This window comes from Rhodoplanes tepidamans, assembly GCF_030813915.1.
Taxonomy (GTDB): domain Bacteria; phylum Pseudomonadota; class Alphaproteobacteria; order Rhizobiales; family Xanthobacteraceae; genus Rhodoplanes; species Rhodoplanes tepidamans.
In genome coordinates this window covers 169,818-226,949 of record NZ_JAUSUJ010000007.1, presented here as the reverse complement: position 1 = coordinate 226,949, position 57,132 = coordinate 169,818, and the positions used below count along the sequence as shown (strand labels likewise).

Annotated in this window: 49 protein-coding genes and 3 tRNA genes (2 of these 52 running past the window's edge); 30 read left to right on the top strand and 22 right to left on the bottom strand. The window is 71.1% G+C overall.

Features of this window, described 5'->3' with window-relative positions; genetic code table 11:
• The 6 genes from J2S22_RS11060 to J2S22_RS11035 form a co-directional block, all read right to left on the bottom strand.
• On the bottom strand, positions 1-147 hold the 5' portion of the coding sequence (locus J2S22_RS11060; protein WP_272780050.1) for a DUF6867 family protein. The gene continues 183 nt to the left of window position 1, outside the view; only the first 147 of its 330 coding nucleotides appear in the window; it begins with the start codon at positions 145-147; its stop codon lies off the left edge, out of view.
• A 152-nt stretch (positions 148-299) separates the two neighbouring features.
• Complete coding sequence (locus tag J2S22_RS11055; RefSeq protein ID WP_272780049.1) at positions 300-1,046, bottom strand: ABC transporter ATP-binding protein; 747 nt, start codon at positions 1,044-1,046, stop codon at positions 300-302.
• 186 nt (positions 1,047-1,232) lie between these two features.
• A complete protein-coding gene (locus J2S22_RS11050; RefSeq protein ID WP_272780048.1) occupies positions 1,233-2,138 on the bottom strand; it encodes an ABC transporter ATP-binding protein in 906 nt (301 codons plus the stop codon).
• A complete protein-coding gene (gene livM, locus J2S22_RS11045; RefSeq protein WP_272780047.1) occupies positions 2,138-3,523 on the bottom strand; it encodes a high-affinity branched-chain amino acid ABC transporter permease LivM in 1,386 nt (461 codons plus the stop codon). Before livM ends, J2S22_RS11050 begins: the two co-directional genes overlap by 1 nt.
• Positions 3,524-3,728: 205 nt before the next feature.
• Positions 3,729-4,646, bottom strand: a complete 918-nt coding sequence (locus tag J2S22_RS11040; protein WP_272780620.1) for a branched-chain amino acid ABC transporter permease — start codon at positions 4,644-4,646, stop codon at positions 3,729-3,731.
• Between the two features lie 556 nt (positions 4,647-5,202).
• Complete coding sequence (locus tag J2S22_RS11035) at positions 5,203-5,544, bottom strand: hypothetical protein (protein ID WP_272780621.1); 342 nt, start codon at positions 5,542-5,544, stop codon at positions 5,203-5,205.
• Positions 5,545-5,766: 222 nt separating this feature from the next.
• Here J2S22_RS11035 and J2S22_RS11030 point away from each other — a divergent pair, with 222 nt between their 5' ends.
• On the top strand, positions 5,767-6,684 hold the full coding sequence (locus J2S22_RS11030; protein ID WP_272780622.1) for a helix-turn-helix domain-containing protein: 918 nt from the start codon (positions 5,767-5,769) through the stop codon (positions 6,682-6,684).
• A gap of 18 nt (positions 6,685-6,702) precedes the next feature.
• On the opposite strand, the gene J2S22_RS11025 is transcribed toward J2S22_RS11030, so the two are convergent.
• From J2S22_RS11025 to J2S22_RS11010, 4 genes are all read right to left on the bottom strand, one after another.
• Positions 6,703-7,092: a hypothetical protein gene (locus J2S22_RS11025; RefSeq protein ID WP_272780623.1), complete on the bottom strand. Its 390-nt coding sequence runs from the start codon at positions 7,090-7,092 to the stop codon at positions 6,703-6,705.
• 98 nt (positions 7,093-7,190) lie between these two features.
• Positions 7,191-7,667 carry a BLUF domain-containing protein gene (locus J2S22_RS11020; protein ID WP_272780624.1) on the bottom strand — a complete coding sequence of 159 codons (477 nt, stop codon included), beginning with the start codon at positions 7,665-7,667 and terminating at the stop codon, positions 7,191-7,193.
• Between the two features lie 246 nt (positions 7,668-7,913).
• Positions 7,914-8,693, bottom strand: coding sequence for a 3-oxoadipate enol-lactonase (pcaD, locus tag J2S22_RS11015; protein ID WP_272780625.1), 780 nt, complete (start codon positions 8,691-8,693; stop codon positions 7,914-7,916).
• Positions 8,694-8,728: 35 nt separating this feature from the next.
• Entirely contained in the window at positions 8,729-9,196 is a 468-nt protein-coding gene (locus tag J2S22_RS11010; protein ID WP_272780626.1) for an SRPBCC family protein, read from the bottom strand.
• 206 nt (positions 9,197-9,402) lie between these two features.
• On the opposite strand from J2S22_RS11010, the gene J2S22_RS11005 reads away from it, so the two are divergent.
• Both J2S22_RS11005 and J2S22_RS11000 read left to right on the top strand, forming a co-directional pair.
• Positions 9,403-9,660 carry a hypothetical protein gene (locus tag J2S22_RS11005; RefSeq protein WP_272780627.1) on the top strand — a complete coding sequence of 86 codons (258 nt, stop codon included), beginning with the start codon at positions 9,403-9,405 and terminating at the stop codon, positions 9,658-9,660.
• A 119-nt stretch (positions 9,661-9,779) separates the two neighbouring features.
• A complete protein-coding gene (locus J2S22_RS11000; protein WP_272780628.1) occupies positions 9,780-11,045 on the top strand; it encodes an alpha/beta hydrolase family protein in 1,266 nt (421 codons plus the stop codon).
• Positions 11,046-11,274: 229 nt separating this feature from the next.
• Here J2S22_RS11000 and J2S22_RS10995 read toward each other — a convergent pair whose 3' ends face one another.
• A complete protein-coding gene (locus J2S22_RS10995) occupies positions 11,275-14,274 on the bottom strand; it encodes an outer membrane protein (RefSeq protein ID WP_272780629.1) in 3,000 nt (999 codons plus the stop codon).
• A gap of 537 nt (positions 14,275-14,811) precedes the next feature.
• Between J2S22_RS10995 and J2S22_RS10990 the strand changes: the two genes are divergently transcribed.
• Positions 14,812-14,887, top strand: a tRNA-Val gene (locus J2S22_RS10990).
• 196 nt (positions 14,888-15,083) lie between these two features.
• Here the strand turns inward: J2S22_RS10990 and J2S22_RS10985 are convergent.
• The 3 genes from J2S22_RS10985 to J2S22_RS10975 all read right to left on the bottom strand — a co-directional run bounded on the left by J2S22_RS10985 (position 15,084) and on the right by J2S22_RS10975 (position 16,647).
• Positions 15,084-15,680 carry a hypothetical protein gene (locus tag J2S22_RS10985; protein WP_272780630.1) on the bottom strand — a complete coding sequence of 199 codons (597 nt, stop codon included), beginning with the start codon at positions 15,678-15,680 and terminating at the stop codon, positions 15,084-15,086.
• Positions 15,681-15,971: 291 nt separating this feature from the next.
• Complete coding sequence (locus J2S22_RS10980) at positions 15,972-16,445, bottom strand: DUF2442 domain-containing protein (protein WP_272780631.1); 474 nt, start codon at positions 16,443-16,445, stop codon at positions 15,972-15,974.
• Positions 16,417-16,647 (bottom strand): DUF4160 domain-containing protein, encoded by a 231-nt coding sequence (locus tag J2S22_RS10975; RefSeq protein WP_272780632.1) that lies wholly within the window; start codon positions 16,645-16,647, stop codon positions 16,417-16,419. Before J2S22_RS10975 ends, J2S22_RS10980 begins: the two co-directional genes overlap by 29 nt.
• 341 nt (positions 16,648-16,988) lie before the next feature.
• Here J2S22_RS10975 and J2S22_RS10970 point away from each other — a divergent pair, with 341 nt between their 5' ends.
• The 14 genes from J2S22_RS10970 (at position 16,989) to J2S22_RS10905 (ending at position 34,390) form a co-directional block, all read left to right on the top strand.
• The gene (locus tag J2S22_RS10970) at positions 16,989-17,306 is read left to right on the top strand and encodes a hypothetical protein (protein WP_272780633.1); all 318 of its coding nucleotides are present in this window, start codon (positions 16,989-16,991) and stop codon (positions 17,304-17,306) included.
• Between the two features lie 107 nt (positions 17,307-17,413).
• Complete coding sequence (locus J2S22_RS10965) at positions 17,414-18,115, top strand: FkbM family methyltransferase (protein WP_272780634.1); 702 nt, start codon at positions 17,414-17,416, stop codon at positions 18,113-18,115.
• A gap of 101 nt (positions 18,116-18,216) precedes the next feature.
• Positions 18,217-19,239: an NADP-dependent oxidoreductase gene (locus J2S22_RS10960; RefSeq protein ID WP_272780635.1), complete on the top strand. Its 1,023-nt coding sequence runs from the start codon at positions 18,217-18,219 to the stop codon at positions 19,237-19,239.
• Between the two features lie 135 nt (positions 19,240-19,374).
• Entirely contained in the window at positions 19,375-20,229 is an 855-nt protein-coding gene (locus J2S22_RS10955; RefSeq protein ID WP_272840442.1) for an IclR family transcriptional regulator, read from the top strand.
• Positions 20,223-21,410, top strand: coding sequence for a M24 family metallopeptidase (locus J2S22_RS10950; protein ID WP_272779843.1), 1,188 nt, complete (start codon positions 20,223-20,225; stop codon positions 21,408-21,410). The genes J2S22_RS10955 and J2S22_RS10950 overlap by 7 nt, the downstream gene beginning before the upstream one ends.
• Positions 21,410-22,666 carry a pyridoxal-phosphate dependent enzyme gene (locus J2S22_RS10945; protein WP_272779844.1) on the top strand — a complete coding sequence of 419 codons (1,257 nt, stop codon included), beginning with the start codon at positions 21,410-21,412 and terminating at the stop codon, positions 22,664-22,666. The genes J2S22_RS10950 and J2S22_RS10945 overlap by 1 nt, the downstream gene beginning before the upstream one ends.
• A 38-nt stretch (positions 22,667-22,704) precedes the next feature.
• Positions 22,705-23,670, top strand: a complete 966-nt coding sequence (locus J2S22_RS10940; RefSeq protein WP_272779845.1) for a tripartite tricarboxylate transporter substrate binding protein — start codon at positions 22,705-22,707, stop codon at positions 23,668-23,670.
• On the top strand, positions 23,667-24,143 hold the full coding sequence (locus J2S22_RS10935; RefSeq protein ID WP_272779846.1) for a tripartite tricarboxylate transporter TctB family protein: 477 nt from the start codon (positions 23,667-23,669) through the stop codon (positions 24,141-24,143). The genes J2S22_RS10940 and J2S22_RS10935 overlap by 4 nt, the downstream gene beginning before the upstream one ends.
• Positions 24,143-25,651, top strand: a complete 1,509-nt coding sequence (locus J2S22_RS10930) for a tripartite tricarboxylate transporter permease (protein WP_370878200.1) — start codon at positions 24,143-24,145, stop codon at positions 25,649-25,651. The genes J2S22_RS10935 and J2S22_RS10930 overlap by 1 nt, the downstream gene beginning before the upstream one ends.
• 7 nt (positions 25,652-25,658) lie before the next feature.
• Positions 25,659-26,630 carry an LLM class flavin-dependent oxidoreductase gene (locus tag J2S22_RS10925; RefSeq protein ID WP_272779848.1) on the top strand — a complete coding sequence of 324 codons (972 nt, stop codon included), beginning with the start codon at positions 25,659-25,661 and terminating at the stop codon, positions 26,628-26,630.
• 8 nt (positions 26,631-26,638) lie between these two features.
• Entirely contained in the window at positions 26,639-27,631 is a 993-nt protein-coding gene (locus tag J2S22_RS10920) for an LLM class flavin-dependent oxidoreductase (protein WP_272779849.1), read from the top strand.
• A gap of 223 nt (positions 27,632-27,854) precedes the next feature.
• On the top strand, positions 27,855-29,624 hold the full coding sequence (locus J2S22_RS10915) for an NAD+ synthase (RefSeq protein ID WP_272779850.1): 1,770 nt from the start codon (positions 27,855-27,857) through the stop codon (positions 29,622-29,624).
• A gap of 375 nt (positions 29,625-29,999) precedes the next feature.
• Complete coding sequence (locus J2S22_RS10910; RefSeq protein WP_370878199.1) at positions 30,000-31,214, top strand: efflux RND transporter periplasmic adaptor subunit; 1,215 nt, start codon at positions 30,000-30,002, stop codon at positions 31,212-31,214.
• A 26-nt stretch (positions 31,215-31,240) separates the two neighbouring features.
• Positions 31,241-34,390: an efflux RND transporter permease subunit gene (locus tag J2S22_RS10905; protein WP_272779852.1), complete on the top strand. Its 3,150-nt coding sequence runs from the start codon at positions 31,241-31,243 to the stop codon at positions 34,388-34,390.
• 144 nt (positions 34,391-34,534) lie between these two features.
• Here the strand turns inward: J2S22_RS10905 and J2S22_RS10900 are convergent, their stop codons facing one another.
• Positions 34,535-35,725, bottom strand: a complete 1,191-nt coding sequence (locus J2S22_RS10900; protein ID WP_272779853.1) for a DUF2865 domain-containing protein — start codon at positions 35,723-35,725, stop codon at positions 34,535-34,537.
• Between the two features lie 192 nt (positions 35,726-35,917).
• On the opposite strand from J2S22_RS10900, the gene purL reads away from it, so the two are divergent.
• The 5 genes from purL (at position 35,918) to J2S22_RS10870 (ending at position 40,543) form a co-directional block, all read left to right on the top strand.
• Positions 35,918-38,131 (top strand): phosphoribosylformylglycinamidine synthase subunit PurL, encoded by a 2,214-nt coding sequence (gene purL, locus J2S22_RS10895; protein WP_272779871.1) that lies wholly within the window; start codon positions 35,918-35,920, stop codon positions 38,129-38,131.
• A 43-nt stretch (positions 38,132-38,174) separates the two neighbouring features.
• Positions 38,175-38,414, top strand: a complete 240-nt coding sequence (locus J2S22_RS10890; protein WP_272779854.1) for a BolA family protein — start codon at positions 38,175-38,177, stop codon at positions 38,412-38,414.
• A gap of 198 nt (positions 38,415-38,612) precedes the next feature.
• Complete coding sequence (locus J2S22_RS10885; protein ID WP_272779855.1) at positions 38,613-39,107, top strand: RidA family protein; 495 nt, start codon at positions 38,613-38,615, stop codon at positions 39,105-39,107.
• A 129-nt stretch (positions 39,108-39,236) separates the two neighbouring features.
• A complete protein-coding gene (gene grxD / locus J2S22_RS10880; RefSeq protein ID WP_272779856.1) occupies positions 39,237-39,575 on the top strand; it encodes a Grx4 family monothiol glutaredoxin in 339 nt (112 codons plus the stop codon).
• Positions 39,576-39,979: 404 nt separating this feature from the next.
• Entirely contained in the window at positions 39,980-40,543 is a 564-nt protein-coding gene (locus J2S22_RS10870) for a hypothetical protein (protein WP_272779857.1), read from the top strand.
• 92 nt (positions 40,544-40,635) lie between these two features.
• Here J2S22_RS10870 and J2S22_RS10865 read toward each other — a convergent pair whose 3' ends face one another.
• Together J2S22_RS10865 and J2S22_RS10860 are read right to left on the bottom strand one after the other, a co-directional pair.
• Positions 40,636-42,327 (bottom strand): methyl-accepting chemotaxis protein, encoded by a 1,692-nt coding sequence (locus tag J2S22_RS10865; protein WP_272779858.1) that lies wholly within the window; start codon positions 42,325-42,327, stop codon positions 40,636-40,638.
• Between the two features lie 251 nt (positions 42,328-42,578).
• Positions 42,579-42,902 (bottom strand): DUF2218 domain-containing protein, encoded by a 324-nt coding sequence (locus J2S22_RS10860; RefSeq protein WP_272779859.1) that lies wholly within the window; start codon positions 42,900-42,902, stop codon positions 42,579-42,581.
• A 222-nt stretch (positions 42,903-43,124) separates the two neighbouring features.
• Here J2S22_RS10860 and J2S22_RS10855 point away from each other — a divergent pair, with 222 nt between their 5' ends.
• Complete coding sequence (locus J2S22_RS10855) at positions 43,125-46,259, top strand: UvrD-helicase domain-containing protein (RefSeq protein WP_272779860.1); 3,135 nt, start codon at positions 43,125-43,127, stop codon at positions 46,257-46,259.
• Positions 46,260-46,347: 88 nt separating this feature from the next.
• Here J2S22_RS10855 and J2S22_RS10850 read toward each other — a convergent pair.
• From J2S22_RS10850 to J2S22_RS10830, 5 genes are all read right to left on the bottom strand, one after another.
• Positions 46,348-46,422: transfer RNA gene (locus J2S22_RS10850), tRNA-Asn, on the bottom strand.
• 147 nt (positions 46,423-46,569) lie between these two features.
• Complete coding sequence (locus tag J2S22_RS10845) at positions 46,570-46,776, bottom strand: hypothetical protein (protein WP_272779861.1); 207 nt, start codon at positions 46,774-46,776, stop codon at positions 46,570-46,572.
• Between the two features lie 206 nt (positions 46,777-46,982).
• Positions 46,983-47,276 (bottom strand): helix-turn-helix domain-containing protein, encoded by a 294-nt coding sequence (locus J2S22_RS10840; protein WP_307155826.1) that lies wholly within the window; start codon positions 47,274-47,276, stop codon positions 46,983-46,985.
• Entirely contained in the window at positions 47,276-47,773 is a 498-nt protein-coding gene (locus tag J2S22_RS10835; RefSeq protein WP_272779863.1) for a type II toxin-antitoxin system RelE/ParE family toxin, read from the bottom strand. The genes J2S22_RS10840 and J2S22_RS10835 overlap by 1 nt, the downstream gene beginning before the upstream one ends.
• Before the next feature lie 72 nt (positions 47,774-47,845).
• Positions 47,846-47,919, bottom strand: a tRNA-Cys gene (locus J2S22_RS10830).
• Positions 47,920-48,257: 338 nt separating this feature from the next.
• On the opposite strand from J2S22_RS10830, the gene J2S22_RS10825 reads away from it, so the two are divergent.
• From J2S22_RS10825 to J2S22_RS10800, 6 genes are all read left to right on the top strand, one after another.
• Complete coding sequence (locus J2S22_RS10825) at positions 48,258-48,758, top strand: (2Fe-2S)-binding protein (protein WP_272779864.1); 501 nt, start codon at positions 48,258-48,260, stop codon at positions 48,756-48,758.
• Positions 48,759-48,872: 114 nt separating this feature from the next.
• Positions 48,873-51,284, top strand: coding sequence for a xanthine dehydrogenase family protein molybdopterin-binding subunit (locus J2S22_RS10820; RefSeq protein ID WP_272779865.1), 2,412 nt, complete (start codon positions 48,873-48,875; stop codon positions 51,282-51,284).
• Positions 51,285-51,392: 108 nt separating this feature from the next.
• Positions 51,393-52,193, top strand: a complete 801-nt coding sequence (locus tag J2S22_RS10815; RefSeq protein ID WP_272779866.1) for an FAD binding domain-containing protein — start codon at positions 51,393-51,395, stop codon at positions 52,191-52,193.
• A 469-nt stretch (positions 52,194-52,662) separates the two neighbouring features.
• Positions 52,663-54,876 (top strand): TonB-dependent hemoglobin/transferrin/lactoferrin family receptor, encoded by a 2,214-nt coding sequence (locus J2S22_RS10810; RefSeq protein ID WP_272779867.1) that lies wholly within the window; start codon positions 52,663-52,665, stop codon positions 54,874-54,876.
• 213 nt (positions 54,877-55,089) lie between these two features.
• Positions 55,090-56,004 (top strand): AAA family ATPase, encoded by a 915-nt coding sequence (locus J2S22_RS10805; RefSeq protein WP_272779868.1) that lies wholly within the window; start codon positions 55,090-55,092, stop codon positions 56,002-56,004.
• A gap of 244 nt (positions 56,005-56,248) precedes the next feature.
• Positions 56,249-57,132, top strand: the 5' portion of a protein-coding gene (locus J2S22_RS10800) for a vWA domain-containing protein (RefSeq protein WP_272779869.1). The gene runs 289 nt beyond the window's last position; the window shows 884 of its 1,173 coding nt (coding positions 1-884); it begins with the start codon at positions 56,249-56,251; its stop codon lies off the right edge, out of view.

Genomic DNA, 57,132 nt, shown 5'->3' with positions numbered 1-57,132 from the left:
CACCAGCATGGCCAGCGCCGCCGTCCACCACGGCCGCCAGATCCGCGCGATGGCGCGGCCCGACAGCCAAGCGCCGGCGCCGCCCAGCACGACGGTGACCAGCAGGAACACGCCGAAGGAGTTTTCCTCGTAGAGCAGGCCTTGCATGTCGGCGCCCCGGTTTCATTGCCGGTCATTCCGGGACGCGCGGAACGCGCGGACCCGGAATCCAGCCGCGCGTGCGGCGTTCGTGTCTGGATTCCGGGTTCGCTGGCCTTCGGCCAGCGCCCCGGAATGACGGTACGACATCGCGACCACGTCTAGTGCCCCGTGGTCGCCGCCTCGCGGCGGCCGCCTTCGAGATAGGCGGCCTTGACCTCGGGCCGCTCGAGGAGCTCGCGCCCGCTGCCCGTCATGGTGATGGTGCCGTTGACCATCACATAGGCGCGGTGGGCGAGCTTGAGCGCATGGAAGGCGTTCTGCTCGACCAGGAACACGGTGAGGCCGCGCGAGCGGTTCAGCTCGCGCACGATGTCGAAGATCGCCTGGGCGATCAGGGGCGCGAGCCCTAGCGACGGCTCGTCGAGCAGCAGGAGCCGCGGCCGGCTCATCAGGGCGCGGGCGATGGCGAGCATCTGCTGCTCGCCGCCGGAGAGCGTGCCGCCGCGCTGGCCGATGCGCTCGGCGAGCCGCGGGAAGAAGGCGAGCACGCGGTCGAGCTCGGCCGGGTCGGCGTCGCGGCCGGCCGCCACCATGCCCATCTGCAGGTTCTCCAGCACGGTCATGCGGCCGAAGATGCGCCGCCCCTCGGGCGACTGGGCGATGCGCAGGCGGGCGATCTCGTGGGTCGGCAGCGCCGTGATGTCGCGGCCGTCGAACACGATGCGGCCCTCGCGGGCGCGCGGGTTGCCGCAGATGGTCATCATCAGGGTCGACTTGCCGGCCCCGTTGGCGCCGATCAGGGTGACGATCTCGCCCTCGTGCACGGCGAGATCGACGCCCTTCAGCGCCATGATGCTCCCGTAATAGGTCTTCACGCCGCGCACGGCGAGCAGCGGCTCAGCCATGGCGGGACTCCGTCCAGACGACGGTCATTCCGGGGCGCACCACCCGGATCGGCGCTGCGCGCCGTCCGAGTGCAGGCTCCGGTGCGAACCCGGAATCCAGCAACAAACTCCGAGCCCGTGGCTGGATTCCGGGTTCGGCGCGTCGCGCCGCCCCGGAACGACCAGCAGAGCAGTTCGCCTCTGTCCTCACAGCCCGACCTCCGCCTCGACGGCCTCGACCTCGTCGTCGGCGACGCCCAGATAGGCGGCGATCACCTTCTGGTCGTTGCGGACCTCCTCGGGGGTGCCGTCGGCGATCTTGACGCCGTAGTCGAGCACGACGACGTGGTCGGAGATCTCCATCACCACGCTCATGTCGTGCTCGATCAGCAGCACCGAGGTCGCGTGGCGGTCGCGGATGGTCAGGATCAGCTCGTTGAGCGCCGCGCTCTCGCGCGGATTGAGGCCGGCGGCGGGCTCGTCGAGGCACAGCAGCACCGGGTCGGTGCACATGGCGCGGGCGATCTCGAGCCGCCGCTGGGCGCCGTAGGGCAGGGCGCCGGCCGGCTCGTCGGCGCGGTCGAGGAGACCGGTCAGCGCCAGCCAGTGCTTCGCCTTGTCGATGGCGGCGCGCTCGGCCCGCCGGTAGCTCGCGACGCCGAGCACGCCGAGCAGGGAGAAGCCGGAGGCCAGCATCAGCGGCGCGTGCTGGGCGACCAGCAGGTTCTCCAGCACGGTCATGCCGGAGAACAGCCGGATGTTCTGGAAGGTGCGCGCCACCTTGGCCTGGCGCGACACCAGGTGGTCGGGCATGCGCTCGAGCAGGAACAGGCCGCCATTGGCGAGCGTCAGGTGGCGGTCGCCGCGCCGGGTCAGCGCCTCCAGCTCGTCCCACAGCCCCGCCTCGCCGTGCACCACGGCGATGCGGCCCTCGGTCGGCTTGTAGAAGCCGGTGATGCAGTTGAACACCGTGGTCTTGCCCGCGCCGTTGGGGCCGATCAGCGCCGTGATCTCGCCGCGCCGCGCCGTGAAGCCGAGGTCGCCGACGGCGACGAGCCCGCCGAACCGCATGGTCAGGTGCTCGACCCGGAGCAGGGGAGGCGCCACCGCCATCAGCCGTGACCCTCCTTGACGAGCGAGCCGGCGACGGCCTTGCGCTCCTTCAGGAACACGGAGGGCGCGCGCGACGAGATCAGGCCGCGCGGCTTCCAGATCATGATCAGCACCATGGCGAAGCCGAACAGCAGCATGCGGTACTGGGTCGGGTCGAACTCGCGGCCGAACACCTCCTTGAGGACGTCGAGCTCGCGCAGGAGCTCGGTGCCGCCGATCATCGCCACCGCCGCGACGGCGACGCCGATCTGGCTGCCCATGCCGCCCAGCACCACGATGGCGACGATGGTGGCCGATTCCATGAAGGTGAAGCTCTCCGGCGAGATGAAGCCCTGGCGGGCGGCGAAGAACGAGCCGGCGAAGCCGCCGAACATGGCGCCGATGGCGAAGGCGGTGAGCTTGGTGGTCGTGGTGTCGATGCCGAGCGAGCGGCAGGCGATCTCGTCCTCGCGCAGCGCCTCCCAGGCGCGGCCGATCGGCAGCCGCCTGAGCCGCACGGTCACGAAGGCGGTGAGCAGGGCGAGCGCCAGGATGATGTAGTAGAGGAAGATCCCGCGATAGATCGGCGAGAATTCCAGCCCGAAGACGGCGGCGAAGCCCTCGTCGGAGGCGTTGAACGGGATGCCGAAGAAGGTCGGGCGCGGGATCCCGCTGATGCCGGCGTAGCCGTTGGTCACCGGCACCCAGTTGATCAGAACGAGCCGGATGATCTCGCCGAAGGCCAGCGTCACGATGGCGAGATAGTCGCCGCGCAGCCGCAGCACCGGGAAGCCCAGGATGATGCCCCAGAACGCCGCGAGAATGCCGGCGAGCGGCAGCAGGGTGAAGAACGAGAAGCCGAACTCCTTGGCCAGCAGCGCGTAGGCGTAGGCGCCGACCGCGTAGAAGGCGACGTAGCCGAGATCGAGGAGGCCGGCGAGCCCGACCACGATGTTCAGGCCGAAGCCGAGCATCACGTAGATCAGGATCTGGATGCCGAAATTGTCGATCCACTTCACCGAGCCCTGCATGCCGGTGAGCCACAGGGCGAGGAACGGGAAGACGATCACGAAGCCGACGGCGAAAGGCGGGAACCAGCGCCCGAAGGCGGCCGCGGCGCGCGCCAGCGCGGCGTTCTCGTGCGGTACCCGGCGGCCGCGCCGCTCCCGCCACGGCGCGATCAGGAGAGAGTTGACCAGGCTGCCGCCGACCACCATGGCGACCAGGACGACGAGCAGCGGCCAGCGGGTGTCGAGCCTGAGCTCGCCGCGGATGTCCTGCACGGCCTGCAGGCCGATCAGCGGCACGAACACGGCGAGCGCGACGCCGCCCCAGATCGCGGCGTCCCTGGCGGCGCGCAGCGCCATCGCGCCGGCGCCAGCGGGACGAGCGCCATCGGGACTCATGCGGCGCCCCGCGTCACGCAGGTCGCTTCGCCTCTCCCCGGCGGGGAGAGGTCGACGCGCGTAGCGCGGCGGGTGAGGGGGCGCCGAGACCGATCGCTTGCGCCTACGCCCCTCACCCCGGTCGCGAGCTGCGCTCGCCACCGACCCTCTCCCCTCGGGAGAGGGTGAGACGGTCCGCCGCGCCGTGACCGCTCCGCCCGCATCGTCACACCTTCTCCACCTCGGGACGGCCGAGCAGGCCCTGGGGCAGGAAGATCAGCACGATGGCGAGGATCGAGAAGGCGGCGACGTCCTTGTAGTCGATCGAGAAGTAGGCCGACCACAGGGTCTCGACGAGGCCGATCAGCAGGCCGCCGATCACCGCCCCGGGCAGCGAGCCGATGCCGCCCAGCACGGCGGCCGTGAACGCCTTGACGCCCGGCGTGAAGCCGTCGGCGAAGCTGATCACGCCGTAGTACATGAGGTACATGGTGCCGGCGACGGCGGCCAGCGCGGCGCCGATCACGAAGGTGATCGAGATGGTGCGGTCGACGTCGACGCCGAGCAGCGCCGCCATCTTCTGGTCCTGCTCGCAGGCGCGCTGGGCGCGGCCCAGCGCGGTGCGGCTGACCACCCACCAGAAGCAGGCGAGCAGCACCGCGGTGACCACCCACACCATGATCTGCTTGTAGGACAGGGTGACCTGGTAGCCGCCGCCGTCCATCAGCACGAACTCGCCGGACAGCAGCGGCGGGATCGACTTGTTGCGCGGGCCCTGCGCCACCTGGATGAAGTTCGACAGGAAGATCGACATGCCGATCGCCGAGATCAGCGGGGCGAGCCGGAACGAGCCGCGCAGCGGCCGGTAGGCGAGGCGCTCGATCCCCCAGTTCAGCACCGCGGTCAGCGCCATGGCGACGATCAGCACGATGAACAGCGCCAGCGTCACCGAGCCGATGCCGATCCAGGTGGTCAGCACCAGGAAGGCGATCAGGGCGATGAAGGCCGACACCATGAAGACGTCGCCATGGGCGAAGTTCACCATCCCGATGATGCCGAACACCATGGTGTAGCCGATGGCGATCAGGCCGTAGATGGATCCGAGCGTGATCCCGTTGATCAGCTGCTGAACGAAGATGTCCATGCGTTCGTCCGTGCCCCCGCTAGCCCGCTCGCCATGTCGGCCGGCGCGGCCGCCCGCGGCCCCCACCGCTGTCGCAACCGTACGTTTCCATTTCTAACAGTGGGCCCCCGGCCCGGCAACGCTCGATCATGTCGCGGGATTTTCCCCCCGGGGCGGGTGGTCCGCCGGTCCGGCTGCGCCTTGCAAGGAGGATGCCTGACCCCGCCCGGCGGCAGCCTCCGGCCCGTCCGTCGGTCGTGGCCGGGCTCGTCCCGGCCATCCACGCCTTTGTCGTCGAACGGCTTTCGAGACGTGGATGGCCGGCACGAGGCCGGGCATGGCGAGCCGGCATCGGCGGCCGCCGGTCCGAGCCGGTGGAGCCGGGGCGGCCGTGACTGTTTTGCGGGCGCTCCGCCGGCCGAGGATGCAGCCGGAAGTATTCGGACCGCACCGGTGCGACGGAATGCGCAAGGCCCGAGCAGGAGAGAAGCGGAAAGCGTGCAGTCGGCTGAAAGACGGAAGGAGTGATCGCATCGTATACGATGCACGGTCGGCAGGCGGTACGATCACGAAGTCGTTAGACATGCTCTCGTCTTGATCTCGGCGCAATCGCCGGCCCAAATCCGCGTCGGGCTGGACAACGAGAGGACGTCACATGACGCAGGACACCAGGACCCCCCAGCAGAACCAGGGCCAGCAGCGCGGCCAGCACCAGCAGCACCAGCAGGGCCAGCACCAGCAGGGCCAGCATCGCGACCCGGCCGCGCCGCAGCAGCAGGGCCAGCACCGCGATCCGGGCGCGCCGCAGCATCGCCAGCAGCAGCAACAGCAACAGCAGCAGCAGCAGAGCGACCGGCGCCAGGATCAGCAGCATCAGGATCAGCAGCGCCAGGATCACCAGCGTCAGCAGGGCCAGCACGGCGGCGCGCCGTCGGGCGGACAGCACGGCCAGCGCTGACGGCGCACACCCTCACGGGAGCCCCGCTGCGCGGCAGCGGGGCGTCCCGGCGGCCGCGGCGCCGGCGCGGTCCCGGCCGCCGGCCCGCGCCGCCAGGATCGCCGCGGCGATCGCCGCCAGGATCCCCGCGAGGATCGCCGCGGACGCATTCCGAAACCCGCGGGCGTGGCGTAAGCTGGCGCCATGATCTCCGCGACGGCGACCCCCGCGACCGCGCTCCCGCTGTTCCACCTCTACGGCGATCCGCCGGAGGACCAGGCGTTCGACTTCGTCCATGTCGAGACGATCTCGTCGCGCTCGACCCGCCACGCCTGGACGATCCGGGCGCATCGCCACCGCAACCTCTTCCAGATCCTGCTGATCGCCGCGGGCGGCGGCGAGATGAGCCACGAGGCGGCGACGCGGCCGTTCGCGGCGCCCTGCGCCATCCTGGTGCCGGCCACCGTGGCGCACGGCTTCCGGTTCCGGCCCGGAGAGACGGAAGGCTTCGTCGTCACCTTCACGGAGGACGTGGCGCACGGGCTCGGCGAGCGCTCCGGCGAGGCCCTGGCGCGGCTGCGGGCGCTCGCCGCCGACCCGGTGGTGCCGATCGCCGAGGCGGCCGAGGCGGCGCGGCTCGACGCGCTGTTCCGCGACCTGCACGAGGAGCACTTTCTCGCCCGCGAGGGCTACCGGCTGGCGATGCGCGCCCATCTGGCGCTGATCGCCATCGCGGTGGCGCGGCTCGCCGCCGGGCGCGAGCGCGCCCATGCGCACGGCGCGCCGTCGCTCGCCTCGGCGGCGCCGGTGGTCGAGGCGCTGCGGCAGCTCGTCGAGGCGCATTTCCGCAGCGAGCGCCGGCTCGCCTTCTACGCCGAACGGCTCGCCATGACGGCCGACCGGCTCAACGACCACGTCAAGCGCGCCACCGGCGTCACGGCCGGCCACCTGATCCGCCAGCGCGTCGTCACCGAGGCCAAGCGCCAGCTCGTCTTTACGCTGCAGCCGATCCACGAGATCGGCTTCGACCTGTCCTTCGCGGACCCGTCGCACTTCACCCGCTTCTTCCGCAAGCAGACCGGGATGACGCCGCAGGCGTTTCGCGATCAGGGCGGCGGGTGACGGACCGGGCGGCCCGGCCTACCGGCCGGGGGCGGAGGCGGCCGAGGAGGTCGACAGCGGGCTGGCCGGCGCCGGCTTCGCCGCCTGCGGCTTCGCCGTCTGCGGCTTCGCCGTCTGCCGCTTCGGGGCCTGCTGTTTCGGAGCCTGCGGCTTTGCCGCCGTCGTGGACGAGGGCGCCTGCCGCACCGAGCCCCACGGATCGACCACGGTCTGCTTCTCGGGGATCTTCCGGATCGCGCCGCGATAGGCCTCGTCGACGGCCTTCTCCTTCTCGATCTCTTCCGAGGTCAGCTTCCTGGTCGAGCCGCCGATGTCGAGGGACGGGGCCGCGATCTGGGCGAGGGCGGGTCCGCCCGTCAGGGCCAGCGCGACGGCCGCGCCGACCGCAATTCCGAACAACGTCTTCACGTCAGCACCTCGAGTGTCGTCGAGGGCTTGGTAATAGCCGTTTCGGGCGAGGATGTGGTCGAAATTTTACGCGGTGTTTCGCGTCGCCGGCGCCGGCCTCAGGCCTGCGGATGCTGCGCGGCGGCGCGCGGCACCGGCACCGGCGCGCGCTCCATGTAGGCCGTCACCACCGCCTCGGTGAGATCGACCAGCCGGCGCGGCGGCATGCGGCTGGGGTCGAAGACCTCGTCGCCGCACCAGCGCCGCACCAGATCGCCCATGTCGGGCTCGATGGCGGCGCCCGCCATCCACCAGTAGGGGAAGCGGCGCTCGTCGACGGTCGTCTGGTCGGCCAGCACGATGTCGGAGTGGCGCGCGTCGCAGGCGATGCGCTGATACGCCGTGGTGACCGGGCCGGGCCGTCCCTCCAGCACCTGCACGACCCAGCGGTGGTCCATGATCATGGCGCCGGTGATGCCGTGCTGGCGGTTGTTGGCGATCGACGCCTGGAGGATGTCGGCGAGCTGGTCGGCGATCGCCTCCTGCTGGCGGCCGACGCGCTGGCGGCTGTAATAGACGACGCGGAGCAGGCTCATGGGGGTCTCCTCGGATGCGACGGAGTCCCGGCGGCCCGTCTGATCGTCGCGAGCGCTACCACAAGCCGAAGGCGAAGTCCCGCGGCGGTGCACCACGATTCCGCGACAAAACGCGCTGCAGCGCACGCATTCTCGCGCGTTGGTATGACAAGTCTGAAGAACTCGGCACAGCCGGGGGCGCGTGATTCGACGAAAGGCGTAGACGCCACCCCGGCAGGACAGGGCCCGCCGCCGCGGCGTCGAGCGTCACGACATCAGGAAGCCCAGCACCTCGGTGTTGAAGGCGGCCGCCTGCTCGATGTTGGAGATGTGGGCGGCGTCCAGGATGGTGAGCTGGGCGCCCGGCACGCGGCGGCGGATGAAGTCGTTCGCCTCGATCGGCGTCGACTGGTCGAAGCGGCCGGCGACCACGAAGGTCGGCACTGCGATCTTCTCCAGGAGGTCGCGCAGATCCATGTCGCGCACCGCCTCGCAATTGGCGACGTAGCCGTCGACCGGCGTCTTCAGGAACACGGCGCGGATCTTCTCCACGGCGGCGGGATCCGTCTCGCGGAAGTCCTGGGTGAACCAGATGCCCATCACCTTGTCGGCGATCGCCGCGAGGCCGCCGGCCCGCACCGTGGCGATGCGGTCGTGCCACGGCTGCTTGTCCGGCATGACGCTCGTGGTGTTGGACAGCACCAGCTTGCGCAGCCGCTGCGGCGCGTTGGCGCCGAGCCACTGGCCGACCATGCCGCCCATCGACAGGCCGACCCAGTGCACCGTGTCGAGCCCGAGCCCGTCCATGACGGCGAGCGCGTCGCGGCCGAGCTGGGCGATGGAGTAGGGGCCGGGCGTCACGCCGGAGCGGCCGTGGCCGCGGCGGTCGTAGCGGACCACCCGGAAGTGGCGCGTGAACGGCGCCACCTGCGGGTCCCACATCGTCAGGTCGGTGCCGAGCGAGTTGGAGAACATCACGGCGGGGGCGTCGGCCGGCCCCTCCACCTCGACATGGAGGGCGCAGCCCTCCGACACGATCTCCGGCATCTGCGATCCCCCGTGCGTCCCGCGCCGTCCGTCCGCTATGCGCCCGCCTCGGGCGGCGGGGGCGAGACGGCGGCGGCGAACTTGGTGAAGAACTCGTCGGCCATCTTCTTGGAGGCGCCGGCGACCAGCCGCTGGCCGAGCTGGGCGAGCTTGCCGCCGATCTGCGCCTCGACGTTGTAGGACAGCAGCGTGCCGCCGTCCGTCTCGGCGAGCGCCACCACGGCGCCGCCCTTGGCGAAGCCGGCGACGCCGCCCTCGCCCTCGCCGGCGATGCGGTAGCCGTTCGGCGGGTCGAGATCGGTGAGCCGCACCTTGCCCTTCCAGCGCGCCTTCACGGGCCCGATCTTGGTCACGGCGACGGCCTGGAACTCGGTGTCCGACAGGCGGTCGAGCATCTCGCATCCCGGAATGCAGACGCGCAGCACGTCGGGATCGTTGAGCTTGTCCCACACGGTCTCGCGCGAGGCGGGCAGCTGCACCTCGCCGGACATCGTCATCGCCATCGGCCGCTCCGTTGGTTCGGGGGGCGCGCCGGGCCGGCCCGGTGCGCGGGCGCCATCATAGGGCCGGTTCCGCCGGAGGAAAGGGGGCTGCCGGGCCTGCCGGACATGCTCTACCATGGCGGCCGCGACGCCCCGCGGCCGGAATCGAACCGGCGGGGCGCCGCCAACAACGACACCGGGTCGGAACGCTGCAACGGAGGAACGTGATGATCGTGGTCCCGTGGTCGGCCGGCCTGGCGGCCGCCGTGCTGCTCGCCTTCGGCCTTTCGCTCGTCGACACCCGCCCGGCCGTCGCCCAGGGCGGGATCGTCTGCCAGTACGGGCCGGCCTCGTACCGGCGCTGCTGCGCCCAGTCCTACGCCCGCAAGCCGAGCCTCGGCGCCAGCGCGCGCGCCAACGACATCGACGCCTGCATGGGCAAGGGCGGCAAGAAATCCGGCAAGTCGTCGAGCAAGAAGTCCTGACCGCGCGTGACCGCGCCTGCGGCGCGCCCGCGGGCGCGCCGTCCTCCGATCGTCCTCCCTCGCCGTCGTGCCACGCCCGCGGGTCTCGTCCCGCGCAAAAAACGTCCAAGGATCCGACCATGAGTCAGCCGACCGACCTCCGTGCCGCGCCCGTCGCCGACGCGCGCGGCGCGCCGCATGTGCGCCGCTTCGCCGAGCAGCGCTGGGTGATCGACAACGTCATCCGGGCGAACGGCATCGACTGGGACCAGCCGCGCTCGGTCTATCTCAACGGCCCGTGCGGCACCGAGGCGAACGCCGACTTCGCCGGCATCCGCGAGCGGGTGAAGAAGATGGCCGACATCGGCCCCGCCTTCGAGGCGGTGGCGCGGCGGCGCGAGGCCAAGGCGCAGGCCGCCGAGGCCGACGGCCACCTGGTCACGGCGCGCGACAACTACTACATGGCGGCCGTGCACTGGGCGGCGGCGCAGTGGCCCTACGAGCGCAACGACGCGCCGAACCTGTTCTGCAACGAGCGCAAGCGCGCCTGCTTCGGGAAATACGCGGCGCTCGCCGATCACCGGGTCGAGCCGGTGTGGATTCCGTTCGAGGGCCGGGCGCTGCCGGCCTGGTTCCACCTGCCGCCGAACTACGCGGGCGGCCGGGTGCCGGTGGTGATCGCGGTGCCCGGCATGGACAGCTTCAAGGAAGCCCAGGTGGCGCTCGCCAACGACCGCTTCCTCGCGCGCGGCGTCGCCGTGCTGGCGATCGACGGGCCCGGCCAGTACGAGGCGCCGATCCTCGGGATCTACTTCTCCACCGAGCGCTGGGCCGCGGCCGGCAAGCCGATCGTCGACTGGCTCGTCGCGCGGCCGGAGGTCGATGCGGAGCGGATCGGCGTCTCGGCGATCTCGTTCGGCTCGTTCTTCGGCACCATCCTCACCGCGCACGAGCCGCGCATCAAGGCCTGCGCCGTGATGTCGGTGTGCCACGAGCCGGGGGGCGAGACGATCTTCCAGCAGGCCTGCCCGACCTTCAAGACGCGCTTCATGTACATGTCGGGCATCAGCGACGAGGCGGAGTTCGACGACTTCCGCAAGACCATCACCTGGGAGGGGCACGCCGAGCGCATCACGGCGCCGTATCTGTGCGTCGCCGGCGAGTGCGAGGAGCTGTCGCCGCTCGAGCATTCCGAGCGGCTGCTCGCCGCGCTGAAGGGCCCGAAGCGCTTCGTCGTCTATCAGGAGTCGCGCCACTCGGTCGGCAACGTCGCGGCGACCAATCTCGGGCCGTTCCCCACCACCATGATCGCCGACTGGCTGCTCGACCGCCTGAACGGCAGGCCGATGGCGAGCGAGCGCTGGTTCGTGCGCGCCACCGGCCAGATCGAGAAGACGCCGCTGTGAGGGCGGGGCGGCTCGTTCCCCTCTCCCCTCGCGGGTCGCGCAATTGCGCGACAAGAGGGTGGCTCGCCGCGAAGCGGCGAGACGGGTGAGGGGGGGCTTCCACAAGTTCTGAGCTCGCGGCTCGCCCCCTCGCCCGCCCTCGCGTTCCGCGAGGGCACCCTCTCCCGCGAGGGGAGAGGTTTGGAAGGAGGCCGCGCGGCGTTCTCGGGCCGGTCGTCCCGTGCTCCGATCAGTACTTCGCCTGCACGGGCAGGGGGGTGTTGAACAGGTAGTTCACCCCGAGCTTGGCGACGTGGGCGTCCTGGCTCACCGAGCGGTTGTCGACGACCGCGAGGGCCGGCGGCAGGCCGAAGCCGACCGTGTCGTCGCCGAGCGCGACGTAGTCGTATTCGAGCTTCACCGAGACGTTCGGCAGCACCGCGTGCTCGAGGCCGGCGCCGATGGTCCAGCCCCAGCGGTTGGTGGTGGCCTCGTGGATGGTGCCGCCGACGCCGACCAGATTCAGCTCGCGCCGGTCGCGGGCGAAGGCGGCGCCGCCCTTCACGTAGACGAGGCTGCGGTCGAAGGCCCAGCCGGCCCGGCCCGTGAGGGTGGCGAGCATCTCCAGCTGGCTGCGGCAGTCGACGCCGCCGACCAGCGGGTTCAGGCCGACGAAGCAGGTGTTGGTGCCGTCGAGATTGGCGGCGCTCGCATCCGCCTCGACGCCGAGCACCACCGACCCGATCTGATGGTTGTAGCCGACCTGGCCGCCGGCCAGCCAGCCGCCGCTGCCGATGTCGTCGCCGAAGATCTGCGGGCCGAACGGATTGCTCCAGTCCTCGCTCGCATGGCCGCCGCCGACATGGAGGCCGGCATAGACGCCGGTCCAGCGCGTGGCCGGGCCGCCGAGCGCGAGCAGGCCGGCGATCGGGCCGATGGCGCGGGTCGGGGTCACCGGGCCGGTCTGGCCGAACCGGTAGTTCAGGCCGAGCCGCACGTCCTGCACGGTCTGCTTCACGTCGACCGGGATGACGCCGCCGAACTGGTCGGTCATCGCCACCGACCGGCTGCCGAAGTCGGACCAGTTGTACTCGACCTTGGCGGTCCAGTTCGGCATCAGGCCGTATTCGAGGCCGGAGCCGACCGTCCAGCCGGTGCGGGTCTCGTCCGCCGTGTAGGCGTTGGGGATCTCGTTGTAGAGCATCGACTGCTTGGTCTGCAGCCAGGCGACGCCGGCCTTGCCGTAGAGCAGCACGTTGCCGAACGCCCAGCCGAGCCGGCCGGTCAGCATGCCGAGCCCGTCGGCGTGGGCGTTGCAGGTGTAGACGCGGCCGCACGGCGCGTTGCCGTCGAGGTCGCTCCAGCTGAAGCTGCCCTCGACGCCGACCACCCACCGGCCGAGCTGCCAGTCGGCGCCGATCTGGCCGCCGACCAGGTTGCCGTCGACGTCGTTCCACGCCTCGCGGCCGGTGCCGGTCGCGGTGGTCCATTCGGTGCGGCCCCAGGCGGCGCCCGCATGGGCGCCGACATAGACGCCGGTCCAGCTCCAGCCCGCCGGCGCCGCCGCCGGGGCCTTGAAGACGCCGGCCGCGGCCGGTGCCGCGATCTCGCCGCCGGTGCTGTCGAAGGCGTAGGAGGTCTGCAGGAAGCCGCCCCAGCGCTCGGCCGTGAACTTCATCGGCGAGTCGGTCGTCGAGCCGGGGAACTCGGTCCGCGCGTCGGTCGTCGTGTAGTACCAGTAGCGGCCGCCGACGCCGACGCTCCACTGCGGCGTCACCGCGTAGGAGACCACCGCCTCGACCTGGCCGCCCCAGCCGCGCCCGGATTCGATCTGCGGGTTGATGTCGTCGCGGTACCAGTGGTTGTCGTAGCCGGTGCGGCTGGCATAGGGCAGGATCGCCCCGTCGACCTCCAGGCGGATGCGGTTCGTGAGCTGGAGCTGGGTGTTGAGGCCGACCGCGAAGCCGCGCCACGTCTCGGTCTCGCTCAGGCCCAGGAAGGTCGTCGAGATCGCCGGCGCGCAGGTGCTGTCGCCGGCGATCTGGGCGCAGCCGAAGCCGTTGCCCCGCTCGTGGAAGTAACGATAGCCCACATAGGCGCCGAGCTTGCCCACCGGGCCGGTGACGACGTTCCAGCCGATGTCCGCGCCGGCGTAGCGCAGGCGGCCGTCCTTCATCTCCGAGACCGTGTTGGAGTAGAAGTCCTGGGCCGGGAAGTCCTCGTCGTGCAGGGTGCCGTTGGTGAGCGCGCCGGCGCCGAAATAGCCCTTCACGAACAGGCCGCTGCGGTGGTCGAAGCGGCCGAAGGTCTCGCCCGCGATGCCGGTCATGTCGACATAGCTGAGCCGCGAGTTGAGCCGGTTCGGATCGCCGCTGTCCATCAGGTCCTTCTGGTAGCGCCCGTCGGAGAACCAGACGCGGGTGCCGACCTCGATGGTCCAGGCCGGCACGGCCGGGCCGGGCGCCGCCTTCACCGGGACGCCGGCGCTGCCGCCGGCGGCCGGCAGGCCGGACGGCAGGCCGGGGAGGCCCCAGTCGAGCCGCCGGTTGATTCCGACCTTCACGCGGTGGATGTCCTGGCGGGTCTCGATCTCGTAGCTCACCGCCGCGTCCGCGACCGTCGTCTGGTCGGCGCCGAAGTGCAGGTAGTCGTATTCGAGCTTGGCGGACCACACCGGCGACACGGCGTATTCGACGCCGCCGCCGACCGTCCAGCCGAACCGGTGGCTGTCGCCCTTCAGCGGATTTTCGGCGTCGTAGGCGGTGAGGATGTGCTCGGCATGCGCATAGGCGGCGCCGGCACGGCCGTAGAGCAGCACGTTGTCGAAGGTCCAGCCGAGCCGGCCGGTGAGCGTGCCCATCGCGTCGACGCGGGTGTTGCAGATGGCCATCGCCAGGGCGCAGCGGGCGTTGCCGTCGAGATCGGCGGCACTGCCCTCGAGCTCGACGCCGAGCACCCACGGCCCGGTCTGGTAGTTGTAGCCGATCTGCGCGCCGGCGAAGCCGCCGCCCGCGGTTCCGGTGCCCTCGAAGCGCGGCAGCGTGGCGAGCATGCCGGTGCCGCCCAGCCAGTCGGTGCGGTCCCAGGCGTTGCCGGCGTGGCTGCCGAGATAGAGCCCGGTCCAGCTCCAGACCGCCGCGGCCGGCGCCGGCGCGGGCATCCGGGCCGGCAGGTCGGCCGCTCCCGCCGGCAGCACGCCCGCCGCCATCACGCCGATCACCGACACCCCGGCCAGAAAGGTCGCTCGCATGTCCCACCGTTCCCCGTGCACGAATCCGGCGACAGGATGGCAGACCGGTTTCCGAAGGCTCAACCGGCCGGGCGGCCCGCAGGGTGGATTCCACCAGGATCTCAGGCGGGTGTGCCCGTTCGGTGACACTCCGGGCGAGCCGGGGGCCGCGCGTGCTGCAGCGTCGTACCTCCGGGCAGTGCCCGCCGGGCGCCTCGGCCACCTCCGAGCCCCGTCGCGGCGGGGGAGGAGGGAGACGAATCATACCGGGTCTGGTCGATCAGTTCGGGTCATTCCGGGGCGCACCGAAGGTGCGAACCCGGAATCCAGCGGCGGATTCCGAATCGTCGACTGGAGTCCAGGTTCGGCGCCGTCGGGTTTTGCCCGCGACGGCTCTGCCGGTCACATCGGCTGCCCCGGCACTCCGGCGCCGCGGCACTCCGGCGCCTCGGGAGCCGGTGCGGACGGGCCGCCACCGGCCGTCCGTTCCGGGTGGCGCAACGGCCGCCGCGTGCGGCTTGCGCCGGCGCCGCCTCCGGCGCTAAGGATCCGCCCACCGGGCGGTTAGCTCAGTCGGTAGAGCGGCACGTTTACACCGTGTAGGTCGGCGGTTCGAGCCCGTCACCGCCCACCATTCTGCTCCATACAATTGAAGTCGCGGTATATTTTGGTTCCCGCACGTGTCGTGGCGCCGGCGTCGCCGCGGCTCGCCACTCGTAGCCCGGGTTGAGCACGCGAAACCCGGGACTCTCGCCGCAATGCCCCCGGATTTCGCCTTCGGCTCTATCCGGGCTACGCTCGCTTTGCTCCATCCGGCTACGCTGGCTGCATCACGCCTCGGGCACCCTCATTCCCCTGAAATATGTGTCCCAGAATGTTGCCGCGAGTTGTGTTAGCCGCATCTGGTGATCGACGAAATCCGGCGTGCCCCTTGCGCAGACTACATAAAGATTTGTCACGAGCTTTTCCGCAGCGTCGTGCATTTGATAAAATATATCATACTGTACAGTAGGTGTTGGGTCGTCTTGGATCAAAATATGTGCGATCGCGTCGTTGCGAAGGGCTCGAGCGTCCTTGAATGCTTGGTTATTCCGAAGAGCTTCGAAGTCATTGCGAACGACCGCCAATGCGGCTGCCGCTTCGGTGGCCGTATTGGCATTATCGGGAAACACTTCGGCCAGGGTTGAATCCGAAAGCAGGTCGATAATCTGCCCGACACTCGCGCGATTGCCGCGTCCGTCACCTGGATCGAGGCACGACATGATCGCACCAATCGCTGCCCGCAGAATACCCGCGCGCACGATAGTAACGGCAGAGATATGCGGTTCTGCTAGGATTTCTAAATCACGGTTATGAAGGTTTTCTAATATCGCGCGGAAAGCTCGTGCATTGGCGATCCCTTCATCGAGAGCGAAGAGCTTTTCCAATACGGCATTCGCACGATCTCGCATTTCGATAGGAATTGGCCTGATCGGTCTGAATTGTGAGGAATTCCTCACGGCGATACCTCGTTTAATCAACGATAGCAAGCGTAGGGCGGATCAGGCGCGAAGCGCCGTACTCCGCCGCTATCCGAAGGCGGCTGTGGGCTTGCTGTCCACCATACTCCTCAAAGGAGCTATACGGGACGCGCCAGAAATTCCTGTTCCGCGTCGAAGCGCCGGAATTCCCGCACCCTCCGCCGATCCCTTGGGTGCATAGGAATTCCACCCCCTCACTCACCTCGATCGGTGCTGCCGCTCGACCAGGTAGCGGACCGCGAGCGCGATGTGCCGGGGGATCGGCTTGTCTTTGCGGTATCCCGCGACGAGCCGGCGGGACACTTCGAGCTGCGCCGCCATGCCGTCCAGCGTCATGTCGAGATCGTCCATCGCCCGGCGGAAGTCGGCATTGTCGAAGGCGACCGGCGGCAACCGGTCGAGCCAGATCGCCGAGACGTCCAGCCCGCCGTCCCACTCGATCGCGTCGCCGTGCGCGCTGACGCGCAGCGTGCGGAACAGCGCATCGTCGGCTCGGAGCGGAATGTAGATGCGGCGGCTCTCCAGCGCGGGGGCCAGATCGACGATCCTGGTCTCGCCCGAGCGCCACGTCACCGCGACCTTGCGGCCGTCGAGAGGCGTCGCGGCGGCGATCCGTGGAAGGGCGGGGCCGACCCGGACGACCTCATCGTTCGTTGAGGCGGCTCCATTCATGCTCCAGCGTCTCCCTGTTCTTGATCGCCCAGTCGAGGGCGACGGCGAGGCTGCGGCGGTCGATCGAGCCGGCCATGACCGAGAGGTCCGAGAGGCGGATCAGCGCCTCGTGGTCCGGCGTCACGATGTGGAAGTGCGGCGGGTTGTGATCGTCCGCGAACATTCGGATCAGCACGCTTCCGAGCGTCGCCAGCGTCGGCATCTCCGTCCCCCATCGGGCGACCCAAATATAGTGCACAGAATGCACTATGTCTCCAGCGATAAAGTGCATACGTTGCACTATAATTGGTTTCGGGCTGCTCCGTGCGCCCCCGGGGCTGTGCGATCGGGAGATGGTCCGCCTCGGCACTGCCGAACGAGCGGCGTAGAGCGGCATGGAATGCCATCACGCCCCACCATCGCCCGCATTCTTCCGAAGTCCCGGGGCCGCGCCGGCGCGCTACCGTGCGGGGCGGCGGTTTCGGTGTCGTCGGGACGGGCCCGGCGGCAGCGGGCCCGGCAGCGTTTTCGAGACTTCATCGTGCATTTCGAACGGAGGGGATTATGCGGCCTGTGGAAATTTTCTTCGCGGTCCTCGGCGTCGCCGTGATCGGCGGGGCCGGCTATCTGATGACGCGGCCGACCGATCCGGTGGTGATGGCGAAGTTCAAGTGCGAGTCGGCGCTGGAGCGCTTCAGCGGCCACGACATCGACCGGGCCGAGGCGAACCGCGCCACCGTGACGGGCGACGCCCACACCGGCCGGGTCGAGATGCCCTTCACTCTGAAGGAGGTGCGCCATCTCGGCGCCTGCGTGTTCCGCAACGGCGAGATGATCACGGTCGACCTCGACGGCAAGCTCCTCGCCGGCCTGCCCCGGTAGGCGTGCCTCGCGCCCGGCCCGCGACGCTGCGCGCCCGCGTCGGATTGTGTCTGCACGTGTCCGGTGAATAATGCGCGCCCAGATGGCAGTCTGTGGCGGGCGCAATCATGTTCGGACCGTGGGTGGAGCCGGCCGTGTTCCGCGGCGAGGCGGCGGAGCAGCGGATCGTCGCAGACTATTTCGCCGGCCGGACCGGCGTGTTCGTCGAGGTCGGGGCGTTCGAGCCGGTGGCGCTGTCGCAGACCTGGGCGCTCGAGCAGGCCGGCTGGACCGGCCTGCTGGTCGAGCCGGTGCCGGCGCACGCGGCGGCGCTGCGGGCGGTGCGGCGGGCGCCGGTCGCCGAGGTCGCCTGCGTCGCCCCCGAGCAGCACGGCGCCGTCCTGCCGATGACGGTGCGGGGCGGCACCAGCGCGGTCGGCACCGCCGGGCAGGGCGAGGTCATCCGGGTGCGCGGCGCCACCCTGGACGCGCTCCTGGCCGAGCACGGCATCACCGCGATCGACCTGCTGTCGGTCGACGTCGAGGGCATGGAGATCGACGTGCTGCGCGGCCTCTCCTTCGACCGCGTCCGGCCGCACCTGATCCTGATCGAGGACTTCGCCGAGGACGGCCGACGGCACCGCTTCATGGTGTCGCGCGGCTATCGCCGGGTCCGCCGCACCGGCAACAACAGCTGGTACGTCGACCGGGCGACGCCGTTCCACGTGTCGCCGTTCGGCCGCTGGCAGCTCTTGCGCAAGTATCGTCTCGCCCGGCCGGTGCGCTGGGCCAAGCGGGCCCTGCGCGCCCTGCGGTCGCGCGCCGCCTGAGGGGGCACGCCTCCGCGGTCCGCTTGGAGCGGCCGGCGGGGCGGTCTACACGTCCCGGCGTCGTCCATCCCGTACCGCCAGGACTCCCAGACAGGACTCCCATGACCACCGTGAATCGCCGCTGGCTGCTCGCCCGCCGTCCCGAAGGCCTGCCCGACGCGGGCTGCTTCGCGCTCGACACCCAGCCGGTGCCGGCGCCGGGGCCCGGGCAGATCCTGGTGCGGGCCCGGTTCCTCTCGGTCGATCCCTACATGCGCGGGCGGATGAGCCGCACCGCCGGCTACGCGCCGGGCGTCGGCCTCGGCGAGGTCATGCGGGGCGGCGGCGTCGGCGAGGTGGTCGCCTCGAACCATCCGGCCTGGGCGCCGGGCGACATCGCCGAGAGCATGGCGTTCGGCTGGCAGGAGTACGCGGTGCTGTCGCCCGACCGGCCCGGCACCGACGGGGTGCACCGCGTCGACCCGGCGCTGGCGCCGATCGAGAGCGCGCTGTCGTGGCTCGGCATGCCCGGGATGACGGCCTATTTCGGCCTGCTCGACGTCGGCCGGCCGCGGCCCGGCGACACCGTGGTGGTGTCGGCGGCCTCCGGCGCGGTCGGCCAGCTCGTCGGGCAGATCGCCAGGCTGTCGGGCTGCCGCGCCGTGGCGATCGCCGGCTCGGCCCGCAAGCTCGACTGGTGCCGCGAGATCGGCTTCGACGCCGGCATCGACCACCGCACCGCCGACCTGCGCGCCGCCCTGAAGGAGACGTGCCCGGACGGCGTCGACGTGTTCTTCGACAACACCTCGGGGCCGATCCACGACGCCGTGATGCGGCGCCTGTCGATCGGCGCCCGCGTCGTCCTGTGCGGCCGCGTCGCGCTCGCCGCCCGGCACGAGGCGGTCGAGACCGGCGAGCGCCATCTCGGCCGGCTGATCGCGACGCGCGCCAGCCTCACCGGCTTCCTGGTCTACGACTGGTGGCACCGCCGCGACGAGGCGCTCGCCCGGCTCGCCGCCTGGCACCGGGCCGGCCAGCTGAAGTATCGCGAGGACGTGCTCGACGGCATCGCCCGCATGCCCGAGGCGTTCCTGCGCCTGCTGACCGGCGAGAACTTCGGCAAGCAGCTCGTCCGCGTCGTCTGACCGCGGCGCGTCGAACGGCGACCTCCGGACACGCATCACGCGTGCGGCGCCGCGCGTTTCGGCGCAGCGCCCAGAATTCGTGCGCGCCGGCCGGCGGCTTGACGCCGCCGGCCGGCGCGCGCGATGAATCACGTCATGAAATCGGAACGTTGCTCCGATAATCGGAACACTCGGCGCGGCGACGGCGGCAGCCAGTCGGCCGCCCGGGCCATCGCCGTGCTGAACCTGATCGGCCGGACGCCGGAGGACCTCGGCGTGCGCGAGATCGCGCGCCGGCTCGCGCTGCCGTCGAGCGTCGTGCAGCGGCTGATCAACACGCTCGCCGAGCACGGCTTCCTCGAGCAGTCGCCGAACGACCAGAAGTACCGGATCGGCTTCTCGGCGTTCCAGGTCGGCCAGCGCTACCTCGCCCGCAACGGGCTGCAGGAGGCGAGCCTGCCGGTGCTGCGCGAGCTCGCCGAGCGCGACCAGGTGAACGCCTTCCTGGGCGTGCTGCGCGACCGCCGCGTCGTCTATCTCGCGGCGATCCAGAGCAGCGGCCCGATCACCATCAACAGCGTGCCGGGCTCCACGGCGCACCTGCACTCGACCGCCTTCGGCAAGGCGCTGCTCGCCGAGACGAGCGACGAGGAGGTCGCGCGGCTGCTCGGCGAGGAGCCCTACGTGGCCCTCACGGCGAACACCCGGACCACGCTGGCGGCGCTGCGCCCCGACCTCGCGGAGGTCCGCCGCCGCGGCTACGCGGTGTGCGACGAGGAGAACCTGGTCGACGTCTACTCGGTCGGCGCCGTGGTGCGCGACGCCGGCGGCCGCGCCGTGGCGGCGATCAGCGGGGCCGTGCCGCGCCACCGGCTGGCGCCGGCCGACATGGAGCGGCTCTGCCGGCTGGTGAGCGCGGCCGCCGAACGGATCGCCCGGCGCCTCGGCGCCGGGGCAGGGGGGACGCGGCCCGACGCCGCGCGGCCCCGACAATCGGAGACGTCATGCTGATCAATTCCGCCCGCCTGTACGAGCGCATGGCGCGCGACGGCCTCGCCGCCGTCGTCGCCACGGCGCCCGAGAACGTCACCTATTCGAGCGGCTACTGGGCGATGAGCCAGTGGATCCGGCGCGGCCCGCAGGCCTATGTGCTGCTGCCGGCGCCCGGCCGCGGCGATCCCTGCATCGTCGCCAGCACCGGGGTGGTCGAGCTGATCGCCGACCAGGACGTCTGGGTGGACGAGGTCTATCGCTACGGCCATTTCGTCGTCGAGCGCGCCGCCGGCGTGGCGCTCGACGCGTGCGACACCAAGATCGCCGCGCTGCTCGCCCTGCCCGAGCACGCCGACGCGGTGGCGGCGCTCGTGCAGGCGCTCGACGACCGCGGGCTCGCGCACGGCCGCATCGGCGTCGACGAACTCGGCATCACGCCTTCGTGCTGGGACCAGCTCGCCGCGGCGCGGCCGGGCCTGACCCTGGTGCGGGCCGCCGAGGTCTTCCGCTGGGCCCGCGCCGTCAAGACGCCCGAGGAGATCGCGCGCCTGCGCGCCTCCGCCCAGCTCGCCGAGCGCTCGATCGACGCGGCGCTCGCGGTCGCCCGCGAGGGCGCGACCGAGCTCGATCTCGCCTGCGCGTTCCATTCGCGCACCATCGCGGGCGGCGGCATGCCGGTGCTCGGCTGCATCGGCTTCGGCACCCGCACGGCGATGACCAACGTGCAGCCCTCGAACCGGGCGCTGCGCCGCGGCGACGTGATCCGCTTCGATGTCGGCGGCCGCTACATGCACTACCGCGCCGACATCGCCCGCAACGCCGCCTTGGGCGAGCCGGACGCCAGGGTCGCCACCTATCACCGGGCGATCCGGGCCGGCCTCGACCGCGCCCACGCGATGATCCGGCCCGGCGTCAGGGCCGCCGACGTGTTCGACGAGGTGATGGAGACGGTGCGCCGCGAGGGCCTGCCGCACTACGCCCGCAGCCATGTCGGCCACGGCATCGGGCTCGACGGCTACGACGCCCCGAACCTGACGCCGTCCAGCAAGGACGTGTTCGAGGAGGGCATGGTCCTCTGCATCGAGACTCCCTACTACGAGCTCGGCTTCGCCGGGCTCCAGGTCGAGGACACGCTGGTGGTGACGCGCGACGGCGCCGACTCCTTCATGACCACCGGCACCGCGCTGAGGATCGTCTGATGGCGGCGGTCGTCGGCCTGCGCTGCCTGCGCTGCGGCACCCTCTATCCGCCCGACCACCATGCCGAGGACTGCCCGGCCTGCCGGCCGGTGGCGCGCAGCAATCTCGTGGTCGCCTACGACGAGACGCTGATGCGGCCGCGGCCGAAGCCGGACGCCGCCGCGCCGCGCGGCCTGTGGCGATGGGGCGACGTGCTGCCCGTGACGGCCGGCGAGGGGGTGTCGCTCGGCGAGGGCGGCTCGCCCCTGCATCATCTCGCGCGGACCGGCGCGGCGCTCGGGCTCGACCGGCTCCACGCCAAGGACGAGACCCGCAACCCGACCTGGTCGTTCAAGGACCGCCTCGCCTGCATGGCCGTCTCGGTGGCGAAGCGCATGGGCGCGCGCGTCGTGGTGTCGAGCTCGACCGGCAATGCCGGCGCCGCGGCGGCCGCCTACGCGGCCAAGGCCGGGCTGCGCTGCGTCGTCTTCACCACGCGGGGCGCTGCCGGGCCGATGCTGACCCAGATGCGCGCCTACGGGGCCGAGGTCGTCGAGACGCAGACCAAGGCCGACCGCTGGATCCTGATGGAGCACGCGGTGCGCAATTTCGGCTGGTTCCCCACCTCGCCGTTCTTCGGCCCGGTGGTCGGCAGCAATCCCTACGGCATCGAGGGCTACAAGACGCTCGCCTACGAGATCGCCGAGGCGATGGACTGGCAGGTGCCGGACTGGTGCGTGCTGCCGGTCTGCTACGGCGACGCGCTGGTCGGGCTGTGGCGCGGCTTCGAGGAGATGCGCGCCTTCGGCTGGACCGACCGTACGCCGCGCTTCGTCGCCGCCGAGGTCTACGGCTCGCTCGCCGCGGCGCTCGCCGACGGCGGCGACGTGCCGCCCGAGATGCCGAAGACCCGCGATACCGTCGCCGGCTCGATCGGCGCCACCCGCGGCACCTTCCAGGCGCTCGACGTCCTGCGCCGCAGCGGCGGCACCGCGGTCGCGGTGGCGGACGCCGACGCGATGCGCTGGCAGGCGCGCCTCGCCGCCGACGAGGGGCTCTATGTCGAGCCGTCGACGGCGGTCGCCTTCGCGGCGATCCAGACGCTGCGCGGCGACGACCGCATCGCGCGGTCCGCGACCGTCGTGGCGCTCCTGACCGCGAGCGGCCTCAAGGATCCGGCCGCGACCGACGCCGTGGCGGCGCCGGCCCTGCCGGTGCCGGCCGACACCGGCGCCGCCCTGGCGGCACTCCGCAGTGCCGGAATCTTCCCGTCGTGACCCCCGCCTGGTTCGGACCGTCCTGTGGAGAGACGAAGATGTCGACAAGGAAGCCGTTGGGACTTGCAGCCCTGCTCGCCGCCGCCGTGCTGGCCGCGACCGTCGGTCCGGTGCGGGCGGAGTTTCCCGACAAGCCGATCACGCTGATCATCCCGTGGGCGGCCGGCGGCTCCACCGACCAGGCGGCCCGCATGCTCGCCAAGGCGGCCGAGGCGCATCTCGGCCAGCCCGTGGTGGTCGAGAACAAGCCCGGCGGATCGACCAATATCGGCATGGCCGAGCTCGCCCGCGCCAAGCCCGACGGCTACACGATCGGCACCCTGTCGAGCACCTCCTACCTGCTCGCCGCGCAGGGCCGGCAGGTGCCGTTCGACCCGATCGGCGCCTTCTCCTATGTCAGCTATTTCGGCGACAACCTGATCGGCATCACGGTGCTGTCGAAGTCGCGCTGGACGACGCTCGCCGATCTCCTCGCCGAGGGCAAGGCGAGCCCCGGCAAGGTCAAGTACGGCACCGCCGGCGTCGCCACCACCCAGCACCTCACCACCGAGGCGCTGCAGCGGGCCTCGGGCGCGCGGTTCGTCCACATCCCGCAGCAGGGCTCGGCCGCCTCGGTGCCGGCGCTGCTCGGCGAGCATGTCGACTTCCTCACCGAGACCTCGGTGTGGGGGCCGTTCGTCAAGGACGGCCAAGTGCGCCTGCTCGCCGTGGCGACGCCGAAGCGGGCCGCCGCCTATCCGGACGTGCCGACCCTGAACGAGCTCGGCTTCACCTCGCTGCGCTCCGTGCAGGCCATCATCGCCCCGGCCGGGGTGCCGGAGCCGGTCCGCGCCAGGCTCGAAGGCGCGTTCCGCAAGGCGCTCGCCGACGCCACGTTCCGCCAGACCATGGAGCGGCTGAGCATGGAGGTGGTCGACATGCCGGGCGCCGAGGTGAAGGCGCTGGTCGAGAGCCAGTACGCGCTCGCCAAGGACCTGGTCGCCTCGTTCGGCAAGAAGCAATGAGCAGCGGCGGCGACGGCCGGGCGCCGGCGGCGGGGGGCGCGGGCCTCTTCGCGCCGAGCCGGGTCGCCACCGCCGTGCTGGCGGTGGTCGCCGTCGCCTTCGCGGTCGGCGGCTGGCGGCTCGGCTTCCGCGACGACGACGGTCCAGGCCCGGGGCTGCTGCCCTTCGCCGCCGCGGTGGTGCTCGCCGTCCTGCTGGCGCTGATGCAGCGCGAGCCGGCCGGGCCGGAGGAGACGCCGTTCCGCCTGCGGCCGCTGATCGGCATCGCGCTGTGCGCCGCCTATGCGGCGGCGGCGCCCTGGACCGGCTTCGTCCCGGCCACGCTGGTGCTCGTCGCCGGCTGGGTGCGCATCTTCCACGGCGAGAGCTGGCTCCGCTGCGGGCTGCTCGCCGCCGCCCTGACCGGGGCGGGCGTCCTCCTGTTCGGCACGCTGCTGCGCGTGCCCATGCCGCTGGTCCCCGGGCTGCCATGATCGAGTCCCTCCAGCAGATCGGCTACGGGCTGGCGCTCGCGCTGCAGCCGGCCAATCTGCTCTACGCCTTCGTCGGCTCGCTGCTCGGCACGCTCGTCGGGGTGCTGCCCGGCCTCGGCCCGGTGACCACCATCGCGGTGCTGCTGCCGGTGACCTACCAGGTCGGCGACCCGCTCGGCGCCGTGATCATGCTGGCCTCGATCTACTACGGCGCCATGTACGGCGGCTCGACCACCTCGATCCTGCTCAAGGTGCCGGGCGAGGCCGCCTCGGTGATCACCTGCATCGACGGCTACGAGATGGCCAAGCAGGGCCGCGCCGGGCCGGCCCTGGCGATCGCGGCGATCGGCTCCTTCGTCGCCGGCACCGTGTCGGTGGTCGCGCTGAGCCTGGTCGGGCCGGTGTTCGCGCGCTACGCCCTGTCGTTCGGCCCGCCCGAGTACTTCGCGCTCGCGGTGTGCGGCCTCGCGCTCAGCGCCACGCTGTCGCTCGGCTCGCCGGTGCGCGGCCTGGTGATGGTGGCGGCCGGCATCGTGCTCGGCCTGATCGGCATCGACACGGTGTCGGGCCGCGAGCGCTTCACCTTCGGCATCCTCGAGCTGTCGGACGGCATCGAGATGGTGCCGATGCTGATGGGCCTGTTCGGGCTCGGCGAGATCCTCGTCAATCTCGAGGAGAAGGGCGCGTTCAAGCTGGTCTCCGACCGGATCGGCCGGCTGATGCCGAGCCGCGAGGACTGGCGCCGGTCCGCCGGCGCGATCGGCCGCGGCTCGCTGTTCGGCTTCCTGATCGGGCTGATCCCGGGCGGCGGGGCGATCCTCGGCGCGCTCGTGAGCTACACGGTCGAGAAGCGCATCTCCAAGCACCCCGAAGAGTTCGGGCGCGGCGCCATCGCCGGCGTCGCCGGACCCGAGTCCGCCAACAACGCGGCGGCCTCCGCCTCGTTCATCCCGCTCCTGACGCTCGGCCTGCCCAGCAACGCCGTGACGGCCGTGCTGTTCGCCGGCCTGCTGATCCAGAACGTCCAGCCCGGCCCGCTGATGATGACCGAGCATCGGGACGTCTTCTGGGGCGTGATCTCGTCCATGTATGTCGGCAACGTCATGCTGCTGATCCTCAACCTGCCGCTGGTCGGGCTGTGGGCGCAGCTGCTGCGCGTGCCGTTCTGGATTCTGGGGCCGGCGATCCTGACGGTGGCGATCTTCGGCACCTTCAGCCTGCGCAACAGCTGGTTCGACGTCGGCGTGCTGATGGCCTCGGGCGCGGTCGGCTACCTGTTCCGCAAGGCGAGCCTCGACGCCGGTCCGCTGATCATGGCCTTCATCCTCGCCAACATCCTCGACACCTCGCTGCGCCAGTCGCTGCTGATGGGCGACGGGCACCCGGCGATCTTCGTCACCCGGCCGATCTGCGCCACCATCCTGGCCGTGGCCCTGGCGGTGGTCACGGTGCAGCTCGTCGCCTGGCTGCGCCGCCGGCCCGGGCTGATCCGCGACGAGGCGACCTGAGGCTGCCGTGTCCGACATCTCGATCTCCACCGACGGGCGCGAGCCGCTGTCGGCCTTCCGCGACAAGCTGGGGGCGGCCGAGCAGGGCGGCGCGCGCGCCGCCTGGATCGCCAACCATCTGTTCCAGCGCGACCCGGTGTCGCTCGCCGCCATGGCGCTGGCGTCGACGCGCCGGATGCGCGTCGCCCTGATGGCGGTGTCGCCGTTCACGGTGCATCCGGTGCAGGCCGCCATGGCGGCCGCGACCCTCGACGAGCTGTTCCCCGGCCGGGTGACGCTGTGCCTCGGCGCCGGGGCGCCGGCCGACCTGCGCTCGGTCGGCATCGACGCGGCGCGCCCGCTCTGGGCGATGCGCGAGGCGCTGGCGATCGTGCGGGCGCTGCTCGACGGCGAGACCGTCGCGGTCGCCGGCGAGACGTTCCGGGCGCAGGGCCGGCGGCTCGCCGGCGGGCGCCGCGGCGTGCCGGTGATGCTCGCCGCCTCCGGCCCGCAGATGCTGGATCTCGCAGGCAGCGCCGCCGACGGCGTGCTGATCAGCGCCGGCGCCTCGGTCGAGTTCCTGCGCTGGACGCTCGACGGCGTGCGGCGCGCCGCGGCGGGCCGCACGGTGCGCTGCTGCGGCCTCGTCTACGGCTCGGTCGACGCCGACGAGAGTCGCGCGCACGACCGGCTGCGCCGCTCGCTCGCCATCCTGCTGCGCGGCGCCCATCACGAACGCAACCTGCAGCTCGCCGGCAGCAGCCTCGACCGCGCGGCGCTCGACCGCGCCGTCGTCGCCGAGGACTGGGCCGCGGCCGCCGCGCTGGTCACCGACGACGTCGTGCGCCGGCACGCGGCGAGCGGCACGCCGGAGCAGGTCGAGGAGAGATTCGCCGCCTATCACGCCGCCGGGCTGGACGAGATCGTGCTCGCCGGCGTCGGCGACGGCGAGCAGGTGGCGCGACTGGTCCAGCTCGAACGCAGGCAGGGAACGAGATGAAATTCAGCGTGTGTCTGTCCACCGGCTTCGAAGGCGTGATGTATCCGATCCCGTTCGCCGGGCCGGAGGACTTCATGCGGCAGGGGCGGCTGTGCGAGCGGCTCGGCTACCACTCGGTGTGGGGCAACGACCACATCACGACCCAGAACTACGTGCGGCAGCTCTTCCCCGGCCAGCCGCCGAACTTCTACGAGCCGATGATCGTGCTGGCCGCGATCGGCGCGGCGACCACGACCCTGAAGCTCGGCACCGCGCTCACGGTGCTGCCGATGCACGAGCCCGTCTATCTCGCCAAGCAGGCCGTCACGCTCGACCGGATGACCAGCGGCCGCTTCATCATGGCGGTCGGCCTCGGCGCCTACCGGGAGGAGTTCGCCGCCTGGGGCGGCGCCCGCGTCGCCGGCGCCCGCCGCGGCGACATGATGGACGAAGGACTCGAGGTGCTGACCCGCCTGTTCGAGCAGGACCGCTGCAGCTTCGACGGCAAGTATTACAGCTTCACCGACGTCGAGATGTTCCCCAAGAGCGTGGCGCAGCCGTTCCCGCTCTATGTCGGCGGGCACAATCTCGAGGCGATCGAGCGCGCCGCGCGATACGGCCAGGGCTGGCTGCCGGGCTGGCGGCCGATCAAGGAGATCGCCGAGCGGATCGTCGCCCTCAAGGCGCGGGCCGCCGACCTCGGCCGCGACCCGGCGACGATCGAGATCGCGCCGCAGTTCTCGGTCACCATCGACAGCACGCTGGAGACGGCCGAGGCGCGCTACATGGCGAGCGGCCTCGTCGCCCACCGCCAGTCGCTCGCCTACACGGGCCGCGACCTGAGCCACCAGGTGACGGCCAACCTGGTCGGCTCCGCCGAGGTGATCCTGGAGAAGATCGCGACGCTGCGGCGCATCGGGGTGGACCACTGCTGCGCCCTGATGTTCCCGGCCGGCTCGGTCGCCGAGTTCGAGGACCAGGTCGAGCAGTTCGCCGCCGAGGTGATGACGCGGGTGGACTGACCGGGATCGACCGGCCGGCTCGACGGCCCGGGCCGCGGGGCGAGGCCGCCACCGCGGTCGCGGGCGGCGCGCGCGACAGTTCCCCTCGTCGCGCGCTCTGCGCTAGACTGGCGGCGCGCCGGGAACTTTTCGGCCCGTTCGACTTTGGCGCGAGGCGCCGTCGCCGAATCCGGGGCCCGGTGCGGATCGACCCATCCTCAACGCCCGGGCCAGACCAGAACCGATGACCGACCGTCCCGCCGACCGTCTCGCCATTGCCGCCGCCCAGCTCAACCCGACCGTCGGCGACGTCGACGGCAACGCCGAGACGGTGCGGCGTGCCCGCCGCGAGGCGGCCGGGCAGGGGGCGGATCTCGTCGCCTTCCCGGAGCTGTTCATCGCCGGCTATCCGCCCGAGGACCTGGTGCTCAAGCCGGCCTTCCAGGCGGCCTGCCGCACCACCGTCGAGGCGCTGGCGCGCGAGACCGCCGACGGCGGACCGGCCGTGCTGGTCGGCACCCCGTGGGCCGAGGACGGCAAGCTCCACAACGCCTACTGCCTGCTCGACGGCGGCCGCGTCGCCGCGGTGCGCTTCAAGGTGAACCTGCCGAACTACGGCGTCTTCGACGAGCGCCGGGTGTTCGCGCCCGGCGCCCTGCCGGGGCCGGTGAGCGTGCGCGGCGTGCGCATCGGCGTGCCGGTCTGCGAGGACATCTGGACCGAGTGGGGCGCCTACGAGGACGTCGTCGAGTGCCTGGCCGAGACCGGCGCCGAGATCCTGCTGGTGCCGAACGGCTCGCCCTACAGCCGCGACAAGACCGACCAGCGCCTCGCCGTCGCGGTGGCGCGCGTCACCGAGAGCGGCCTGCCGCTGATCTACGTGAACCAGGTGTGCGGCCAGGACGAGCTCGTCTTCGACGGCGCCTCCTTCGCCCTCAACGCCGACCGCTCGCTCGCCTTCCAGCTCCCGGCCTTCCGCGAGAGCGTGACGACGACCGTGTGGGAGCGCGGCGCCGCGGGCTGGCGCTGCGCCGGCGGGCCGGTGGCGCGGAACGACGAGGGCGACAAGGCCGACTACGCCGCCTGCGTGCTCGGCCTGCGCGACTATGTCGAGAAGAACCGCTTCCCCGGCATCGTGCTCGGCCTGTCGGGCGGCATCGACTCGGCGCTGTGCGCCGCCATGGCGGTGGACGCGCTCGGCGCCGAGCGGGTGCGCTGCGTGATGCTGCCCTACCGGTTCACGGCCGACGTGTCGAAGACCGACGCGGCGGCGGTGGCGAAGGCGCTCGGCGTCAAGTACGACGTGGTGCCGATCGCCGCGGCCGTCGAGGGACTCGAGCAGGCGCTGGTGCCGCTGTTCGGCAACGTGCCGCGCGACGTGACCGAGGAGAACCTGCAGGCGCGCGCCCGCGGCGTGATCCTGATGGCGGTGTCGAACAAGTTCGGCCTGATGGTGGTGACCACCGGCAACAAGTCGGAGATGTCGGTCGGCTACGCCACGCTGTACGGCGACATGAACGGCGGCTTCAACCCGATCAAGGACCTCTACAAGACCGAGGTGTTCCGGCTCTCGGCGCTGCGCAACACCTGGAAGCCGGAGGGCGCGCTCGGGCCGGACGGCGTGGTGATCCCGGAGAGCATCCTGATCCGCCCGCCGACCGCCGAGCTGCGGGAGAACCAGACCGACCAGGATTCGCTGCCGCCCTACGACCAGCTCGACGCCGTGCTGGAGCGGCTGGTCGAGCGCGAGGAGCCGATCGCCCGCATCGTCGCCGACGGCTTCGACCGCGACATGGTGGTGCGGGTCGAGCGCATGCTGAATCTCGCCGAGTACAAGCGGCGGCAGGCGGCGCCGGGCGTCAAGGTGACGCTGAAGAACTTCGGCCGCGACCGGCGCTATCCCATCACCAACCGGTTCCGCGATCCGGGCGTGCCGCTGCCCCCGGTCGAGAACGCCGCCCCCAAGGCGAGCCGCATCCCGGCGGGCGCCCGCAGCACCGCGATGGACTTCTGAGCCGGGCGCGGTCCGGGCCGCGACCCGCTAACCGCGGCTCGTCGTCCTGAGGCACTCGCCACCCGGGTCCGCGCGTCGCGCGGCCCGCGTGTGAACGCCGCCGAGCCCCGAAGGATGCGGGCAGGAGCCTCCCGGGCCGTCGCCCTTCGAGGACCGCTGCGCGGCCACCTCGGGGTGACGGCGAGAGTCGGTGCCGGCGCCCCCCGGCATCGGGCCCGCCGCGGGACGAGGGCGCTCTCCGTGACAGAGGTACAATGCTGCAGTAGAATCGAATCATGGTTCGGCGTGCTTCGAGTCCGGCAGCGACCTCACGGCGATCAGCGCAGGTGAGGGGAATGGGGTGGGGTGGGTCCAGTGCACGTCGGTTCGCCTTCGGTGCGCGGCAGGCTGCGGAGCCTCGCCTGCGCCCTCTGTGTGGCTCTGCTCGTTTCCGGATGTAACGAGAGAAACAAATACGCGGCGCCGCCGCCCGCGAAGGTGACGGTCGCCACGCCGACCGTCATGCCGGTGACGCTCTATGCCGAGTTCACCGGCAACACCGCGCCGGTGTCGTCGGTCGATCTCGAGGCACGCGTGCAGGGCTTTCTCGAGTCCATCGGCTATCGCGACGGCGAGGCCGTGCGGAAGGGCCGGGTCCTGTTCCAGATCGAGAAGGACCAGTATCAGGCCCAGGTGGACCTGCAGAAGGCGCAGCTCGACAGCGCCAGGGCCAAGCAGGCGAACGCCCAGCGGGAGTTCGACCGGCAGTCCACCCTCGGGCAGCGCGAGGTCTCCAGCCAGCGCAGCGTGGACGACGCCCGCACCAATCTGGACACGGCGAACGCCCTGGTCGCGGCGAGCGAGGCCAACCTGAAGCTCGCCGAGACGTCGCTCGCCTATGCCACCGTGCAGGCGCCGTCGGACGGCGTGGTGACGCGGCATCTGGTCGACGTCGGCGCGCTGGTCGGCTCCTCCGGTCCGACCAAGCTGGCGACCATCCTTCAGGTCGACCCGATCTACGTCTATTTCAATCTCTCCGAGCAGCAGCAGATCGACCTGCGCGATTCGCTCGCCCGGCAGGGCAAGACGCTGCGGTCCCTGCGCGAGGAGGAGCAGACGCTGCCGATCACGGTCGCCCTGTCGGCCGACACGGCGGTCCAGTACGCCGGCAGGATCGACTACATCGCCCCGCAGCTCGACGCGGCGACCGGGACGCTGCAGATGCGCGCCGTGCTGGAGAACAAGCAGGTGAATCTGGTGCCCGGGCTGTTCGTCCGGGTGCGGGTGCCGATCGGCCGGATCGACGAGGCCCTGCTGGTCGACGATACCGCCGTGATGTCGAACCAGACCGGCAGCTACGTGATGGTGGTCGGCAGCAACAACGTGGTCGAGCAGCGGCCGGTGACAACCGGACCGGTCGAGGGCCAGCTGCGCGTCGTCACCAAGGGACTCGCGGCGGGCGACCGGGTGGTCATCGGCGCGGTCCAGCGCGCCGTCGCCGGCAGCACCGTGACTCCGGTGACGGGCACCATGGCGGCCGCGCCCGGCGCGACGAAGCCCGCTCCCGCGGCATCCGGATCGGCGACCAGCCTCGACCAGACCAAGCCCTGACCCACCGGTCGCCACGAGGCGGTGCCATGTTCTCGCGCTTCTTCATCGAACGGCCGGTGCTGTCCAACACGCTGGCGTTTCTCATCGTCCTGGTCGGCGCGCTGGCCCAGATGTCGCTGCCGGTCTCGCAGTATCCCGACGTGGTGCCGCCCACCGTGTCGGTGACGGCGACCTATCCGGGCGCCAGCGCCCGCACCGTGATGGACACGGTGGCGCTCCCCATCGAGCAGCAGGTCAACGGCGTCGAGGGCATGATCTACATGCAGTCGACCAGCGCCAGCGACGGCAGCTACAGCCTCGTCGTCACCTTCGACATCGGCACCGATCCCGACATGGCGCAGGTGCTGGTGCAGAACCGCGTCTCGCTGGCCACCGCCCAGCTGCCGGGCGCGGTCTCCACCCAGGGCCTGAACGTCAAGAAGAAGTCGACGGCGATCCTGCAGTTCGTCAACCTGTATTCGGCCGACGGCCGCTACGACAATCTGTTCCTCGCCAACTACGCCAAGATCAGCATCGAGAACGAGCTCGCCCGCCTGCCGGGGGTCGGCGACGTCTCGGTGCTCGGCTCCGGCTCCTACGCGATGCGGATCTGGCTCGATCCGGAGCGGATGCAGGCCTACGGCCTCACCCCGAGCGACGTGACCTCGGCCATCCAGCAGCAGAGCACCGAGGTCACGGCCGGCCTCGTCGGCGCGCCGCCGACCCCGTCGCAGGTGAACTTCCAGTACGTGCTCGAGGTCACCGGGCGCTTCGACGACGCCAGGGACTTCGGCAGCATCGTCGTCAAGGTGATCCAGACGGGCGGCGGCAGGATCGTCCGCATCCGTGACATCGGCCGCGTCGAGCTCGGGGCCGCCTCCTACGGCCACACCGCGACGCTCGACGGCAAGCCGTCGGCCGCCATCGCCATCTCGCAGCTCTCCGGCGCCAATGCGCTGACGGTAGCCGAGAGCGTCAACGCCAAGATGAAGGAGCTGGCGAAGTCCTTCCCGGCCGGCCTCGACTACAAGGTCTCCTTCGACAGCACCAAGTTCGTCACCGCCTCCATCGACGAGGTCTACGAGACGCTGCTCATCGCGGCCGCGCTGGTGCTGGCCGTCATCCTGGTCTTCCTGCAGGACTGGCGCGCCATGCTGGTGCCGGCCACCACGGTGCCGGTCACCATCATCGGCGCGTTCGCCGCCATGTCGGTGCTGGGCTACACGATCAACACGACGAGCCTGTTCGCGCTGGTGCTCGCCATCGGCATCGTCGTCGACGACGCGATCGTCATCGTGGAAGGCGTGGCCCGCCACATGGAGGACGGGCTGTCCAGCCGCGAGGCGGCCGTCAAGGCGATGTCCGAGCTGTTCGGCCCGATCATCGGCATCACCCTGGTGCTGATGGCGGTGTTCCTGCCGGCCGCCACCCTGCCGGGGCTGACCGGCAAGATGTATCAGCAGTTCGCCCTCGTGATCGCCGCCACCGCCCTCATCTCGGCCGTCAACGCGGCGACCCTGAAGCCGACGCAGTGCGCGCTGTGGCTGCGCCGGTCGGTGCCGCCCGACCAGCGCAACCCGTTCTACCGTGCGTTCAACGCCGTCTATGCGCGCTGCGAGGACGTCTATGCGGCGCTGGTCGGTCGACTGGTGGCGTTCGCCGTCCCGACGACGGTGGCGGGGCTCGCCCTCATCGGCCTGTCCTTCTACGGCCTCTCCTCGGTGCCCACCGGCTTCCTGCCGAGCGAGGACCAGGGCTATCTGATCATCGCGGTCAACCTGCCGGACGCCGCCTCCGCGGCGCGCACCGAGCGGGCCGTGGCGCAGGCCGTGGAGCTGGTCCGCAAGACGCCGGGCGTCGAGACCGCGATCGGGGTGTCGGGAATCTCGCCGCTGGACAACAACGCGACGCTCTACAACACCGGCATGCTCTACGTGGTGCTCGAGGACTGGAGCAAGCGCAAGTCCAAGGAGCTGAGCGTCGAGAGCATCGCGGCGCGGCTGCGCACGGCGCTCGAGGGCATCGACACCGCGACGGCGCAGATCCTGCTGCCGCCGCCGATCCAGGGGGTCGGCAACAGCAGCGGCTTCACCATGATGGTGGAGATGAAGGACGGCAGCTCCGACTTCGTCGCGCTCCAGAACGCCGCCGAGCAGCTCGCCGCCAACGCCGCGACCCAGACGGGCCTCGCCCACGTCGCCTCGACGTTCAAGAGCAAGGTGAAGCAGCTGCGGCTGGTGGTCGACCGGGTGAAGGCCGAGACGCTGGGGCTCTCGGTGGGGCAGGTATTCTCGGCGCTCGAGTCCTATTTCGGCTCCACCTACGTCAACCAGTTCACCAAGTTCAACAACGTCTTCCAGGTCTATGTGCAGGCCGACGCCGCGTTCCGCCTGCAGCCGGACGACGTGCTGAAGCTGAAGGTCAAGGGGGTGGGCGGCCAGATGGTGCCGCTCGGCACGGTGGCGCGCATCGTCGACGAGGTGGGGCCGCCCCTGATCACGCTCTACAACCTGTATCCGGCCGCGACCGTGGTCGGCAGCCCGGCGGCCGGATTCAGCTCCGGCGAATCCATGGCGCTGATGAGCCAGATCGCGGCCGCCTCGCTGCCGCCGTCGATGGGGACGGCGTGGACCGGCATGTCCTATCAGGAGGCCGTGGTCGGCAATCAGATCTACTATGTGTTCGCCGTGGCGCTGCTGCTGGTCTACTTCGTGCTGGCCGGGCAGTACGAGAGCTGGCTGCAGCCGCTGGCCGTCATCCTCGCGGTGCCGCTGACGCTGCTCGGCACCGTGGCGGCGCTGCAGATCTCGGGCCTGCCGAACGATCTCTACACCCAGATCGGCATCGTCCTGCTCATCGCGCTCGCCGCCAAGAACGCCATCCTGATCGTGGAGTATGCGCGCGAAAAATGCGCCGGCGGCCTGGAGCCGGCGGCGGCGGCCGTCGAGGCGGCGCGGCTCCGCTTCCGCCCGATCCTGATGACGTCGTTCGCCTTCACCTTCGGCATGCTGCCGCTGGTCTTCGCGTCGGGGGCCGGAGCGGGCGCCCGCGTGTCGCTCGGCGTCGCCGTGGTCAGCGGCATGCTCGCCTCCACGTTCCTCGCGGTGCTGTTCGTGCCGCCCTTCTTCACGGTGCTGCACCGGCTCGACACCCGCCGCGCGGCCGGGTCCGCGGTGTCGTCCGGCTCCGCCCCCTGACAGGCGGGTGGGTTCGCCACGGGCGGGGGCGCATCCCGAAGGATGCAACGGCTCCCCGCATCTCGGCCGCAAGAGCCGGGGCTCTCCGGGACGGGCTCTCTGCGAGGTCGTCGCGGTCCGGCGGGCGCGTCGCGGTCCGGCGGGCTACCGCGCCTGGCCCGGCACGAAGGTCGGGCCGACATTGCGGATGGTGCGGGCGGCGTCGCCCGCCGCGGCGGCGTCGGCCGTCGGGGCGGCGGCGCCGGCGGGGGCCGCGCCGGCGGCCGGCTTGCGCTCGGCCCGGATCGGGCGGCCCTGGGCGTCGGTGCGCGGCTGCGCCATCGCCTTGGAGCGCTCCTCGGTGACGACGATGTCACCGCGCTCGATGGTGGTGTCGGGCGACACGCCGAGCGCCTGGGCCCAGCTCTGGCCCGGCTTGCGGCACGAGCAGGACTGGTCGAGCGAGGTGCGGTACTTGAAGGCGGTCGGCAGGTCCCGGTAGGAGCGGCCGGCGAGCGACACGGCCTGGCCGATCTCCTCGCCCGGATTGCGGTGGGTGAACAGCTGCACCTCGGCGGCCGGGCACAGCTTCTGGCAGGCCTGCTCGTCGTCGGCGAAGCGCGACGGGTTGGTCTGGAACGAGATCGGGAAGTAGTAGCCGTCGCAGGTCCGCACGCACAGGGTGCGGAACGTCGAGGCCTGCATCCCGTCCGGCGAGGGCAGGGCGGGGTTGCTGCCGAACAGGTCGCCGAACAGGCCACGGTTGCGGTTGGCGGCGGCCTGGTACTGCGGGCCGCAATTGTTCTGGGCGAGGGCGGCGATCACGGCCTGCTTCTGGCCTTCGACCTCGCCGCCGCCCTGGAGGCGCTGCAGCTCGGCCTGCGAGCGGGTGATGCGGTCGCGGGCGTCCTGGATCTGGCCGCCGAGCGGGCGGCATTCGGCCGGCTGGTTGCTGAACAGCGACAGGAACGGGTTGCTCTCGCAGCCGAGCCGGCGCGACTGGGCGATCATCCGATCGAGGTCGCTGGTCTGGCGGGCGATCGCCTCCTCGTAGCGGCGGGTCTGCTCGGCCCGGGCCGGGTCGCCGCCGCCGCGGCTGAGCAGGCCGAGCTGATTCTCCAGGCGGGCGCAGACCGGGTTGGTGCCGTAGGAGGGCTGGCCGTAGCCGGGCTGGCCGCCCTGCGGGGCCGGATAGCCGCCCTGCTGGGGGTAGCCCTGCTGCGGATAGGTCGGCGGGGAGCCCTGCTGGGGATAGGCCGGCTGCGGATAGCTCTGCGCCAGCGCGATGCCGCCGGCGGCGGCCGCCACCGCGAATCCCGTTCCCAGCCGGCGAAGCCAGCCTGCCCCTGTGACCATTCCGCCCTCGTGCGCACGGCCGTCGAACCGGCCTTTGGTGAGCGAACCAGAGCGCCGGAATGGTGTCCAAAGTTTGAACCGGGGCCGCCGTCCCCCGGCACCGCTCGCCGCGGCGCTGTTGGCGGTTGACGGGAGGGCGGTCCCGCGCGATGCCTCTGCCCCGAAACGGTGCAGCATGAAGGCGTTCCCGTGATCAAGACCGAGCCCGAGATCTCCCCGGAGCTGATCGCCCAGCACGGGCTGAAGCCGGACGAGTACGACCGCATCGTCGCCCTGATCGGGCGGACGCCGACCTTCACCGAGCTCGGCATCTTCTCGGCCATGTGGAACGAGCACTGCTCGTACAAGTCGTCGAAGATCCATCTCAAGACGCTGCCCACCAGCGCCCGCTGGGTGATCCAGGGCCCGGGCGAGAACGCCGGCGTCATCGACATCGGCGACGGGCTCGCCGCCGTGTTCAAGATGGAGAGCCACAACCACCCGAGCTACATCGAGCCCTACCAGGGCGCGACCACCGGGGTGGGCGGCATCCTGCGCGACGTCTTCACCATGGGGGCGCGGCCGATCGCCTGCCTCAACGCGCTGTCCTTCGGCACGCCGAGCCACCCGAAGACGCGCCGCCTCGTCGCCGGCTGCGTCGCCGGCATCGGCGGCTACGGCAACTCCTTCGGGGTGCCGACGGTCGGCGGCTCGGTGCGCTTCCACAAGAGCTACGACGGCAACTGCCTGGTCAACGCCTTCGCGCTCGGGCTGGCCGAGGCCGACAAGATCTTCTACGCCGCCGCCACCGGCGTCGGCATGCCGATCGTCTATCTCGGCTCCAAGACCGGCCGCGACGGCATGGGCGGCGCCACCATGGCGTCGGCCGAGTTCGACGACGAGGCCGAGGCGAAGCGCCCGACCGTGCAGGTCGGCGACCCGTTCTCCGAGAAGCTGCTGCTCGAGGCGTGCCTCGAGATCATGCGCAAGGGCTGCGTCGTCGCCATCCAGGACATGGGCGCGGCGGGACTGACCTGCTCGGCCGTGGAGATGGGGGCGAAGGGCGACCTCGGCGTCACCCTCGATCTCGACGCGGTGCCGTGCCGCGAGACCGGCATGACGGCCTACGAGATGATGCTCTCGGAGAGCCAGGAGCGCATGCTCATGGTGCTCGAGCCGAGCAAGCGCGACGAGGCCGAGGCGATCTTCCGCAAATGGGGCCTCGACTTCGCCGTGGTGGGCGAGACCAACCCGTCGAAGCGCTTCGTGGTGAAGCGGGGCGGCGTCGTGATGGCGGATCTGCCGATCAAGGAGCTCGGCGACGAGGCGCCGGTCTACGACCGCCCGCATGTACGCACGCCCAGGCCCGCCGTGGTCGACCCCGCCTCGATCGAGCCGGAGACCAGCATTCCGGGCGCGCTCGAGCGGCTGATCGCGACGCCGGACCTGTGCAGCAAGCGCTGGGTGTGGGAGCAGTACGACCACATCATCATGGGCAACACGGTGCAGCGGCCCGGGGGCGATGCCGGCGTGGTGCGCGTCCTCGACGGGCCGAAGGCGCTGGCGATGACGACGGACGTGACGCCGCGCTACTGCGAGGCGGACCCGTTCGAGGGCGGCAAGCAGGCGGTGGCCGAGGCGTGGCGCAACCTCACCGCGGTCGGGGCGCGGCCGCTCGCGATCACCGACAACCTCAACTTCGGCAATCCCGAGAAGCCGGAGATCATGGGCCAGCTCGTGGACTGCATCGCCGGCATCGGCGAGGCCTGCCGGGCGCTCGACTTCCCGGTCGTCTCCGGCAACGTGTCGCTCTACAACGAGACCAACGGCCGGGCGATCCAGCCGACCCCGACCATCGGCGGCGTCGGCGTGCTCGACGACTTCACGAGGAGCGCGACGATCGCCTTCAAGGCGCCCGGCGAGGTGATCCTGGTGCTCGGCGCGACCACCGGCTGGGTCGGCCAGTCGCTGTGGCTGCGCGACCTCTATGGCCGCGAGGAGGGGGCACCGCCCCCGGTCGATCTCGCGGTGGAGAAGCGCAACGGCGATCTCGTCCGCGCGTTGATCACCGACGGAGCCGTGACGGCCGTGCACGACGTGTCGGACGGCGGCCTGCTGGTCGCGATCGCCGAGATGGCGATGGCGGGCGGGCTCGGCGCCGCGATCGACGCCGGCGCCGCCGGGGCGGGGCCGCCGCACGCCTTCTGGTTCGGCGAGGACCAGGCCCGCTACGTCGTCACTACGACGCCGGAGGCCGCAGCGGCGATCGAGAGCCGGGCGAAAGCGGCCGGCGTGCCGGTGCAGCGGCTCGGCACCACCGGAGGGCACGCACTTGCGATTTCCGGTGAGCGGCCGATTCAGATACATGCTCTGACCGAGCGGTTCGAGCACTGGCTGCCCGCCTACATGGCGGGCGGGACCATGTGAGATTGGGCCGGCGCTGCTCAGGGCGAAGGGTGCGAAGACCGCCATGCCGATGAATGCGACCGACATCGAGGCGCTGATCAAGCGCCACATCCCGGACGCCGAGGTGACGATCCGGGATCTGGCCGGCGACGGCGACCACTACGCCGCGACCGTGATCTCCGAGATCTTCCGCGGCAAGACCCGGGTGCAGCAGCACCAGCTCGTCTACCAGGCCCTGAAGGCCGAGATGGGCGGCGAGCTGCACGCGCTCGCCCTGCAGACCGCGGCGCCGCAGAAGGGGTGACGAGAGGCCTTGCGGCCTGGTTCGCCGTCATTCCGGGGCGCGGCGAAGCCGCGAACCCGGAATCCAGCGGCAGGTCGGGCGATCTCGGCTGGAGTCCGGGTTCGCGCTTGCAGCGCGCCCCGGAATGACGGTTGGCCCGTCCCTTGCTCCCTCGCCGGGTGCGGCATTCGCCGCATTCGGAAGACCCCCGGAGGTGACATGACTCGGACCGGTTTCGCCGCGGCTGCGGCGCTCGCGCTCGTCTTCTCGTTCGGTTCCGCCGCGCTCGGCATGGCGACGGCCGAGGAGCTCTCGCCCAACGGCGTCAAGACGCTGGCGCCGGCCGGCGGCATCAAGACCACGGGCACCTGGGCGCTCGGCACCCGGGCGGGCGACTTCGTCTATGTCGCCGGCATGCGCGGTATCGATCCCAAGACCAACACGCTGGTCCAGGGCGACGAGGCGCGGGTGCGCCAGGCCTTCATGAACATGAAGCTGATCGCCGAATCGGAAGGTGCGGCGCTGCGCGACGCGGTGCGGCTGGTCGTCTACGTGACCGACATGTACCGGTTCCGGCCGCTGGTGAACAAGGTGCAGGAGGAGCTGTGGGGCAAGGGTCCGTACCCGCCCCGCACCATCGTCGAGGTCGATCGCCTGAACCAGGACGACATCTGCGAGGTGGAGGGCACGTTCTACGCGCCCGCGAAAAAGTGAACGGAAATCCACCTGACGAATCGTCACAATCGCGCCGAAGGGCTTGGTCCGCCGCGCGATCTGCGATTACATAGTCGCGAAACGACGGGTCCGGTCGCACTTGGGCGGCCGGCCTCCAGGGACGTGATCATGGGCATCGAGCAATTCATCCAGAACGAGCTGAACTCGAACGACGTCGTGCTGTTCATGAAGGGCACGCCGCAATTCCCGATGTGCGGGTTCTCCGGCCAGGTGGTGCAGATCCTCGACTACCTGGGCGTGCCCTACAAGGGGCTGAACGTGCTGGAGAACGACGACCTCCGCCAGGGCATCAAGGACTTCTCCAACTGGCCGACGATCCCGCAGCTCTACGTCAAGGGCGAGTTCGTCGGCGGCTGCGACATCATCCGCGAAATGTTCCAGGCGAACGAGCTGCAGCAGTTCCTCAAGGACAAGGGCATCGAGGTGAAGGCGCCGGCCGCGAGCTGACGTCACCCTCGTCCGAGGCGCCCTCACGGCGCTTGCCCGAGACGAGAAAAAAAGGCCGGAACCCTCTGGGTTCCGGCCTTTTTTCGTGGCCACTTGCTTCGACCGTGGACCAGCGGCTGCTCGTCCTCGAACCGGATCATTGTCCGTTCTGCCCGGCGAGGTCATCGCGGGAGCAGCCGCGTGCGCGTGTCGGTGACCGAGTGGTGGGACAGCGGCGTGAACCCGGCGGGGCTGAACCTCGGCGACCGCTTCGCCTACGAGGTGGCGAAGGAGCATGCGTGCCGGCTTCTTCATGTCGGCGGGGAGTTCGCCCGGACCGATATCGACGGCGCGATCCGAGACCTCCGACCCCGGGTGATCTCCGGCGGCGCCTCCGGCGTAAACGAGACAGCTCCGGAGCCCCCATGCCCGACCGCTTGGCCAGACTGCGTGCCTATGCGTCCGTCGACGATCCCCTCGCCGGGATCGCGGCGACCGTGGCGCTCGTCGTGGTCGGCAACCAGCCCTTTTATCCGCTGTATCTGCACGCCATCGCCGGCCGGGCCGCCTGGCCGGTGTGGCTGACGCTGCTGTCGACGCCGTTCTTCCTCGCCGTGCCGGCGGCGGCGCGGTGGAACTCGCTGACCGGGCGGCTGCTGCTGCCCGTCGTCGGGGTCGCCAACACGCTGATCGCCATCAAGGCGGTCGGGCGCGACAGCGGGCTCGACCTGTTCCTGCTGCCCTGCGCGCTGCTCGCGGCCGTGCTGGTGCGGCCGCACGAGCGGCTCGCCTCGCTGCCCGTGCTGGCGCTGCCGTTCCTGGCCTATCTCTGGCTCGGCGGGCTGGTCGGCGCTCCGCTCGTCGCCTTTCCGGCCGAGCAGCAGGCCGCCATGCTGATGGTCAACGCGATCAGCGTCGCCAGCCTCCTGGTGCTGATCGGGCTGCTGGTGGCGGGCCTGTTCGGCCGCTCCGCCGAACCCGCGGGCTGAGCGCCGGTCGGTCGGCCGGCCCCGTCCCGAAAGACGACAGCCCGGGCCGTCGCCGGTCCGGGCTGTCGCGTGGTGCGTCGCGGCGGGCGCGGCTAGGCGGCCCGCACCGTCTCCAGGAACTTTCCGACCTCGAGCTTCAGCCGGTTGCTCTCGCTCGACAGCGACTGCGCCGACGAGAGGACCTGCGAGGAGGCCGAGCCGGTCTCGGTGGCGCCGCGATCGACCTGCGTGATGTTGCTGGCGACCTCGGTGGTGCCGAGGGAAGCCTGCTGGACGTTGCGGGCGATCTCGCCGGTCGCGGCACCCTGCTCCTCCACGGCTGCCGCGATGGTGGCCGTGATCTCGGCGATCTTTCCGATGGTGCCGCCGATCTCCTTGATGGCGCTGACCGAGTCGTGGGTCGCGGCCTGCATGCCGGCGATCTGGGCCGAGATGTCGCCCGTGGCCTTGCCGGTCTGGGCGGCGAGCGCCTTGACCTCCTGGGCGACGACCGCGAAGCCCTTGCCGGCCTCGCCGGCGCGCGCCGCCTCGATGGTGGCGTTCAGCGCCAGCAGGTTGGTCTGCTCGGCGATGGCCGTGATCAGCTTCACGACGTCGCCGATGCGGTTCGCCGCCTGCGACAGCTCGGTGATGCGGCCGTCGGTCTTCTCGGCCTGCCTCACCGCCTCGTCGGCGATGCGGTTCGACTCCTGCACCTGGCGCGAGATTTCCTGCACCGAGGCGGCCATCTCGTTGGTCGCCGAGGCGACGCTCTGGACGTTGGCGGAGGCCTGCTCGGAGGCGGCGGCGACGCGGGTCGAGAGCTGCTGGGTCGTCTCGGCGGTGCGGGTGAGGGTGCCGGCTGCGGCTTCGAGCTCGGTCGAGGCGGACGAGACCGTCTCGATGATCTCGCCGACCGCCCCCTCGAACTCGTCGGCGAGCCGCCGCATGTCGCGCTTGCGCTGCTCCGCCGCGCGCCGTTCGGCCTCCTGCTGGGCGGCGGCCTCCTCGCGCGCCTTCTCGGCCGCCTTGATCTTGAACGCCTCCACGGCGCCGGCGATCTCGCCGACCTCGTCCTTGCGGCCGAGCCCGGCCAGCACGACCTCGAAATTGCCCGCCGCGAGCTGGTGCATGCCGGCGGTGAGCTGCTGAATCGGACGGGCGATGCCGAACTGGGAGATCGCGAAGGCGACGGCCAGCGCCACGCCGACGCCGACGCCGATGATCAGATAGGTCGAGAGGATCGAGCCTTCGGTCGCGGCGGCCAGCGTCTCGGTGCCGCGGGTGATGTCCTCGTCGAGCTGCTGCGCGAAGGCGAGATTGCTCGCCACCTGCTTGACGATCAGCGGGTCGAGGCCGGTGCGGACCAGGTCCGCGGCCTTGGCGTTGTCGTTCCGCAAGGCCGCGGCGATGGCGGGCTTGCCGGCCGCGACGATCGCCTCGATGCTGCGCCGCGCGGCCTCGATCCTGTCGGCGTAGCGCGGCACCTGCCCGGTCAGCTGGGTGAGCGCCGCGCCGATCTCTTCGCTCGTCTTGTCGATCTGCGGCGGCAGCTTGAGCATCTGCGCGTCGTCGGTCTCGGCGATCGTCTTGTAGACCAGCGCCTCGTACTGCCAGAGCAGCCGGTTGGTCCGGGTGAGCGTGACGCGTGCCGCCGCATCCTTGGCGAGGAACTCGGCGTAGCGGGAGCCGACGGTGTGCATCTGTCCGGCCGCGTACCATGCGCCGAAGCCGGCGATGGCGGCGAGAAGGACGATGACCGAGAGAATCTTGGGTAGAATCTTGATGCGGCCGAGAAGCGACATGGGGCACTCTGTGCTGGCAGGAGGGGGTCAGTCGCGCGGGCTTGCTATTGGCTCGATCCGGGACGGATGAGCTTGCCCGACGCCATTTTTTCGCAAAAATTATTAAAACTATCTTCAAACGCGCCAGTAACGCCGCGTGAAGTACAAGCGGCTTGGTTGCACATGGCCGATTCGTTCGAAGCGTTCAGCGCTCAGTTTCGGCAGGCCGGCCCGGGCGGCCGACCTGCCGGGCGCCGCAGGCGCCTGCCGTCTCAGGCGGCCTGCCAGTCGAAGCGCAGCGGCGCCTCGCGGAAGGCGAAGCGGTCGAGATGGCGGGCGACGACCTCCTGCAGGGCGTGCAGCTGTCCGGCGGCGCTCGCCTCCAGACGGCATTCGAGCACGTCCGGACCGGCCTGCAGGGTGAGGACGGCGTCGGCCGGCCAGTCGGCGCCGCGGGCGTCGCGGGGAAACCGCACGGTGCCGGCCTCGGCCGTGAAGTCGACCGCGAGATCGTGGCTCCAGTGCTTGCAGAGCTGCTGGAGATAGCGGCTGCCATTGGGGGTCGGCACCCGGGCCGTGCTGTGGAAATCGGACATGGTCGCGTCCTGAGGTTCGGGGGTCACGACGGCCGGGACGGACCGCCGTATATATCGTAAGATATATCGAAATATGGCGGGTTCAAGGGCGGGGCGGCGCGCCTCCGGCCGGCGGCGGGGCGTCGATGCTGTGATTTGCGGGCGTTTTCCCGGGCAGCCGCCTTGTCTCGCTCCGCCGCCGCCCCGATGGTGGCCGCAGACGTCGAAAGGCGAGCCGCTCCCGTGACGTGGATCCACGCCGACCTGCATGTCCACTCGAAGCACTCCCGCGCCACCAGCCGCGACCTCGACCTCGAGCGCCTCGCCTGGTGGGCGGCCCGCAAGGGGATCGCCGTGGTCGGCACCGGCGACTGCGTGCATCCGGCCTGGCTCGCCGAGATCAAGGACAAGCTGGTGGCGCAGGGCGACGGGCTGTTCCGCCTCGCCCCCGAGATCGAGGCGCCGCTGTGGGCGACGCTGCCGCCCGCCTGCCGGCGGCCGGTCTCCTTCATGCTCACGACCGAGATCTCGACCATCTACAAGAAGGGCGACAAGACCCGGAAGATCCACCACCTGATCTACGTGGCCGATCTCGACGCCGCCGACCGGCTGGCGGCGAGCCTCGCGCGCATCGGCAACATCGCCTCGGACGGCCGGCCGATCCTCGGGCTCGATTCGCGCGACCTCCTGGAGATCGCCCTGGAGTCGGGGCCGGACAGCTACCTGGTCCCGGCCCATGTCTGGACACCGTGGTTCGCGGCGCTCGGCTCGCAGTCGGGCTTCGACTCCATCGCGGACTGCTACGGCGATCTCGCCGGGCACATCTTCGCGGTCGAGACCGGCCTGTCGTCGGATCCGGCGATGAACTGGCGGGTCTCGTCGCTCGACCGGTTCCGGCTGGTCTCCAACTCGGACGCCCATTCGCCCGGCAAGCTCGGCCGCGAGGCGACGCGCTTCTCCTGTGCGCCGGACTATTTCGCCATCCGCCGGGCGCTGGAGACCGGTGACGGCTATGTCGGCACGGTCGAGTTCTTCCCCGAGGAGGGCAAGTACCACATGGACGGGCACCGCGCCTGCGGGGTGCGGCTCGACCCGAAGGAGACGATCGCGCTCGGCGGCCGCTGCCCGGTCTGCGGACGGCCGGTGACGATCGGGGTGTCGCACCGGGTCGAGACGCTGGCCGACCGCGGCGAGGCCGAGGTGGTGCCGCCGCCCACCGCGGGGAGCGTATCGAGCCTGGTGCCGCTGCCCGAGGTCCTGTCGGAGATCGTCGGCAGCGGTGTCGGATCGAAGGCCGTCGCCGAGATCTACGACCGCACCGTCGCGGCGCTCGGGCCCGAGCTCGCGGTGCTGGAGACCCTGCCGGCCGAGGACGTCGCCGGGGTGCATCCGCTGCTCGGGGAGGCGGTGACCCGGCTGCGCGCCGGGGCGGTGATCCGGCAGGCCGGCTACGACGGCGAGTACGGCGTCATCCGGCTGTTCGAGGACGGCGAGATCGACCGGCTCGCCGGCAGCCGGCTGCTGTTCGACGCGCCGCTCCTGCGCCGTCCGCGGGCCCCGAAACGCCGGGCGGCCGCGGAGGCGCCGGGCGACGCGGCCGCGCCGTCCGGGCCGGGTCCGGCGCCGGCTCCGGCGGAGCGCTCCGGCCACGCCGGCGTGCTCGCCGGGCTGGATCCCGATCAGGCCCGCGCCGCCGCGGCGACCGACGGCCCGCTGATGGTGATCGCCGGCCCGGGCTCGGGCAAGACGCGCATGCTCGTCCATCGCATCGCCCATCTGGTGCGCGAGCGCGGCGTGCCGGCCGGCGCCTGCCTCGCCGTCACCTTCACCCGCAAGGCGACCGAGGAGCTGCGGACGCGCCTCGTCGCACTGCTCGGCGAGGCGGGGCGGGCCGTGGCGGTGCACAGCTTCCATTCGCTCGGTCTCGCCATCCTGCGCGCCCATGCCGACCGGGCCGGCCTCGGCGCCGACTTCCGGATCGCCGGCGAGGCGGAGCGCCGGGCCGCCCTGGCCGACGCGCTGGGCCTCGGCGAGGCGCGCGCCGCCCGTCTGCTCCAGGCCGTCTCGGCGCTCAAGCGCACCGGCGCCGCGGGACCGGTGGAGGCGGCGGAGGCCTGCGCCGTGCTGGCGCGGACCGGCCGCGCCCAGGGCTGGGTCGACTTCGACGACCTCGTCGTGCTCTCGGCCGATCTCCTCGCCGCGGATGCCGAGATCGCGGCCGCGTGGCGGGCGCGCTTCCCGCACGTCGTCGCCGACGAGTTCCAGGACGTCGACGAGCAGCAGTACCGGCTGCTGCGGCTGATCGCCGGGGCCGAGGGCCGTCTGTGCGTGATCGGCGATCCCGACCAGGCGATCTACGGCTTCCGCGGCGCCGACGCCGCCTGCTTCGCGCGCTTCGCCCGGGATTTCCCGGCCGCCCGCACCCTGCGGCTGGCGCGCAACTACCGCTCGACCGCGACCATCGCGACGGCGGCGGCGCGCCTCGTCGGCGCGCCGGGCGACGGCATCGTCCGTCCGGGCGGCACGCCGATCACGACCCATGTGGCGGCGGACGAGGCGGCGGAGGCGGACTTCGTCGCCGCGACCATCGAAGACCTGCTCGGCGGTCACGACCTGCTCGCCGCCGGCTGCGACAGGGGCGATGCGGCCGCCGGCGCACTCGGCTTCGGCGACTGCGCGGTGCTCTATCGGACCGATGCCCAGGCGGCGGCGCTGCGCGCCGCGCTCGACCGCGCCGGCATCCCGTTCATGAAGAGCTCGCCCGCGGCCATCGCCGGACATCCCGGCGTCACCGCGATTCTGGACGGGCTGGGCCCGGCGGACGGAGCGGAGGCGGCGGATGATGCGGGCCCGCGGCTGGCCGCCCGCATCGCGGCCGCGGCGGAGGCCGTCCGCCGGGCCGGCCGGGCCGAGCCGGCCGCACTCGCCGAGGCACGGGGGTGGCTCGCGACGCTCGCCGCCAGCGAGGCGGTCGGCGGCGATCCGGCCCGCCTCGTCGAGGCGGTGGCGCTGTCCACCGAGGCCGATTTCCGCGACCGCCGCGCCGACCGCGTCTCGCTCATGACCATGCACGCGGCCAAGGGGCTCGAATTCCCGGTGGTGCTGGTCGTCGGGCTGGAGGCCGGGCTGGTGCCGTTCTCGTGGGGCGATTCGGCGGCCGACGAGGCGGGGCAGGCGGAGGAGCGGCGGCTGTTCTACGTCGCCGTGACCCGTGCCAGGGACCGGCTGGTGCTGACCCGCGCGGCCGAGCGGCACTGGCGCGGCGCGGTGCGCCGGCTGCCGCCGTCGCCGTTCCTCGCCGACATCGCCGCGGACCTGACGGTCGCCGCCGCCGGCGCACGACGGCGCAGGCCGGCCCGGCAGCTCGACCTGTTCTGAGAGCTTCCGGCGAGGGGACGCCCGGAGCGGGACGCTGCGATTCGACGATGTGGGATTCGACGCCTGGAATTCGACGGAGTCGAAAGAGTGGCTCCCCGGGCCGGATTCGAACCAGCGACCAACCGGTTAACAGCCGGTTGCTCTACCGCTGAGCTACCGGGGAACACGCGCCTCACGGCTCAGGCAGGTGGGCGTATAACAAAACCCCGGGCCGATTGCCAACCCGAATTCGGGCCGGATGTGGATGATCGGCCGTTCGTCCGGCCGGAGCTGCGGCGGCGGTGGCCGCCGGTCCGGGCCGAATCAAAGTTCAGCGCTTCTTCCAGCCCTGCACGGCGACGCGCGGCAGGTCCTCGCGGGTGAGGCCGAGGGCGGCGAGCTCGCCGTCCGTCTTGGTCTCCAGGGCCTTGTAGCGCGACACGAACTCGAGGCCTTCGCCGATCGCGGCGCCCACCTCGCGCAGGAACGAAACGACACCGCGCCGGGCCGAGCGCCCGGCGGAATACGTGATGGACATGAGTCACCTCTGACTTCTCGTGAGCTTGATATAGCTCGCCTTTTCCCGGTGACCCAGTGAAATTGCTGCATGGCAGCATAACGCTGCCGCATGGCATGCGCGGGGCCGGTTATCGATCGGGGGGCGGATGTGCGCCGGGGAGCGTCGGGGCGGGGTGACGGAGCGGCCGGGGCCGCCCCATCGTCCTTTTCCCGCAGTGGCCGGTCTCACCCCGTGGAGGCCAGCGCGCGGTCCACCGCTTCGGGCTCCTTCTCGATGATCCGAAGCAAGGTCCGGGCTGCCGGGTCGGGCGTTCTGCGGCCCTGTTCCCAGTCCCTGACGGAGGCAGGAGAGAAGCCGTACCGTCGGGCAAAACGGGTCTGCGACAGCCCGGTCTTCTTTCGCACGGCCGCCACGTCGACGGTGGGCGGGGTGAAGACCCGGGCTGCGTCTTCTTCGCCCCGGGCGATCGCGCGCGCCTGCCTTGCGCTGCGAACGAGGCGTTCTCCGAGCTTCGTCATCATCTCCTCCGTCGCAGGATCGACACCCTCGCCGCCACGCCCTGCCGATAGTCGTCGGCCAGCCGGCTGAGCTCGGCCGCCAGGGCGTTGCGTTCGGCCTTGGACAGGTCGGCTCTCTCCCCCTTGTCGATCAGCGCCAGGAGGAACACCGGGACATCGTCTCCTCCGAAGTAATGGATGGTCCGGTAGCCGCCGCTCTTTCCCTTGCCCCGGCCGGCGAAGCGCACCTTCCGGGCGCCCCCGGTGCCGGGGATGATCGCCCCGTCTTCGGGATGCGCAGCGAGCCACTCCACCATCTCCATGATCTCCGCCTCGGACAGGCCGGCATCGGCCGCATCGGCCTCGAAGACGGGCGTGGTGAGCACGCTGTGCATCCCGTAGGATATACGGCAATGCCGTATATGGGGCAAGGCGACGATACGGCAATGCCGGAGGTGCGGCCCGCAGCCGCCGTCCGCCGTCCGCCGGCCGGGTCGGCCCTTCGGCTCCTGGCGCATGCGGACGCGTCTCCGTCCCTGGGCCGGGCCTGAGTCGCTCTCGATGTCGGGCTGAGCCTTCGAAAAGATGAGTGGAGGCCACGGCCGGAATTGAACCGGCGTACACGGTTTTGCAGACCGTTGCGTAACCACTCCGCCACGTGGCCTTCTGGCGGTCCGCCCGCGGGCGGGGGACGCGCCGCCGGACCCCGAGGAGACCGGAGTCGGCGGGCGCATGTTTAGCGCCCTCGGCCGAAACTGCAACCGCTATCGCGGGCGGCCGGAGGATTCGCAGCGGCGGTGCCGGCCCGCCGCTGAGGTGGCGGATCCCGGGGAGCGCGGCCGGGGGCCGACGAACGGGCGCGGGGCCGCCGCGGCGCCGGCCACCCTTGACCGTGACGGCGGGGGCGGGCCACACTTCGTAGAATTCCAGATAGGGCGACGCGTGCCGTCGCGCCGGGCGCGGCGCGGACGGCGGCGCGTCAGGTCCGGCCGGGGAGGTGCCATGCCTGTCGTGTCGATGACGGTGAACGGAAATCCCGTGCGGGCCGAGGTCGACGTCCGCACCCTGCTGGTCCAGTTCCTGCGCGAGACGCTGCGGCTGACCGGCACCCATGTGGGCTGCGACACCTCGCAGTGCGGCGCCTGCGTGGTGCACGTGAACGGCGTCGCGGTGAAGAGCTGCACCATGCTGGCCGTGCAGGCGGAGGGCGCCGAGGTCCTTACCATCGAGGGCGTCGCCCGCGGCGACGCGCTGCATCCGATGCAGGAGGCGTTCCGCCAGAATCACGGGCTGCAGTGCGGCTACTGCACGCCCGGGATGATCATGACGGCGCTCGACATCGTGCGCCGCAAGGGCCACGAGCTCGACGACCGGACGATCCGCGAGGAGCTCGAGGGCAATCTCTGCCGCTGCACCGGCTACCACAACATCGTGAAGTCGATCGCCGCCGGCGCTCGCGCCATGGCGGGCGACGATCCGGCTCGGCAGCAGGCCGCCGAGTAGCGGCCGCCGCGCCGCGGGCGCGGGCACCGCGCCGAGGCGCGGCACCATCGCGTCGCCGGCCAGGCCGCCGCGAGAGCGGCCACCCGGCGGATTCGGACCTTCGGGAGGACGCGGATGAGCACGAGCGGAGCCGGCACCAGCGGAACCGGGACGAGCGGAACGACGGCGACCGGCATCGGCGCGCCGGTGCGGCGCAAGGAGGACTTTCGCTTCGTCACCGGCAACGGCCGCTACACGGCCGACATCGACCGGCCCGGCCAGGTCTGCCTGCACTTCCTGCGCTCGACCCACGCCCATGCCCGCATCGTGCGCATCCAGGCCGGCCACGCCTCGCGCATGCCGGGCGTGCTCGCCGTGATCACCGGGCAGGATCTCGCCGCCGACAAGCTCGGGCCGCTGGTGTGCGGCTGGATGATCCACTCCACCGACGGCTCGCCGATGAAGATGGCGCCGCACCCGGCCCTGACCGTCGACGCGGTGCGCTATGTCGGCGAGCCGGTCGCCGCCGTGATCGCGCAGACGCCCGAGCAGGCGCGCGACGCCGCCGAGGCGATCATCGTCGACTACGAGGAGCTGCCGGCCGTCGTCGATCCGGCCGCCGCGCAGGGACCGGACGCACCGCTGATCCACGCGGTCGCGCCGAACAACACCATCTTCCACTGGCAGCTCGGCGACGCCGCCGCCGTGGCCGACGCCTTCGCCCGTGCCGCCAGCGTGACCAGCATCGACCTCGTCAACAACCGGCTGGTGCCGAACGCCATCGAGCCGCGCGGCGCGCTCGCCGAATGGGATCCGGGCAGCGACAGCTACACGCTGTGGAACACGTCGCAGAACCCGCACGTGGCCCGCCTCGTGCTCTCCGCCTTCGTCGGCGTCGCGCCGGAGCACCGGCTGCGGGTCGTCGCGCCCGACGTCGGCGGCGGCTTCGGCTCGAAGATCTTCATCTATGCCGAGGAGGTGGTGGCGCTCGCCGCGGCGAAGCGGGTGCGCCGGCCGGTGCGCTGGATCTGCGACCGCTCGGAGGCGTTCGTCGCCGACGCGCACGGGCGTGATCACGTCACCCACGCCCAGATGGCGTTCGACCGCGACGGCAGGATCCTCGGCCTGCGGGTGAAGACCATCGCCAATCTCGGCGCCTACATGTCGACCTTCTCGTCGTCGATCCCGACCTATCTGTACGCGACGCTGCTGTCCGGCCAGTACGCGATCCCGGCGATCCACTGCGCCGTGGACGCGGTCTACACCAACACGGTGCCGGTCGACGCCTATCGCGGGGCCGGGCGGCCCGAGGCGACCTACGTGATCGAGCGGCTGATGGAGGTGTCGGCGAGACGCCTCGGCGTCGACCCGGCCGAGCTGCGGCGCAAGAACTTCGTGCAGACGTTCCCGCACCAGACGCCGGTGATCATGAGCTACGACTGCGGCGACTACGCCGCCTCGCTCGACAAGGCGCTGGCGCTCGCCGACTACCAGGGCTTCGGCGCCCGCCGGCGCGAGTCGGAGGCGCGCGGCAGGCTGCGCGGCATCGGGCTCTCGGCCTATATCGAGGCGTGCGGCATCGCGCCGAGCCAGGCGGTCGGCTCGCTGGGCGCCGGCGTCGGCCTGTGGGAATCCGCCGAGGTGCGGGTGAACCCCACCGGCACCGTCGAGGTGCTGACCGGCAGCCACAGCCACGGGCAGGGCCACGAGACCACCTTCGCGCAGCTGGTGTCGGACCGGCTCGGCATCCCGATCGACACCATCTCGGTGGTGCACGGCGACACCGACAAGGTGCAGTTCGGCATGGGCACCTACGGCTCGCGGTCGGGAGCCGTCGGCATGTCGGCGATCGTCAAGGCGCTCGACAAGGTCGAGGCCAAGGCCAGGAAGGTCGCGGCCCACATGCTGGAGGCGTCCGAGGCCGACATCGTGTTCGAGAACGGCGCCTTCAAGGTGGCCGGCACCGACAGGGCGGCGACGTTCGGCGAGGTCGCGCTGAACGCCTACATCGCCCACAAGTTCTCCGGCGCCGAGCTGGAGCCGGGGCTGAAGGAGGGCGCCTTCTACGACCCGGTGAACTTCACCTTCCCGGCCGGCTGCCATGTCTGCGAGGTCGAGATCGACCCGGAGACCGGCCGCGTGGCGATCGAGCGGTTCACGGCCGTCGACGACTTCGGCAACATCATCAACCCGATGATCGTCGAGGGCCAGGTCCATGGCGGGATCGCCCAGGGGATCGGCCAGGCCCTGATGGAGCAGGCCGTCTACGACGACTCCGGCCAGCTCGTCACCGGCTCCTACAACGACTATGTGATGCCGCGCGCCGTCGACCTGCCGCCGCTGGTGGTCGACACCACGGTGACGCCGTGTCCCGGCAATCCGCTCGGCATCAAGGGCTGCGGCGAGGCGGGTGCCATCGCGGCGCCGGCCGCCGTGATGAACGCCGTCACGGACGCGCTCGGGACGGAAGAGGTGCCGATGCCGGCCAACCCGCTGACGGTGTGGCGCGTGCTGCAGAAGGCCGGCCGCCTGCAGGCGGCCGAGTAGCGATGGTCGACGCGCCGCAGGAGGCGCATCGACTCCCTCTCCCCGCACGCGGGGAGAGGTGAAGGGCGGCGCTTGCCGCGCCGCGAGGCGAGGACGTGGAGAGGACGGATGTACGACTTCACCTATCACCGCGCGAGCGGGCTCCGGCAGGCGACCAACCTCCTCGCCAAGCACGAGGACGCGAAGCCCATCGCGGGCGGACAGAGCCTGCTGCCGATGATGAAGTTCCGCCTCGCCTCGCCGTCGAACCTGGTCGACCTCAACGCCGTCGAGGGGCTGAACGGCATCGAGCTGACCAGCCGCGCCCTGGTGATCGGCGCCATGGCGCGCCACGCCGAGGTGCATGTCTCGCCGCAGGTGCAGCAGGGCATTCCGGCGCTCGCCGCGCTCGCCGGGATGATCGGCGATCCGGCGGTGCGCCATCGCGGCACGCTGGGCGGCTCGCTCGCCAACAACGACCCGACCGCCGACTATCCGGCCGCCGCGCTGGCGCTCGGCGCGACGATCGTCACCACCAAGCGCAAGATCCCGGCCGACGAGTTCTTCGCCGGCCTGTTCGAGACCGTGCTGGAGCCGGACGAGCTGATCACCAAGGTGAGCTTCCCGCTCCCCAAGAAGGCGGCGTACCAAAAATTCCGCAACCCGGCGTCGCGCTACGCCATCGTCGGCGTGTTCGTGGCGAAGCGTCCCGCCGAGGTGCGGGTCGCGGTGACCGGGGCGGGGGCTTCGGGTGCCTTCCGGGTGCCGGCCTTCGAGGAGGCCCTGCAGAAGCGCTTCCACCCGAAGTCGCTGGAGGGCCTGAGCGTGCCGGCCGAAGGCCTGGCGAGCGACATCCACGCCAGCGCCGAGTACCGGGCCCACCTGATCGGCGTCATGGCCCGCCGCGCGGTGGCCGCGGCGAACGGGTGAGGGCGGCCACTTCGTGTCGCTGTAGCGCGCCCCCCTCCGTTCACCTCTCCCAGGGAGAGGTCGACGGGTGCAGCGCATCGGGTGAGGGGATGCGAACTCATCCGGCCCGGCGGCTCGTCTCCCCGCGGCCCTCCCGCCGCCTCGCGCCGGCGGCCCGAATGGTGTCGACGGCTCGCTCCGGGAATGTCAGGCATCACAGCTTTTCGGCGATCGATTCTTTTTTTCCGCATCGATTTATGAATCGTATCCGTCTTGTTTCTTTCGTTTAGCGTATATTTCTCAGTATAGAGAACTCACATCAGTATACCTATAATCAAATGCGCGTCTCATTGACGGTACATCTGTGGTCCGCCTAGGCGTGAGCTCTCGGAGCTGCGTGGAGTCTCCACGGTCTTCCGATCGAGCGAGCCAGGCGTCGGCGTCAGTCCCCCCAGCCAGCAGAACGCGACATCAACTGGCAGGGATCACGATGCTTCTCAGGACCTCACTCTCGTGTGCCGCTGCGACCGGCACGGTTCTGGCCGCGCTCGGCGGCAGCCCGGCGCCGGCGCAGACCGCAAGCTCCACCGCGACGCCGGTCGAGCTCGAGCCGCTGACCGTCGAAGGGCAGGTGGGCGGCAAGGGAAAGGGCGAGGGCAATGTCAGCGGAAAGCCCGCGGTCCTGACCACCACGACGACCAGGCAGCAGCTCGACGACCAGCAGATCGACAGCCTCGCGGACTATGCGCGGCGGATCGACGCCGGGCTGAGCTACGGAACCGGCAATCGCAGCGTGAACATCCAGGGGCTGGACAAGAACCGGGTCCTGACCACGCTCGACGACATCCGCATTCCGTGGATGTACGACGGTGCGCGCGGCGTCCAGGGCGGCGTCTCGGCGTTCGATTTCGACACGATCGCCCGCGTCGACGTGGTGAAGAGCACCGATTCGAGCTTCTTCGGCGCCGGGGCGCTCGGCGGCATGCTGGCGCTGCGGACCATCGATCCGGAAGAGGTGCTCAGAACCGGCAAGATGTTCGGCGGGATCAGCCGGATCAGCTACGACAGCGCCGACCGGAGCTGGTACGGCCAGCAGACCCTCGCGGCGCGCGCCAACAACACGTTCTTCCTGTTCCAGGGCGGCTACAAGAAGGGCCACGAGACCGAGAACCAGGGCGACATCGGCGGCACCGGCACCACCCGGACCGAGAAGAACCCGTCCGACTACGACCAGAACAACTACCTGGTGAAGCTGCATCACTATGTCGACGGCGGCCATCGCCTGGCCGTCACCGCCGAGAGCTACCGGCGCGAGGAGACGATCGACACCCTCACCAGCGTGAGCTCGACCTACAAGACCTACTCGACCCAGGAGATCCTCAAGCGCAAGCGCGTCTCCGCCGCCTACGACTACAAGGCGCCGGCGAGCGGCAACTGGCTCGATACGGCGCACCTCCTGCTGTACTGGCAGCAGGTCAATCTGGAGACCGGGACCTACGCGTACCGCCTGACCACGCCGGTCGGCACCTACAACCGTGACAGCAATCTGAAGGAGATCTCGTACGGCGTGAAGGGATCGGCCGCCAAGGAGTACGATCTCGGCTGGGCCCGGCACCTGATCGCGGTGGGCGGCGAGGTCTACGCCACCCGCACGTCGCAGTACGCCGCGGGCGAGGACAACTGCACGTCGGCGATCCGCGCGTGCAGCTACTATCACGTCAACCAGTCGGACATGCCGGACGTCGAGGGCACGACCGTCGGTCTCTATGCGCAGGACCGGATCGCGCTGCTCGACGGCGTCGTGCGGCTGACGCCCGGCCTGCGCTTCGACTGGTACGAGCAGAATCCGAAGGAGACCGCGACCTACACGGCGAACGACGCCTACGAGGGGACGCCGGCCTCGTCGAGCGGATCGAAGCTGTCGCCGAAGCTGCTCGCCGAATGGGACATCGCCCCGAAGGTGACGCTCTACGCCCAGTGGGCGCAGGCCTTTCGGGCGCCGACCGCGACCGAGCTCTATCTCACCTATGGCGGCTCCGGCAGCTATGTCAGCATCGGCAATCCCGACCTGAAGCCCGAGACCAGCAACGGCTACACGGTCGGCGTCAAGCTCGGCGACGACCAGCTCGGCGGCAATGTGCGCGGCTACTACAACAGGTACGAGAACTTCATCGACACGGTGACGCTGACGGCCGCCGAGGCCGGGCTGAGCGGCAGCTATCCGTACGGCGTGTTCAAGTACATCAACCGCGCCAATGTCGAGATCTACGGCGGCGAGGTGTCGGCCCACTGGCGCTTCATGCCGGGCTGGCTGGCGCGCACCTCGATCGCCTACACGGTCGGTAAGGATCTCGACGAGGACGTCCACCTCAACTCGATCCCGCCCCTGAAGGCGATCGTCGGTCTCGGCTACGCGACCAAGATCTGGGGCGCCGACGCGACGGTCACGATGGCGGCCGCCCGCAACCAGGTGGAGGACCCGACCTCGGACACCAACAAGACGCCGGCCTACACGATCGTCGACCTGACGGCGTGGTGGGAGCCCGAGCTGCTCAAGGGCTGGCGCCTCCAGGCCGGCGTGTTCAACCTGTTCGATGCGACCTACTACAACGCCCTCGACATCCCGGACAGCCAGCAGCTCGCGAAGGCGTACTACACGCAGCCCGGCCGGACCTTCAAGGCGTCGGCGATCTTCCGGTTCTGACCGCGGCCGGTGCGCACGGGCGGGTGGCCCGGCCGTCCGTGCCGGGCCACCGTCGCGGCGCGACGCGTGCCCCCGGGGAATCGACGATTTCGGTCCCTGTGATATCAAGACGTGGACGGTCGGGGGACTCCCCGGCCATGATGCGGCGCGGCCCGATCCGATGCCGGGCTGCGGCGCTCAGCGATCTCGATGCTCACGGGAGGGACCGGTTCGGTGACCAAGCTGCCGACGTCGATCGACGCGACCCAGGATCTCCTCGCGAAGGCCGACTACCTGGCCGACCGGTCGCTGGCGACCGTGCTGTTCCTGGCGCTGCGCATGGGGCGGCCGATCTTTCTCGAAGGCGAGGCCGGCGTCGGCAAGACCGAGATCGCCAAGGTCTTGTCGGCCACGCTCGGGCGAAAGCTGATCCGGCTGCAGTGCTACGAGGGGCTCGACGTCGGCAGCGCCGTCTACGAGTGGAACTACGCCGCCCAGATGATCGCCATCCGGCTCGCCGAGGCGGAGGGCACGGTCGACCGGGCGCGGCTCACCCACGACATCTTCTCGGAAGAGTTTCTCATCAAGCGGCCGCTGCTGCAGGCGCTGGAGCCGGACACCGGCGGTGCCCCGGTGCTGCTGATCGACGAGCTCGACCGCACCGACGAGGCGTTCGAGGCGTTCCTGCTGGAGGTGCTGGCCGACTTCCAGGTGACGGTCCCGGAGATGGGCACCGTCAAGGCGGCGCAGCCGCCGATCGTCGTGATCACGTCGAACCGGACGCGCGAGATCCACGACGCGCTCAAGCGCCGCTGCCTCTACCACTGGGTCGACTATCCGAGCGCCGAGCGCGAGACCGCGATCGTGCGCACCAAGGTGCCGGGCATCGCGGCGCGCCTGTCGGAGGAGATCGTCCGCTTCGTCCAGGCGCTGCGCCGCGAGGACCTGTTCAAGGCGCCGGGCGTCGCCGAGACGCTCGACTGGGCCGGAGCGCTGACCGAGCTCGACGCCGTGGCGCTCGACCCCGCCACCGTGTCGGACACGCTCGGCGTGCTGCTCAAGTACCAGGACGACATCGCCCGCCTGCAGGGCTCCCGCGCGAGCGAGCTGATCGCCCGGCTGCGCGCCGACATGACGGCGGCGGAGTGAGTTTGCCGATGCCTTCTCCTGGGCGAATACCCCCCACCCCCGACCCCTCCCCGCCATTTGCTGATGCAAATGGGGGGAGGGGAGTCGCAGCGCCTCGGCTCCCCTCCCCCCGCTCGCGAAGCGAGTGGCGGGGAGGGGGCGGGGGTGGGGGTGGGGGGCTCTTGCTTTCCGCGGTGGTCTCGTGACAAGCGATTCACGATCCGAGACAAACGACAAAGACACCGGCCGGCTCGCCGACAATATCGTGTATTTCGCCCGCGCCTTGCGCCGCGCCGGGCTGCCGGTCGGGCCGGGCGCCGTGATCGATGCCGTGGAGGCGCTGTCCGCGGCCGGGGTCGGCACCCGCGACGATGTCTACTGGATCCTGCACGCCGTGCTGGTGAAGCGGCGCGAGCACGCCGCCGTGTTCGACCAGGCGTTCCGCATCTTCTTCCGCCGCCGCGGCTATCTCGACCAGCTGATGAGCCTGATGATGCCGCAGGCGCCGGGCGGCCCGCCCGAACCGCCGAGGCCGGCGGCCGCCCGGGTGAACGACGCGCTGTTCGAGGGCGTGAAGGACCGTCTGAAGCGCGAGGAGCGCGAGACCGAGATCGTCGCGAAGCTCACGGCGAGCGACGCCGAGCTCCTGCAGAAGAAGGACTTCGCCCAGATGAGCGCGGCCGAGATCGAGGCCGCCCGCGCCGCAATCCGCCGCATGGTGCTGCCGCTCGACACGGTGCGGACCCGCCGGCTGGTGCCGGACCGCCGCGGCCGCCGCATCGACATGCGCCGCACGCTGCGGGCGAGCCTCGCCTCCGGCGGCGACCTGATCGACCTGAAGACGCTCGGCCCGGGCGAGCGAATGCCGCCGCTCGTCGCGCTGCTCGACGTGTCCGGCTCGATGGGCGAGTACACGCGGCTGTTCCTGCACTTCCTCCACGCCGTCACGGATGCGCGAAAGCGCGTCCACTCGTTCCTGTTCGGGACGCGGCTCACCAACGTGTCGCGGGCGCTGCGCACGAAGGACCCGGACGCGGCGCTCGCCGCCTGCTCGGCCGCCGTGCCCGACTGGTCGGGCGGCACCCGCATCGCGACCTCGCTCGCCGCCTTCAACAAGCAGTGGGCGCGCCGGGTGCTGGGGCAGGGCGC

What these genes read in the sequence shown, in the direction of transcription:
- J2S22_RS11055 (WP_272780049.1), bottom strand. Translation starts at nt 1,046, where the DNA reads ATGGCTGAGCCGCTGCTCGCCGTGCGCGGCGTGAAGACCTATTACGGG.
- J2S22_RS11050 (WP_272780048.1), bottom strand. Translation starts at nt 2,138, where the DNA reads ATGGCGGTGGCGCCTCCCCTGCTCCGGGTCGAGCACCTGACCATGCGG.
- livM (WP_272780047.1), bottom strand. Translation starts at nt 3,523, where the DNA reads ATGAGTCCCGATGGCGCTCGTCCCGCTGGCGCCGGCGCGATGGCGCTG.
- J2S22_RS11040 (WP_272780620.1), bottom strand. Translation starts at nt 4,646, where the DNA reads ATGGACATCTTCGTTCAGCAGCTGATCAACGGGATCACGCTCGGATCC.
- J2S22_RS11030 (WP_272780622.1), top strand. Translation starts at nt 5,767, where the DNA reads ATGATCTCCGCGACGGCGACCCCCGCGACCGCGCTCCCGCTGTTCCAC.
- J2S22_RS11020 (WP_272780624.1), bottom strand. Translation starts at nt 7,667, where the DNA reads ATGAGCCTGCTCCGCGTCGTCTATTACAGCCGCCAGCGCGTCGGCCGC.
- pcaD (WP_272780625.1), bottom strand. Translation starts at nt 8,693, where the DNA reads ATGCCGGAGATCGTGTCGGAGGGCTGCGCCCTCCATGTCGAGGTGGAG.
- J2S22_RS11010 (WP_272780626.1), bottom strand. Translation starts at nt 9,196, where the DNA reads ATGGCGATGACGATGTCCGGCGAGGTGCAGCTGCCCGCCTCGCGCGAG.
- J2S22_RS11005 (WP_272780627.1), top strand. Translation starts at nt 9,403, where the DNA reads ATGATCGTGGTCCCGTGGTCGGCCGGCCTGGCGGCCGCCGTGCTGCTC.
- J2S22_RS11000 (WP_272780628.1), top strand. Translation starts at nt 9,780, where the DNA reads ATGAGTCAGCCGACCGACCTCCGTGCCGCGCCCGTCGCCGACGCGCGC.
- J2S22_RS10995 (WP_272780629.1), bottom strand. Translation starts at nt 14,274, where the DNA reads ATGCGAGCGACCTTTCTGGCCGGGGTGTCGGTGATCGGCGTGATGGCG.
- J2S22_RS10980 (WP_272780631.1), bottom strand. Translation starts at nt 16,445, where the DNA reads ATGAATGGAGCCGCCTCAACGAACGATGAGGTCGTCCGGGTCGGCCCC.
- J2S22_RS10975 (WP_272780632.1), bottom strand. Translation starts at nt 16,647, where the DNA reads ATGCCGACGCTGGCGACGCTCGGAAGCGTGCTGATCCGAATGTTCGCG.
- J2S22_RS10970 (WP_272780633.1), top strand. Translation starts at nt 16,989, where the DNA reads ATGCGGCCTGTGGAAATTTTCTTCGCGGTCCTCGGCGTCGCCGTGATC.
- J2S22_RS10965 (WP_272780634.1), top strand. Translation starts at nt 17,414, where the DNA reads ATGTTCGGACCGTGGGTGGAGCCGGCCGTGTTCCGCGGCGAGGCGGCG.
- J2S22_RS10960 (WP_272780635.1), top strand. Translation starts at nt 18,217, where the DNA reads ATGACCACCGTGAATCGCCGCTGGCTGCTCGCCCGCCGTCCCGAAGGC.
- J2S22_RS10955 (WP_272840442.1), top strand. Translation starts at nt 19,375, where the DNA reads ATGAAATCGGAACGTTGCTCCGATAATCGGAACACTCGGCGCGGCGAC.
- J2S22_RS10950 (WP_272779843.1), top strand. Translation starts at nt 20,223, where the DNA reads ATGCTGATCAATTCCGCCCGCCTGTACGAGCGCATGGCGCGCGACGGC.
- J2S22_RS10945 (WP_272779844.1), top strand. Translation starts at nt 21,410, where the DNA reads ATGGCGGCGGTCGTCGGCCTGCGCTGCCTGCGCTGCGGCACCCTCTAT.
- J2S22_RS10940 (WP_272779845.1), top strand. Translation starts at nt 22,705, where the DNA reads ATGTCGACAAGGAAGCCGTTGGGACTTGCAGCCCTGCTCGCCGCCGCC.
- J2S22_RS10935 (WP_272779846.1), top strand. Translation starts at nt 23,667, where the DNA reads ATGAGCAGCGGCGGCGACGGCCGGGCGCCGGCGGCGGGGGGCGCGGGC.
- J2S22_RS10915 (WP_272779850.1), top strand. Translation starts at nt 27,855, where the DNA reads ATGACCGACCGTCCCGCCGACCGTCTCGCCATTGCCGCCGCCCAGCTC.
- J2S22_RS10905 (WP_272779852.1), top strand. Translation starts at nt 31,241, where the DNA reads ATGTTCTCGCGCTTCTTCATCGAACGGCCGGTGCTGTCCAACACGCTG.
- J2S22_RS10900 (WP_272779853.1), bottom strand. Translation starts at nt 35,725, where the DNA reads ATGGTCACAGGGGCAGGCTGGCTTCGCCGGCTGGGAACGGGATTCGCG.
- J2S22_RS10890 (WP_272779854.1), top strand. Translation starts at nt 38,175, where the DNA reads ATGCCGATGAATGCGACCGACATCGAGGCGCTGATCAAGCGCCACATC.
- J2S22_RS10885 (WP_272779855.1), top strand. Translation starts at nt 38,613, where the DNA reads ATGACTCGGACCGGTTTCGCCGCGGCTGCGGCGCTCGCGCTCGTCTTC.
- grxD (WP_272779856.1), top strand. Translation starts at nt 39,237, where the DNA reads ATGGGCATCGAGCAATTCATCCAGAACGAGCTGAACTCGAACGACGTC.
- J2S22_RS10870 (WP_272779857.1), top strand. Translation starts at nt 39,980, where the DNA reads ATGCCCGACCGCTTGGCCAGACTGCGTGCCTATGCGTCCGTCGACGAT.
- J2S22_RS10865 (WP_272779858.1), bottom strand. Translation starts at nt 42,327, where the DNA reads ATGTCGCTTCTCGGCCGCATCAAGATTCTACCCAAGATTCTCTCGGTC.
- J2S22_RS10860 (WP_272779859.1), bottom strand. Translation starts at nt 42,902, where the DNA reads ATGTCCGATTTCCACAGCACGGCCCGGGTGCCGACCCCCAATGGCAGC.
- J2S22_RS10845 (WP_272779861.1), bottom strand. Translation starts at nt 46,776, where the DNA reads ATGTCCATCACGTATTCCGCCGGGCGCTCGGCCCGGCGCGGTGTCGTT.
- J2S22_RS10840 (WP_307155826.1), bottom strand. Translation starts at nt 47,276, where the DNA reads ATGACGAAGCTCGGAGAACGCCTCGTTCGCAGCGCAAGGCAGGCGCGC.
- J2S22_RS10835 (WP_272779863.1), bottom strand. Translation starts at nt 47,773, where the DNA reads ATGCGCCAGGAGCCGAAGGGCCGACCCGGCCGGCGGACGGCGGACGGC.
- J2S22_RS10825 (WP_272779864.1), top strand. Translation starts at nt 48,258, where the DNA reads ATGCCTGTCGTGTCGATGACGGTGAACGGAAATCCCGTGCGGGCCGAG.
- J2S22_RS10820 (WP_272779865.1), top strand. Translation starts at nt 48,873, where the DNA reads ATGAGCACGAGCGGAGCCGGCACCAGCGGAACCGGGACGAGCGGAACG.
- J2S22_RS10815 (WP_272779866.1), top strand. Translation starts at nt 51,393, where the DNA reads ATGTACGACTTCACCTATCACCGCGCGAGCGGGCTCCGGCAGGCGACC.
- J2S22_RS10810 (WP_272779867.1), top strand. Translation starts at nt 52,663, where the DNA reads ATGCTTCTCAGGACCTCACTCTCGTGTGCCGCTGCGACCGGCACGGTT.